This is a genomic window from Ectopseudomonas khazarica (assembly GCF_004521985.1).
In the GTDB taxonomy this organism is placed as follows: Bacteria; Pseudomonadota; Gammaproteobacteria; order Pseudomonadales; family Pseudomonadaceae; genus Aquipseudomonas; species Aquipseudomonas khazarica.
Genome location: NZ_SBHZ01000004.1, coordinates 282,814 through 338,723, shown reverse-complemented (window position 1 = coordinate 338,723; position 55,910 = coordinate 282,814). Strand labels below are relative to the sequence as shown.

Genomic DNA, 55,910 nt, shown 5'->3' with positions numbered 1-55,910 from the left:
ACCGGTGATCAGCAGCATGAAGGCAGTCGCCGAGCAGACGAACAGGGTGTCGATGTAGACCGAGAAGCCCTGTACCAGGCCCTGCTTGGCCGGGTGGCTGACGGCTGCCGCGGAGGAGGCGTGCGGGCCGGTGCCCTGACCTGCTTCGTTGGAGTAGACGCCGCGCTTCACGCCCCACTGGATAGCCATGCCGATGATGGCACCGAAACCGGCTTCGAGGCCGAAGGCGCTACGGAAGATCAGAGCGATCACTTCCGGCAGCTTTTCGATGTTCAGCAGGATGATCACCAGGGCGACCAGGATGTAGCCCAGCGCCATGAACGGCACCACCACCTGGGTGAAGTGGGCGATACGCTTGACGCCACCGAAGATGATCAGGCCGATCAGGACGGCGAGCAGGGCAGCGGTCACGTTCGGGTCGATGCCGAATGCGGTTTGCGCGCTGGAGGCGATGGAGTTGGCCTGTACGCCCGGCAGCAGCAGGCCGCAGGCGAACACGGTGACCACGGCGAACAGCCAGGCGTACCACTTCAGACCCAGGCCCTTCTCGATGTAGAAGGCCGGGCCACCACGGTATTCACCGTTGAGCTTTTCCTTGTACACCTGGCCGAGGGTGGACTCGACGAACGCCGAGCTGGCGCCGAGGAAGGCAACCATCCACATCCAGAAGATCGCACCCGGGCCGCCGAAGGTGATGGCGGTGGCCACACCGGCGATGTTACCGGTACCGACGCGACCGGCGAGGGTCATGGTCAGGGCCTGGAAGGAGGAGATGCCGTGCTCATCGGTCTTGCCGGTGAACATCAGGCGGATCATTTCTTTGAAGTGGCGGACCTGGAGGAAGCGGCCGCGAAGGGAGAAGTAGAGACCAACGCCGAGACATAGATAGATCAGCGCCGGGCTCCAGACCAGACCGTTGAGGGTCGAGACCAGTTCGTTCATGCAATGCTCCTGGGCATGCGGCCGCCTTTTGGGCGGGGCCGAAGCCCGTTGATTTGTTATTGGAAGAGGAACGACGCAGCGGGGCGCCGGCCTCGGCCGGGCGCAGGTCGCTGGTAAAGCAGGTCGCGCACGCGGCGCGCAGAGCATGACAAAGACTGCTCGGCTTGCAATCTCTTGAGGTCACATTTTGTTACGCCAAGGCGACATTTTACGCCTGGAGGTCGCCCCACAGCTGCTGGGCGACGCTCAGAGCCACCACTGGCGCCGTTTCCGTGCGCAGAACACGCGGTCCCAGGCGTGCTGCGTGGAAGCCGGCGTGCATGGCCTGCTCCACTTCCGCATCGCTCAGGCCGCCTTCCGGCCCGATCAGGAAGGCCAGATCGTCTGGCCGCTCATGGCTCTGCAGCGGTGCGGCGACCGGGTGCAGCACCAGCTTCAGATCGGCTTCGGTCTGTTGCAGCCAGGCGGCCAGCTCCAGTGGTGGGTGGATCACCGGCAGCACCGAGCGCCCGCACTGTTCGCAGGCGCTGATCGCCACCTGGCGCCAGTGGGCCATGCGCTTGTCGGCTCGTTCGTCCTTCAGGCGCACTTCGCAGCGCGTCGAGACGATGGGGGTGATTTCTGTCGCGCCCATCTCGGTGGCTTTCTGGATCGCCCAGTCCATGCGTTCGCCGCGTGACAGGCCTTGCCCGAGGTGAATGCGCAGCGCGGACTCGGCCAGGCCATCGAGCGCCTCGCGCAGCTCCACGCGCACGCTTTTCTTGCCCACCTCGATCAGCTCGCCCAGGTACTCGCGGCCACTGCCGTCGAACAGCTGCACGGCATCGCCCACGGCATGACGCAGCACCCGGCCGATGTAGTGCGCCTGGGCCTCGGGCAGCTCGTGCTGGCCGAGGGAGAGCGGGGCGTCGATGAAGAAGCGGGATAGGCGCATATGAATAGCTACTGAGCGACGAGTTCGAAGCGGCAAGTGTAAAGCACTGCGCCTCTGCGCTGTTACTTGCCGCTGGCCGTCGTCGCTAGCCTGGATCGCGGTGATCGGGGAAGCGATTGTCCACCGCCACGCTGACCGATTCACGGGTGGCGATATCGATCCCCTCGCTGGCCACCTCGGCGAGGAAGTCGATTTCCTCGGGGGTGATCACGTAGGGCGGCAGGAAGTACACCACGCTGCCCAGCGGACGCAGCAGCGCGCCACGCTGCAGGGCATGCTGATAGACGCGCAGGCCACGTCGCTCCTGCCAGGGGTAGGCGGTCTTGCTGGCCTTGTCCTGCACCATCTCGATGGCCAGGGCCATGCCGGTCTGGCGGATCTCGGCGACGTGCGGGTGTTCGGCCAGGTGCGCGGTGGCGCTGGCCATGCGCGTGGCGAGGGCCTTGTTGGCCTCGATCACGTTGTCCTGCTCGAAGATGTCCAGGGTCGCCAGCGCCGCCGCACAGGCCAGCGGGTTGCCGGTGTAGGTGTGCGAATGGAGGAAGGCGCGCAGGGTCGCGTAGTCGTCGTAGAACGCCGCGTAGACATCGTCGGTGGTGAGTACGGCGGCCATTGGCAGGTAGCCGCCGGTGAGCGCCTTGGACAGCACCATGAAGTCCGGGGTGATGTTGGCCTGTTCGCAGGCGAACATCGTCCCGGTACGGCCGAACCCCACGGCGATCTCGTCGACGATCAGGTGCACGCCGTAGCGGTTGCAGGCGTCACGCAGCAGCTCGAGATAGACCGGGTGGTACATGCGCATGCCGCCGGCGCCCTGGATCAGGGGCTCGACGATCACCGCAGCGACTTCGTGGTGATGCTCGGCCAGGGTCTGTTCCATGTGGGCGAACATGCTGCGCGAGTGCGCTTCCCAGCTCACGCCCTCGGGACGCAGGTAGCAGTCAGGGGTCGGCACCTTGAGGGTGTCGAGCAACAGGGCGCGGTAGGTGTCGGTGAACAGCGACACATCGCCCACCGACATCGCCGCGACCGTTTCGCCGTGGTAGCTGTTGGTCAGGGTGACGAAGCGCTTCTTGGCCGGTGCACCGCTGTTGAGCCAGTAGTGGAAGCTCATCTTCAGCGCCACCTCGATGCCCGAGGAACCGTTGTCGGCGTAGAACACCCGGTTCAGGCCCGCGGGCGTGAGGCGCACCAGGCGCTCGGACAGCTCCACCACCGGTTCATGGCTGAAGCCGGCCAGCATCACGTGCTCGAGGCTGTCCAGTTGCTCGCGGATGCGCGCGTTGATGCGCGGGTTGGCGTGGCCGAAGACGTTGACCCACCAGGAGCTGACCGCATCCAGATAGCGCTTGCCGTCGAAGTCCTCCAGCCAGACGCCTTTGCCGCGGCGGATGGGGATGAGCGGCAGGCGTTCGTGATCCTTCATCTGGGTGCAGGGGTGCCACAGCACGTCGAGGTCGCGCTGCATCCAATGGTCGTTCTGGCTCATGAGAAATCTCCCGCTGTTCGGCGGCACAGCCTACCAGAAGGCGCGCGCGGGGATGGAAACTGCCGCTGGTCCGGTGTTTTGCGCCGCCTGTAGCCATACTTGCGAACTTTGCGGCAGCGGCGGCGCACTAATCCGATCGGCTTGAAGGCATGGAAATTAGCTATCGCATTTCTCGATGTTTCATAGCGAAATTTTCCGCTTTAAATCGATATATTTGCCGTTAGTCTTGCTCGGAAATTGAATCAGGAAGTCCCCATGCAATGGCGTAATACCTCTGCTCGTTACGGTCTGGTCAGCGTGCTGTTGCACTGGTTGGTGGCGTTGGCCGTGTTCGGCCTCTTCGCCCTCGGTTTCTGGATGGTCGGGCTCAGCTATTACGACCCCTGGCGCCAGAGTGCGCCGGACCTGCACAAGAGCATCGGCATCCTGCTGTTCGCGACCATGCTGCTGCGCGTGTTGTGGCGCCTGTTCAACCCGGCGCCAGCGGCGCTGGAGAACCATGGCGCGCTCACCCGCCTGGCCTCCAGGCTGGGCCATGCCGCGCTCTACCTGGGCCTGTTCGGCGTGATGCTCTCCGGTTACCTGATTTCCACCGCGGATGGCCGTGGTATCGAGGTATTCGGGCTGTTCAGCGTGCCCGCCACCCTGACGGGCATCGAGCACCAGGAAGATATCGCCGGTGATATCCACGAATACCTGGCCTGGGGCCTGGTGATCTTCGCGGTCGTGCACGGCCTGGCCGCACTCAAGCACCATTTCATCGACCGCGACAGCACCCTGCTGCGGATGTTCGGGCGCTGAAGCTATTCATCATCGGGCCAAGGCCCACCTAGATCGACAACCTCGCAAGGAGAACACCCATGTTGAAGAATGCCCTCGCTGCACTGGTTATGGGTTCCGCCCTGATCGGCGGGCAGGCCATGGCGGCCGACTATGCCATCGACAAGCAAGGCCAGCATGCCTTCGTCAACTTCAAGATCAGCCACCTGGGCTACAGCTGGCTGTACGGCACCTTCAAGGATTTCGACGGCAAGTTCAGCTTCGACGCCGCCAACCCCGAGGCCAGCAAGGTCAGCGTGAGCCTGAAGACCGCCAGCGTCGACACCAACCACGCCGAGCGCGACAAGCACATCCGCAGTGCCGACTTCCTCAATGCCAGCAAGCACGACACCGCGACCTTCGAGTCCACCTCGGTCAAGTCCACCGGCGAAGGCACCGCTGATGTCACCGGCAACCTGACCCTCAACGGCGTGACCAAGCCGGTGGTGATCGCGGCCAAGTTCATCGGTGAAGGCAAGGACCCGTGGGGCGGCTACCGCGCCGGTTTCGAAGGCACCACGACCCTGAAGCTGAAGGACTTCGACATCGCCATGGACCTCGGCCCGGCTTCGGAGACCGTCGAGCTGATCATTTCGATCGAAGGCGTTCGCCAGTAAGGAAGGCGGCCGCCAGCCAGCGGCCGTCTGATGACCCTCTCCCATTCATGGGAAAGAGGCCAGAGGGGAGAGGGGTGGTTATCCACTCGCCTTTTCCCCTAAACGAAAACGCCGCCCTCAGGGGCGGCGTTTTTGTTGCTGCGTCGGCGCTCACTCGTCGCGGTTGCGCGTCAGCAGTGCCGGCTTCTCGCCGCGAGGGCGGTTGCTGTTGCTCAGCTCATCGAGTTGCTCGGCCGTGGGGAAACGGTCCAGGCGCGAACTCTTGTGCACGATGACTGGCTGCTTGTCGCGCGGGCTGCGCACGGCAGCCTCTGCACGCGGCAGCTCGTCGCGGTCGAGCGAGGTGACGCGGCCGTCATGGGCAGCGCGGCCACGGCCACGGTTGGCACCGTTGCGCCCCTGGCCCTGGCCATTGCCCTGGCGACGGTTCTTGTTGGCGCCATTGCCGGCGCCGGCGCCATTGTTGTTGCGCGGGCCCTTGTTGCTCTGGCGCTGGCCTTGACCCTGCTGGGTACCGCCGTTGCCAGGGGTGCCGCTCGAACGACGGCCACGCCCCTGTTGCTTGTTCTGGACCGGGCTGACGTAGTCGACGCGGTTGCCGAAATTGTCGATATCGTCGTCGAGGAACTCTTCCGGGTCACGATCTGGCGGCAGGGCGGGAATCGCCGCTGCGGGCTGGCCCTGGCCCGTGTCATCGCGTTGTCCGCGGCGGCGCTTCTGCCCCTGCGGCTTGGCCTTCTGATCCTTGCCGCCGTCCTTGCCCTTGTCCTTGCGGCCGCCGTTCTGGTGCTCGCCCTTGGGCTTGGCGCCGGACTCGGCCTTCTGTTTCTTCTGGCCGGCGTTGCGCGGCTGGCGTGGTTCGCGCGCCTCGGGGCGCTCGGCCTCCACGGTGCTGGCATCGAAGCCCATCAGATCGCCATCGGGGATCTTCTGCTTGGTCATGCGCTCGATGCTCTTGAGCAGCTTCTCCTCGTCCGGGGCGACCAGCGAGATGGCCTCGCCGCTACGTCCGGCACGGCCGGTGCGGCCGATGCGGTGAACGTAGTCCTCCTCGACGTTGGGCAGCTCGAAGTTGACCACGTGCGGCAGTTGGTCGATGTCCAGGCCGCGGGCGGCGATATCGGTGGCGACCAGTATGCGTACCTTGTTCGCCTTGAAGTCGGCCAGGGCCTTGGTGCGGGCGTTCTGGCTCTTGTTGCCGTGGATCGCGGCAGCCGGCAGGCCATGCTTGTCGAGGTATTCGGCCAGGCGATTGGCGCCGTGCTTGGTACGGGTGAACACCAGTACCTGTTCCCAGGCACCCTGAGTGATCAGGTGCGCAAGCAGTGCGCGCTTGTGACTGGCGGCCAGGCGGAACACACGCTGCTCGATGCGCTCGACGGTGGTGTTCGGCGGCGTGACCTCGATGCGCTCGGGATTGTGCAGCAGCTTGCCGGCGAGATCGGTGATGTCCTTGGAGAAGGTCGCCGAGAACAGCAGGTTCTGGCGCTGCGCCGGCAGGCGCGCGAGCACCTTCTTGACGTCATGGATGAAGCCCATGTCGAGCATGCGGTCGGCTTCGTCCAGTACCAGGATTTCCACGTGGGAAAGGTCCACGCTGCCCTGGCCGGCGAGGTCGAGCAGGCGGCCGGGGCAGGCGACGAGTACGTCGACGCCCTTGGCCAGTGCCTGGACCTGCGGGTTCAGGCCGACGCCACCGAAGATGCAGGCGCTGACGAACTTCAGGTCGCGGGCGTAGATCTTGAAGCTGTCATGCACCTGGGCAGCCAGCTCGCGGGTGGGCGTCAGCACCAGCACGCGCGGTTGCTTCGGGCCATGGCGCTGTTCGCGGTCCGGATGGCCGGCCGGGAACAGGCGTTCGAGAATCGGCAGGGCGAAACCTGCAGTCTTGCCCGTGCCCGTCTGGGCCGCCACCATCAGATCGCGACCTTGCAACACGGCGGGAATGGCCCGCTGTTGCACCGGAGTGGGCTGGGTATAGCCGGCGGATTCGATCGCACGGACTAGAGCCTCGGAGAGACCGAGGGAAGCAAAGGACATGGGCAATCCTGTACGTAGTGAGGGCGTGGCCCTATGGGGTGATATTGCCTGGCTTGAATCACGCGTGGGGGGCATGATCCCGTCCGGTACTGCTGGCTTCCGAGAACCAGCATCCGGGCGCAAGCCTGGCGGGAAGGCCCGAGTATAACAGAGCTTGCGCGTTGCGCATCTACCAGCCTGTCGGCTGGTTCACGGCGCGGAGACTTCGTCGGCGCCGGACAATTCGGCGTAGCGCGCCTGCAGCTCGGCATAGGCCGGCTCGGCCTTGAAACGGCGCAGTTCCTCGCTGAAGGCCTGGGCCAGGGCGCGCAACTCCGCTGTCCTGGCCAGCGCCAGGTAGAGATGGTCATGGCCGACCGGCGTCGCGTTGTAGCTGATCTTGCGGCCCAGCCCCAGGCGGCTGGCCAGGAAGATACCGGTGCGACGATCGTTCACCACCAGATCGACACGGTGGCGTGCCAGCTTGCCGATGTTGGCCTCGTGACTGGGGCCTTCCTCGCGACGGAAGGTCTGCGCGGTGCGAAACGCCTCGTCGTTGTACCAGTAGCCAGGGGAGATGCCGATCACCAGGCCGCGCAGGTCGTCGATGTGGCGATAGCGGAAGGGCCGGCTGCGCGAGTAGAACAGCACGAACTCGATGTCGCTCAGCGGCTCCGAGGCGAACTGCATGCTGGCCTCGCGCGACGGGTGGTAGAAGACGTCCAGGATACCGTCGGCCTGCCCTTGCTGCATGGCCAGCAGGCAGCGCTTCCAGGGCATGAACTGCAGCTGCATCTCGCGGCCCAGACGGCGCAGCACCTCGCGGGTGATTTCGTAGTCGAGCCCGGTCGGCTGGCCGTTTTCCTCGTAGACATAAGGCGGCCACGCCTCGGTGACCAGGCGCAAGGGTTCGGCCCGTAGGCCGAGGGCCACGCAGCACATCAGCTGCAGGCCAATGACGACGCGTACGACTGCTCTCATGGCTTAAGCATAGTCCCCCTTCGGCAAGGGGGCTGGGGCGCAGCAAGGGTGCGCCCCGGCAGGCGCGTTCAGGACACGACGCGGTAGCAGGGCTCGTAGGCCGTGCCACCGGGCAGCTTCATCCGGTGCTGTTCGACGAAGGCCTGCAGCAGTCGGTCCAGGGGCGCCATGATGCTGGCGTCACCCTTGATCTCGTAAGGGCCGTTCTCTTCGATCAGGCGAATGCCGTTTTCCTTGACGTTGCCCGCGACGATGCCGGAGAAGGCCCGACGCAGATTGGCCGCGAGATGATGCAGCGGCTGCTCGCGGGTCAGGTTGAGGCTGGCCATGGCGTCGTGGGTCGGCTCGAACGGATGCTGGAAACTCTCGTCGATCTTCAGCAGCCAGTTGAAGTGGAAGGCGTCGTTGCGTTCCCGGCGGAACTGGCGCACGGCCTTGATCCCGACCGCCATCTCGCGGGCCACCTCGGCCGGATCGTTGACGATCATGCGATAGCGCTGCTGCGCGGCTTCGCCGAGGGTCGCGCCGATGAAGTCGTGCAGCTGCTGCAGATAGGTGCTGGCGCTCTTCGGCCCGGTGAGGATGACCGGGAAGGGCAGGTCCTGGTTGTCCGGGTGGGTGAGGATGCCCAGCAGGTAAAGGAACTCCTCGGCGGTGCCGGCGCCGCCCGGGAAGATGATGATGCCGTGCCCGACGCGCACGAACGCTTCCAGGCGTTTTTCGATATCCGGCAGGATCACCAGCTCGTTGACGATGGGGTTCGGTGCTTCCGCCGCGATGATGCCCGGCTCGGTCAGGCCCAGGTAGCGGCCGGTGAGGTTGCGCTGCTTGGCGTGGCTGATGGTGGCGCCCTTCATCGGCCCCTTCATCACGCCGGGGCCGCAACCGGTGCAGATGTCCAGGCCGCGCAGGCCCAGCTCATGACCGACCTTCTTGGTGTACTTGTACTCCTCGGAGCTGATCGAGTGTCCGCCCCAGCACACCACCATCTTCGGTTCGACGCCACTGCGCAGTGTGTGAGCGTTGCGCAGCAGGTGGAAGACGTAGTCGGTGATGCCTTCCGAACTGTCCAGGTCGATGCGCTTGTTCTCCAGCTCGCTCTGCGTGTAGACGATGTCGCGCAGGGCGCTGAAGAGCATTTCACGGGTGCTGGCGATCATCTCGCCATCGACGAAGGCGTCGGCGGGAGCGTTCAGCAGTTCCAGGCGAATGCCGCGATCCTGCTGGTGGATCTTCACCTCGAAATCCGGGTATGCCTCGAGGATGGTCTTGGCGTTGTCGCTGTGCGAGCCGGTGTTGAGGATTGCCAGTGCACATTGGCGGAACAGGCGATAGACGCTGCCCGAACCGGTTTCACGCAGTTGCTGCACCTCGCGTTGCGAGAGCGTTTCCAGGCTGCCCTTGGGGCTGACTGAGGCATTGATCGTGGAGCGTTTGAGCATGGCAGGCGATCCTTCGGCGGCAAGGCGGGGTGTGACGCGAGCAGGCTGCCCGAAGGCAGCCTGCGGGTGAACTGCCTCAGCGTGGCAGTTTGAGGTTGTTCCAGATGGCCAGGCTGGGGTCGGCCTGGTTCAGCGTATAGAAGTGCAGGCCCGGTGCGCCACCGTCGAGCAGGCGTTCGCACATCTCGCTGATCACCTGTTGGCCGAAGGCCTGGATGCTTTCGACGTCATCGCCGTAGGCTTCCAGCTGCTTGCGTACCCAGCGCGGGATCTCCGCGCCGCAGGCGTCGGAGAAACGCGCCAGCTTGCTGTAGTTGGTGATGGGCATGATGCCCGGCACGATCGGCAGGTCGACGCCCAGTTTCTGCACGCGCTCGACGAAGTGGAAATAGCTGTCGGCGTTGAAGAAGTACTGGGTGATGGCGCTGTTGGCGCCGGCCTTGGCCTTGCGCACGAAGTTGGCGATGTCGCTCTCGAAGTTGCGCGCCTGCGGATGCATTTCCGGGTAGGCGGCGATTTCGATGTGGAAGTGATCGCCCGTTTCGTTGCGGATGAACTCGACCAGCTCGTTGGCGTAGCGCAGCTCGCCGCTGGCCATGCCCATGCCCGAGGGCAGGTCGCCACGCAGGGCGACGATGCGCTTGATGCCGGCGTCCTTGTACAGGGTCAGCAGTTCGCGCAGCTCGGCCTTGCTGTCGCCGACGCAGGACAGGTGCGGTGCGGTCGGCACCTTCACTTCGCCGTCGAGCTGCAGCACGGTGTTCAGCGTGCGGTCACGGGTGGAGCCCCCGGCACCATAGGTGCAGGAGAAGAAGTCGGGGTTGTAGCTCGCCAGCTGGCGCGCCACGTTCAGCAGTTTTTCGTGCCCGGCTTCGGTCTTGGTCGGGAAGAACTCGAAGCTGTAACGGCGTTCTTGACTCATGGAGAAGGTTCCCTTCCCAGCGGCAAGCTGCAAGCCTCAAGCTGCAAGGGGGAACGGGTCCCGTCCTGCAGCTTGCGGCTTGCCGCTTGTGGCTGTGATCAGTAGCGGTAGGTATCGGGCTTGAACGGACCTTCCACGGTCACGCCGATGTAGTCGGCCTGCTGCTTGGTCAGCTGAGTGACTACGCCGCCGAAGCCCTTGACCATTTCCAGGGCCACTTCTTCGTCCAGTTTCTTCGGCAGCACTTCCACGGTCAGGCGCTCGGCTTTCTTCTCGGCGGAGAGATCGGCGAACTTCTGCTCGAACAGGAAGATCTGCGCCAGCACCTGGTTGGCGAAGGAGCCGTCCATGATGCGGCTCGGGTGGCCAGTGGCGTTGCCCAGGTTCACCAGGCGGCCTTCGGCCAGCAGGATCAGGTAGTCGTCGTTGGCGGCGTCGAAGCTGCCGGCGCCGGTGCGGTGGATCTTGTGCACCTGCGGCTTGACCTCTTCCCAGGCCCAGTTCTTGCGCATGAAGGCGGTGTCGATCTCGTTGTCGAAGTGACCGATGTTGCACACCACGGCGCGCTTCTTCAGCGCTTTGAGCATGCCGGCGTCACACACGTTGACGTTGCCGGTGGTGGTGACGATCAGGTCGATCTTGCCCAGCAGAGCAGCGTCGACGCTGGCCTCGGTGCCGTCGTTGAGGCCGTTCTTGTACGGGGATACCAGCTCGAAGCCGTCCATGCAGGCCTGCATGGCGCAGATCGGGTCGACTTCGGAAACCTTGACGATCATGCCTTCCTGACGCAGCGACTGGGCCGAGCCCTTGCCCACGTCACCGTAGCCGATGACCAGCGCCTGCTTGCCCGACAGCAGGTGGTCGGTGCCGCGCTTGATGGCGTCGTTGAGGCTGTGGCGGCAGCCGTACTTGTTATCGTTCTTGCTCTTGGTCACGGCGTCGTTGACGTTGATCGCCGGGACTTTCAGGGTGCCGGCCTTGAGCATGTCGAGCAGGCGGTGCACACCGGTGGTGGTCTCTTCGGTGACGCCGTGGATGCGCTCGAGCATCTGCGGGTATTTCTTGTGCAGGATCTCGGTCAGGTCACCGCCGTCGTCCAGCACCATGTTGGCGTCCCACGGCTGGCCATCTTTCAGGATGGTCTGCTCGATACACCACTCGTACTCTTCCTCGGTCTCGCCCTTCCAGGCGAATACCGGGATGCCGGCAGCAGCGATGGCAGCAGCGGCCTGGTCCTGGGTGGAGAAGATGTTGCACGAGGACCAGCGCACTTCGGCGCCCAGGGCGGTGAGCGTCTCGATCAGCACGCCGGTCTGGATGGTCATGTGGATGCAGCCGAGGATCTTCGCGCCTTTCAGCGGTTGGCTGGCGGCGTACTTGCGGCGCAGGCCCATCAGTGCCGGCATTTCGGATTCGGCGATGATCAGCTCTTTGCGGCCCCAGTCGGCCAGGGAAATATCGGCGACCTTGTAGTCGTTGAAAGCGCTCATGCAGTAACTCTCCATTCGTTGTCTGCGAATGGGCGCCGTTGATGCGTTTGGATAACGCCCCGGGCGAGCCTGACAAAACCGCGTGATGCGGATTTGCTGCAGCGCCCCTCGACCGGGTGGCGGGAGCGACCGGAGCGGTGCCGGTCGCGTGTAACCGGCAAATTATAGCTGCCCGTGCGGCACAGCCCAAGGCTTTCCGTCGTATTTGCCCGGCTATCGAAACCATAGCCGTGCCTGCCACGACAGGCACGGTGACGGCGGTGCATGATGGTCGCCCAACCTGGCAAGGAGAACCATGCATGAATTTCCATACCCGCAAGTGGATCAAGCCTGAGGATCTCAACCCCAATGGCACCCTGTTCGGCGGCAGCCTGCTGAAGTGGATCGACGAGGAGGCGGCGATCTACGCCATCGTCCAGCTCGACAACCAGCGCGTGGTCACCAAGTTCATTTCCGAGATCAACTTCGTCAGTTCGGCGCGCCAGAGCGACATCATCGAACTGGGCATCACCGCCAGCGAGTTCGGCCGCACCTCGATCACCCTGCGTTGCGAAGTACGCAACAAGATCACCCGCAAGAGCATCCTCACCATCGACAAGCTGGTCTTCGTCAACCTCGGCGAGGATGGGTTGCCTGCGCCGCACGGCAAGACCGAGATCACCTATGTGAAGGACCGTCTCGGCGCCCAGTGCCCTGGCTTTGGCGCCACGGGCCGACAGTTCGGCGGAAATTCTCTCCGGCAGGCCATGCCGGCTGGAGAGTGATCTATGCTCCAGTCTGATCGTTCGATTGCAACCAGTGGAACGCCCCGCCATGGCGTTCCTCCCTCCGGTGCCAGGGTTCTGGTGCCGGGATTCCCAAGCCAGGGAGGGTTGGCGAGGTTCGCTTCTGCACGCGACAGGAGTTCGCCATGTCAGCTAGCGCCTTCTTTGATCAGCTTCTGCGCAGCATCGGCCTGCGTACGCTGAATCACCAGTTCCTGTTTTCCTATGCGCTGATGTTCGCCATGGCGTTCGTGGCGTCCGTCGCTCTCTATCTCAGCCTGTCGGTCTCTCCGGAAACGATCAACGTTGCCGGTGCGCAGCGCATGCTCAGCCAGAAAATGACCAAGGAGGCCCTGCTGATTCGCCAGGGGCAACTGGACATGGCGACACTGGAAGCCACCATGGCCCAGTTCGATCAGGCTCATCGCGATCTGCTGAGCGGTAATGAGCAGCGCAAGGTCGCGGTGCTGGCGACACCCGAGATCAGGGCGCAGATGCAAAAGGTCGGCGACTTGTGGCAAGCCTTCAGGGGGCCTCTGTTGCAGGCAGCGGGAGGGGATAGCGCTGTGGACATGAAGCAGTTGGGCAAACAGTCGGTCGACCTGTTGCGCGAGATGGACATGGCGGTTGGGCTGATGTCCGCGCATGTCGAGCGCTGGCAGCGCAGTCAGATGCTGTTGGCCTTCGGCTGCCTGCTCGGCATTCTGCTGCTGGTGGTGCTGGGGCGGCAGTTCGGTCTGCGGCCGCTGATGCAGAGTTTGCGCGAAGTGGAAGACTCACTGACCCGGGTAGGTTCTGGCGACTTCACCAAGACCCTCATGGGGAAGTTGAGCGACAACGAGATCGGTCGTATTTTCGCCGGCTACAACCGCATGCAGGCGCAGGTGCGCGAGCTTCTCGGTGAGGTCAAGGTCAGCGGCGAGCGTACCGCTGAAGACGTGCAAGGCGTGGTCGGCGCGGCGAATGTGGCCGGCGACGGTGTGCGTCAGCAGCACGAGGATATCGAGCAGGTTGCCACGGCCATGAATGAAATGAGTGCCACCGTCGCCCAGGTGGCGCGCCATGCTGCCGAGGCCGCGCAGTCGGCCCGGCACGCCGACAGTTGCGTACAGCAGGGACTTGGCGTGATCCAGCAAGGGGCCGACGAGGTGTCGAGGCTCGCCTCGCAGTTGATCCACAGCAGTGAGCAGGTGCAGCGCCTGGAGCAGGAAAGCAATGGCGTGGGGCGGGTGCTCGAAGTCATCACCGGAATTGCCGAGCAAACCAACCTGCTGGCGCTCAATGCCGCGATCGAGGCTGCCCGCGCAGGTGAAGCCGGACGTGGCTTCGCCGTGGTTGCCGACGAGGTGCGGACCCTGGCCAGCCGCACTCAACAGTCGACGGGGGAAATCCAGGCGATGATCCAGCGTCTGCAGAGTGGGGCGCGTGACGCCGTGGTGGCGATGCAGCAGAGCGCGGCCCTGGCCGAGGGCAATCTGACCAATATCCGTGAGGCCACCGATGTGCTCGGCACCATCGCGGGGGCGGTGGACAGCATCAATGTCATGAATGCTCAGATCGCCACGGCTTCCGAGCAGCAGAGCCAGGTCGCGCAGGACATCGATCAGCGCATCACTCACATTGCCGGGCTGGCTCAGCGTACTCAGGAGGAGGTCGAGCAGGTGGTCGGTGTCAGCACGATGATTCAGGGAGAAGTGCTGCGACTGAACCAGCAGCTCGAGCGTTTCAGTACCTGAACCTCCGCTGACCAGATGGCGCCTGGCGGGTGTTGCGACATCAGGTGCCTTGGCCTGGTGCTGGCAAGTGGCGATACTGGCGCCCCTTTCTGCGCCTGGAACCTGTCGTCATGATGCTGAAGAAACTGCTGCTCGTCTGCGCCTGCATGGCGCTGGCCGCCTGTGGTGGTGTCGATCCCAACTCGCCGCTGGGCAAGCGTCAGGCCCTGTTCAAGGAAATGCTCAAGGTCAGCGAGGACCTGGGGGGCATGCTGCGGGGGCGCATTCCTTACGATGAGGCCGGCTTCATCACGGGCGCTGCCGAGCTGGACCGCCTGTCGCGCGAGCCCTGGCAGCATTTCCCGCAGGTGCGCGATGACGAGCGCAGCAAGGCCAACCCCGAGGTCTGGGAGCGCCAGGAGCAGTTCCAGAAGATGGCCCGTGACCTGGAGCAGACCACGGCGGCGCTGGTCCAGGCGACCAGCGCACCGCCGTTGCGCCGTTCCGAGCTCGAGCCAGCCGTGCAGGCGGTGGAGGACAGCTGCGAAGCCTGCCACAAGGCGTTTCGCGCTTACTGAGGCGACCGGGCTTCGGCTTCGGCCTGTTCCAGTTCGGCGCGGGCTTCGGCCAGCTTGGCCTGGCGCTTGCCGATCTTCTCCTGGTCGCCCTTGCCCATCGCGTCGCGCAGGTCCATCTCGCGCTCCTCGACCTCCTGCCGCGCGTCCTTCACATCGGCCAGGCGCTCCTGGCGCAGCGCGGCGTCATCGCAGTACGCCTCGACCTTGCCCAGCGCGCGCTGCAGGCCCAGCAGCTCGTGTGAGTGGCCGTTCTGGCGGGCGGCTTCGATCTTCTCCTGGATGACCTGACGCTTGGCGGCGCAGTCGCCGTCGGGTTTGGCGGCCAGGATGGGGGTGACGTTCAGTCCGGCGACCAGCATCAGGCCGAGAACGGTGGCTTGGCGAATCATGGTCTTTCCTCGTGAGTCTCTCTCTCGAAGTGACCGCCAATGGCTCACGAGGTTCGCGGTGCCGAGCCGCTCCCTTGATCAGGGTCAGTGATCCGCAGGGTGCTTCCGAATCGGCAGGCCGGCGCTGGGCCTGTCTCGCGAAACGAGGGGGCTCCTCGGGGGCAAGGGCCTGGGCTGAGCTTCTATCCTGTGGTGCCCCGAGGTTTGCCCGGGTCAGGAACGAAAAAGCCCCGCACAGCCGAGGCTGGCGGGGCTTTGCTTCAGGCGCTGGTTACAGGCCGGCAGAGGCGCGCAGTGCCTCGACCTTGTCGGTACGCTCCCAGGTGAAGGTGGTGAAGCTGTCGTCGCCCACGGTCTTCTGTTCCGGGGTGCGGCCGAAGTGGCCGTAGGCCGCGGTGGCCTGGTACATCGGGTGGAGCAGGTCGAGCATCTTGGTGATGGCGTACGGACGCAGGTCGAACACCTCGCGTACCAGCTGGATGATCTTGTCTTCGGCGATCTTGTGGGTGCCGAAGGTGTTGATCGAGATGGAGGTCGGCTGGGCCACGCCGATGGCGTAGGACACCTGGATCTCGCAGCGGTCGGCGAGGCCGGCGGCGACGATGTTCTTGGCCACGTAGCGGCCGGCGTAGGCAGCCGAACGGTCGACCTTGGACGGGTCCTTGCCGGAGAAGGCGCCGCCGCCGTGACGGGCCATGCCGCCGTAGCTGTCGACGATGATCTTGCGCCCGGTCAGGCCGCAGTCGCCCACCGGGCCGCCGATGACGAAGTTGCCGGTCGGGTTGATGTGGAACTGGGTGTTCTTGTGCAGCAGTTCAGCCGGCAGGCTGTGCTTGATGATCAGTTCCATCACCGCTTCACGCAGGTCCTTCAGCGACACGTCCGGGTTGTGCTGGGTGGACAGCACCACGGCGTCGATGCCGACGACCTTGCCGTTCTCGTACTGGCAGGTGACCTGGGACTTGGCATCAGGGCGCAGCCACGGCAGCAGGCCGGACTTGCGGGCTTCGGCCTGGCGCTCGACCAGCGCGTGGGAGAAGCGGATCGGCGCCGGCATCAGCACATCGGTCTCGTTGCTGGCGTAGCCGAACATCAGGCCCTGGTCGCCGGCACCCTGGTCTTCCGGCTTGGAGCGGTCGACGCCCTGGGCGATGTCCACCGACTGCTTGCCGATGATGTTGAGCACGCCGCAGGTGGAGCCGTCGAAGCCGACTTCGCTGCTGGTGTAGCCGATGCCGTTGATCACGTCACGGACGATCTGCTCGAGGTCGACCCAGGCGCTGGTGGTCACTTCGCCGGCGACGATGGCGACACCGGTCTTGACCAGGGTTTCCACGGCCACGCGGGCGTGCTTGTCCTGGGTGATGATGGCGTCGAGCACGGCATCGGAGATCTGGTCGGCGATCTTGTCCGGATGTCCTTCGGACACGGACTCGGAGGTGAACAGGGAGTATTCGCTCATGGGGGGGTTCCTTTTGTGCCGTAACTGAAGGCCACTCGCTCAAGGGGCTGGGCGAAGTGGCGTAACTGAATCTGAAAGCCGTTTTTCAGGCCGATGTACAGGCTCTCGCCGGGCAGCAGACCGGCGGCGCTGGCCCAGCGCGACAGATCCTCCTGCTCGAAGCCTAGCCAGAGATCGCCGCAGGCCTCGCGGGCCCAGCTCTGGTCGTGGCTGCACAGCTCGCTGATCAGCAGGCTACCGCCGGGTTTTACGTGCCGTGCCAGCTGGCGGAAAGCCTCGGCCGGGGTGGCGAAGTGGTGCAGTACCATGTTGAGCACCACGCAGTCGGCTGCTCCATGCTCGCTCTGCAGGGCATCGCCGAGTGTCAGCGCGACGTTGTCCAGCCCCGCGCTGGCGCAGCGCTGGCTCGCCAGCTCGAGCATGGCCGGGCTGTTGTCCAGCGCCATGACCTGGGCGAAACGGCGTGCCAGCTCAGGCAGGAAGGCGCCGTCGCCCGGGCCGATTTCCATTGCCGTGGCGCCGGGGGCGAAGTGCAGGCTGTCGAGCAGGGCCAGCAGGCTGTCGCGGTACTGCGGCAGGCCGGCGATCAGGTCCTGCTGGGCCTGGAAGTTGCTGGCCATGCGCGCGAAGAAGTCGCGGCTGACAGTGGCGCGCTGCTGGTGTACCGCGGCAATCCGCGCCTGCCTGTCGGTCGGCACGGGCAGTTCGTCGATATCTTCCAGCAGTGCGGCGTGCAGACGCCCGTTGGGCAGCGCACGGCGATAGAAGATCGCGTTGCCTTCGCGGCGGGTGGCTACCAGGCCGGCCTGGGCCAGTACCTTGAGGTGGTGACTCATGCCCGACTGGCCCATGGCGAAGATCTGCGCCAGTTCCAGCACGCCGAACGAGTCGTTGCTCAGCGCGCGCAGCACGTTCAGGCGCAGCGGATCGCCGCCGGCCTTGCACAGGGCGGCGAGCTCGTCGCAGGGGTCGAATTCCAGCTGGGATGCGCGCAGGGTCATGGTGGCGCAGTCTAGTCGGTCATTTTTCATACAGCAACAGCAATATCAAAATATTTTGATATTGCTGTCCGGTTGCTCCGTGGCGCCGCTCAAGGCCAGGAAGGCCCCGGGTGCCGGGCTCAGGCTGGCGCCCTGGCGCCAGAGTACGTGCAGGTCGCGCTCGATCTGCAGGTCCTGCACCTGGAGGTGGCGCAATTCGCCGCTGGCCAACTCGCGCTCGACGATACGCTGCGACAGCCAGGCGATGCCCTGGCCGTCGGCGAGCAGGCGCTTCAGGGCCTCGGTGCTGCCGATGGCCATGCTGGCCTCGGGCTCCAGGCCGTGGGCGCGATAGGCCTGCTCGATGCTGACCCGCGCGCCCGAGCCGGGTTCGCGCATGTACAGCGGGTAGCGCTGCAGCATGCGCGCGGCCAGTCGACCGCTGCTGGCCAGTGGGTGATGGGGCGCCACGACCGGCAGCAGGGCGTCGCGCGCCAGCAGCCGGTGGGCGTAGGCGCTGCGGACGAACGGCCCTTCGACGAAACCCAGGCTGACCAGGCCCTCGTCCAGCTGGCGGGTCACCACGTCCGTGTTGCTCACCTCCAGGCTGACGAAGATCTGCGGGTGCAGGGTGCGGAAGCGGCTGATCAGCGATGGCAGCAGGTAGGAGCCGAGCGTGGCGCTGGCGCCCAGGTTCAGTTCGCCCTGGCCGAGCTGGGCGAAGTCGCGCAGGTCGCGCTCTGCGGCGCGCTCCAGATTGAAGATGCGCTGGGCGTAGTCGAGCAGGCGCCGGCCCCCCTCGGTCAGTTGCACGCCGCGCGGCTGGCGGTCGAACAGGCGCAGGTCGAGGCTGGCTTCGAGGTCGCGTATCTCGCGGGTGACCGCTGGCTGGCTGATGTGCAGACGCTCGGCGCCCGCGCTGATGCTGCCGGCTTCGGCGACGGCGAGGAACACCTTGAGGTGGTGGAGGTTCATGGCATATCCATGCATTAAAGGTATGTCATTGATGCTGAATATGTATTTTTAATATGGCAAGCCAGTTCTTAACCTTGTCGGCGTCACTCATGTCACGGGACCACCCGATTCATGTCGCGCCCTTTCAGTCGTTTACCCGAACCGCTCGCCTTCATTCGTCACTTCACGCCCAACTGGTTCGCCATGACCATGGGCACCGGCGTTCTGGCGCTGGTGCTCGCCCATCTGCCCTGGCATCTGCCGGGCCTGGTCATGCTGGCGGAGGGGCTGTGGTTCTTCGCCGTCGGTCTGTTCGTCCTCTTCAGCCTGTTATTCCTGCTGCGTCTGGCGCTGTTCCGCGACACGCTCTGGCCCATGCTGCTACATCCGGTGCAGTCGATGTTTCTCGGTGCCATCCCCATGGGCATGGCGGTGCTGATCAAGGGGCTGCTGCTGTTCGGCGTGCCGCGCTGGGGCGAGGGCGTCTATGCGCTGGCGCATGCGTTGTGGTGGCTGGACGCGGCGCTGGCATTGCTCGGTGCGCTGCTCGTGCCCTATCTGATGTTCACCCGTCAGCATCATGCGCTGGAGAAACTCACCGCAGTCTGGCTGCTACCTATCGTCGCACCCGAGGTGGCGGCCAGCGCGGCGGGCGCCCTGGCCCCGCATCTTTCCGCCGCCGCCGCGCAGCAACTGCTGGCGGCCGGCTTCGTGCTCTGGGGGATGTCGCTGTCGCTGGCCTTCTCGCTGATCACGCTGGTGCTGCTGCGCCTGGCGCTGCACAAACTGCCGGATACCGACTTCGCTGCCACCAGCTGGTTGCCGCTGGGCCCGCTGGCCACCGGCTGCCTGGGCCTGCTCAGCATGGGGCAGGCGGCACCGCTGGCATTCGCCGGCACGCCCCTGGCCGGCGCCGCGGAGCTGGCCCGTGACCTCGGCCTGGTCGGCGGCCTGGCGTTGTGGGGCGCGGGCCTGTGGTGGCTGGTGATCGCCACGCTCTTCACCCGTCACTACATTCGCGACAACATGCCGTTCAATCTCGGCTGGTGGGGTTTCACCTTCCCGCTGGGGGTGTTCGCCCTGGCCACCTTCGAGCTGCAGGCGCTGACGGGCCTGGCCTTCTTCAGCTTCGCCGGTGTGGTGCTGGCCCTGCAGTTGCTGGGCGTGTGGTGCCTGGTATTCAGTCGCACGCTGGCCGGCGTCTGGCATGGCGAGCTGTTCCAGGCGCCTTGCCTGGGTGGGCCGGGCAGCCCTGCGGTGGGGGTTCTCAGCGAACGCGTTGGCTGAGTCGACGGATCTACGACCATCTGTCATTGCCCCGCGGGGTGCGGCTGGGCGAAAATAGCCGCCTTTTTCCGTGAACAGCCCCCGCAGGAGATTCAGCGATGCCCAGCCGTCGTGAGCGAGCCAATGCCATTCGTGCCCTCAGCATGGATGCCGTGCAGAAAGCCAACAGCGGCCACCCCGGTGCCCCCATGGGCATGGCGGACATCGCCGAAGTGCTGTGGCGCGACTTTCTGAAGCACAACCCGCAGAACCCGAACTTCGCCGATCGTGACCGCTTCGTGCTGTCCAACGGCCATGGTTCGATGCTGATCTACTCGCTGCTGCACCTGACCGGCTACGACCTGTCGATCGATGATCTGAAGAACTTCCGTCAGCTGCACAGCCGCACTCCGGGCCACCCGGAGTACGGCTACACCCCGGGTGTGGAAACCACCACCGGCCCGCTCGGCCAGGGCATCGCCAACGCCGTCGGCTTCGCCATCGCCGAGAAAGTGCTGGGCGCGCAGTTCAACCGTGACGGTCACACCATCGTCGACCACAACACCTATGTGTTCCTCGGCGACGGCTGCATGATGGAAGGCATCAGCCATGAAGTCTGCTCGCTGGCCGGCACCCTCGGCCTGGGCAAGCTGGTCGCGTTCTATGACGACAACGGCATCTCCATCGACGGTGAGGTCGAAGGCTGGTTCACCGACGACACGCCGAAGCGTTTCGAGGCCTATGGCTGGCAGGTGATCCGCAATGTTGACGGTCACGACGCCGAAGAGATCAAGATGGCCATCGAGACCGCGCGCAAGAGCGTGGACCAGCCGACCCTGATCTGCTGCAAGACCACCATCGGTTTCGGTTCGCCGAACAAGGGCGGCAAGGAAGAGTGCCACGGTGCGCCGCTGGGCAATGACGAAATCGCCCTGACCCGCGCCAACCTGGGCTGGAATCACGGCCCGTTCGAAGTGCCGGCCGAGATCTACGCCGAGTGGGACGCCAAGGCCGCCGGTGCTGCCGCCGAAGCCGCCTGGAACGAGAAGTTCGCCGCCTACGCCGCCGCCTTCCCCGAGCTGGCTGCCGAGTTCAAGCGCCGCATCGCTGGCGAGCTGCCGGCCGACTTCGCCGAGAAGGCCGCCGCCTATGTGCGTGAAGTGGCCGAGAAGGGCGAGACCATCGCCAGCCGCAAGGCCAGCCAGAACGCACTGAATGCCTTCGGCCCGCTGCTGCCGGAATTCCTCGGTGGCTCGGCTGACTTGGCCGGCTCCAACCTGACCCTGTGGAAGGGCTGCAAGGGCGTGTCCGCCGAGGACGCTTCCGGCAACTACATGTTCTATGGCGTGCGCGAGTTCGGCATGAGCGCGATCATGAACGGTGTCGCCCTGCACGGCGGCTTCGTGCCCTATGGCGCGACCTTCCTGATCTTCATGGAATACGCCCGCAACGCCGTGCGCATGTCCGCACTGATGAAGCAGCGCGTGCTGTACGTGTTTACCCACGACTCCATCGGTCTCGGTGAAGACGGCCCGACCCACCAGCCGATCGAGCAGCTGGCCAGCCTGCGTGGCACGCCGAACCTCGACACCTGGCGCCCGGCCGATGCGGTCGAGTCCGCCGTGGCCTGGAAACACGCCATCGAACGCGCCGACGGCCCGTCCGCCCTGGTGTTCAGCCGCCAGAACCTGCCGCACCAGGCACGTGATGCCCAGCAGCTGGCCGATGTCGCCCGCGGTGGCTACGTGCTCAAGGACAGCGCTGGCGAGCCGGAACTGATCCTCGTTGCCACCGGCTCGGAAGTCGGCCTGGCCATGCAGGCTGCCGCCAAGCTCGAAGAGAAGGGCCGCAAGGTGCGCGTGGTGTCGATGCCGTCGACCAGCGTGTTCGACCAGCAGGATGCTGCCTACAAGCAGTCCGTGCTGCCGGTCGAGGTGGGTGCGCGTATCGCCATCGAGGCCTCGCATGCCGACTACTGGTACAAGTACGTGGGCCTGGAAGGCCGCATCATCGGCATGACCACCTTCGGTGAGTCGGCGCCGGCTGCCGCTCTGTTCGAAGAGTTCGGCTTCACCGTCGACAACGTCGTTGCCACGGCTGAAGAGCTGCTCGACGCCTGAACCGCTGACTTCCCTCCGCCGCGTGCGGGGGCTGAGAGGAGAGGGTTGCGTTGCCGCTCTCTCCCCGGCCCTCTCCAGTGAATGGCAGAGGGAGTCGCCACGTTATCGAGATCGCCCATGTCCAATCGTCCTTTTCGCGTCGCCCTCAACGGCTACGGCCGCATCGGTCGCTGCGTGCTGCGCGCCCTGCATGAGCGCGGCGATGGGGCGAGCCTGGAAATCGTCGCCCTCAATGACCTGGCCGATCAGGCCAGCATCGAGTACCTGACCCGTTTCGACTCCACTCATGGGCGTTTCCCGGGTGAGGTGAAGGTCGACGGCGACTGCCTGCACATCAACGGCGATTGCGTGAAGGTGTTGCGCCAGAGCGAGCCGGAAGCGATCGACTGGGCCGCGCTGGATATCGACCTGCTGCTGGAGTGCTCCGGGCAGTACGTCACCCGTAGCGAGGCGCAGCGTTTCATCGCTGCCGGTGCGCCACGCGTGCTGCTGTCGCAGCCGATGGCCGGTGAGGCGGATATCGACGCCACCATCGTCTATGGGGTCAACCAGGATGGCCTCGATGGCAGCGAGCGCCTGGTGTCCAATGCGTCCTGCACCACCAACTGCGGCGTGCCGCTGCTGAAACTTCTCGACGAGGTGGTGGGTCTGGAGTACGTCTCCATTACCACCATCCACTCGGCGATGAACGATCAGCCCGTTATCGATGCCTACCACCACGAAGACCTGCGCCGCACGCGCTCGGCCTTCCAGTCGGTGATCCCGGTGTCCACCGGCCTGGCGCGCGGTATCGAGCGTCTGCTGCCGGAGCTGGCCGGGCGTATCCAGGCCAAGGCCATCCGTGTGCCGACGGTCAACGTGTCCTGTCTCGACATCACCCTGCAGACCGCGCGCGACACCTCCGCCGAGGAAATCAACCGCGTGCTGCGCCAGGCGGCGGAAAGCGGCCCGCTCAAGGGGTTGCTGGCGTATACCGAGCTGCCGCATGCCAGCTGCGACTTCAATCATGACCCGCATTCGGCCATCGTCGACGGCAGCCAGACCCGCGTGTCCGGCCCGCGCCTGGTCAACCTGCTGGCCTGGTTCGACAACGAGTGGGGTTTCGCCAACCGCATGCTCGATGTCGCCGAACATTTTCTTGCTGTATCCACCTCCTCTGTACAACCAGCCCCCGTGAAGGACTGATGCCATGACCGTTCTGAAGATGACCGACCTCGACCTCGCCGGTAAGCGCGTGCTGATTCGCGAAGACCTCAACGTCCCGGTGAAGGATGGCGTGGTCAAGAGCGACGCGCGCATCCTCGCTTCCCTGCCGACCATCAAGCTGGCGCTGGAAAAAGGCGCGGCCGTGCTGGTCTGCTCGCACCTGGGCCGTCCGGAAGAGGGCGTCTACAGCGAAGAAGACAGCCTGGCACCGGTGGCGGCCTACCTGAGCAAGGCGCTCGGCCGCGACGTGCCGCTGGTCAAGGACTACCTCGGCGGTGTCGAGGTCAAGGCTGGCGAACTGGTGCTGCTGGAGAACGTGCGTTTCAACAAGGGCGAGAAGAAGAACAGCGACGAACTGGCCCAGCAGTACGCGGCCCTGTGCGACGTGTTCGTGATGGATGCCTTCGGCACCGCCCACCGCGCCCAGGGCTCGACCCATGGCGTGGCCAAGTTTGCCAAGGTCGCCTGTGCCGGCCCGCTGCTGGCGGCCGAGCTGGACGCCCTGGGCAAGGCCCTGGACAAGCCGGCCCGCCCGATGCTGGCCATCGTCGCCGGTTCCAAGGTGTCGACCAAGCTGGACGTGCTCAACTCCCTGGCCGATATCTGCGACTCGCTGATCGTCGGCGGCGGCATCGCCAACACCTTCCTCGCCGCTGCTGGCCTGCCGGTGGGCAAGTCGCTGTACGAGGCCGATCTGGTCGACACCGCCAAGGCCATCGCCGCCAAGGTCAGCGTGCCGCTGCCGGTCGACGTGGTGGTGGCCAAGGCCTTCGCCGAAGATGCCGAGGCCACGGTCAAGGCCGTCGCCGACGTGAGCGAGGACGACATGATCCTCGACATCGGCCCGCAGACCGCCGCGCAGTTCGCCGAGATGCTCAAGGCTTCGCAGACCATCCTGTGGAACGGCCCGGTCGGCGTGTTCGAGTTCGACCAGTTCGGTAACGGCACCAAGGCCCTGGCCCTGGCCATCGCCGACAGCGCAGCGTTCTCCATCGCCGGCGGTGGCGACACCCTGGCGGCCATCGACAAGTACGGCGTGGCCGAGAAAATCTCCTATATCTCCACCGGCGGCGGTGCCTTCCTCGAGTTCGTCGAGGGCAAGGTCCTGCCGGCCGTCGAAGTGCTCGAGGCGCGCGCCAAGGCCTGATGCGGCGCGTCATGGGTGTGGCCCTGCTAGGATGAAAGGCGAATCCCGTTTCTGCTCCGGTTAAACCCTGGGCGAATCGGGTTGTCCGATTCCTCGAGCAAGGAGCAAGGCCATGGTCAGGTGGATGCTGCTGGGTATTGTCGGTGTGCTGTTGGGCGGTTGTGCGGGGGATCCCCATACGGCCCGCGAAAAGGCCTGTCGGGTGTTCAGCCCGGCGCAGATCGAAACGCCCAGCAGCCAGGGCAGTGGCAGTATCGACGGACAGAGTGGCGCCAATGGTGGAATGCCCAGCCAGCGTTGTGATTGAGGAGGGCGAATGAACAGTGCAGGGAAAGTGGGATTGCTCAGCGCCATCCTGTTGCTGACGGCGTGTGCCGAGCAGCCGGCGGCGAGTGATCGCTGGATCAGCTGGATCTGTGACAACAAGACCGAGGTGCTCTGGCGCCCGGCAGGTGAGGACGCCATAGATCTGCGTCTGGGCGGCAGCGACATCGCCCACCGCCTGAGGCTCACACCGTCTGCCTCGGGGGCGCTGTACAGCGATCCGATGCTGGCCTTCCACACCAAGGGCGATGAGGGGCTGGTCTACCGGATCGGCACCGAGCAAGTGGTCGGTCGCGGCTGCAAGCCGCGCTGAGTAGCGAGAACTTTGCAACACCGCGCGGTCATCTCGCCGCGCGCAGCGGAAGTGGGCGACGCGTCCCTTCCGGATTACTTGAACAACGCCGGCCCCTGCGGCAGGCTTGCACGATTAACGACCTCCAAACCGGGAGACAGTAACACCATGGCACTTATCAGCATGCGCCAGATGCTCGACCACGCCGCCGAATTCGGCTACGGCGTGCCGGCCTTCAACGTCAACAACCTCGAGCAGATGCGCGCCATCATGGAAGCCGCCGACAAGACCGATTCGCCGGTCATCGTCCAGGCGTCCGCTGGTGCCCGCAAATACGCCGGTGCGCCGTTCCTGCGCCACCTGATCCTGGCTGCCATCGAAGAGTTCCCGCACATCCCGGTGTGCATGCACCAGGATCACGGCACCAGCCCTGACGTCTGCCAGCGCTCGATCCAGCTGGGCTTTTCCTCGGTGATGATGGACGGCTCGCTGAAAGAAGACGGCAAGACGCCGGCTGACTACGAGTACAACGTCCGCGTGACCCAGCAGACCGTGGCATTCGCCCACGCCTGCGGTGTGTCGGTGGAAGGTGAGCTGGGTTGCCTGGGCAGCCTGGAAACCGGCATGGCGGGTGAAGAAGACGGCGTTGGCGCCGAAGGTGTTCTGGATCACAGCCAGCTGCTGACCGACCCGGAAGAGGCCGCCGACTTCGTCAAGAAGACTCAGGTCGACGCCCTGGCCATCGCCATCGGTACCAGCCACGGCGCCTACAAGTTCACCAAGCCGCCAACCGGTGACGTGCTGTCGATCGAGCGCATCAAGGAAATCCACAAGCGCATCCCCAACACCCACCTGGTGATGCACGGTTCCTCGTCCGTTCCGCAGGAATGGCTGAAGGTGATCAACGAATTCGGCGGCGACATCAAGGAAACCTACGGTGTGCCGGTCGAGGAAATCGTCGAGGGCATCAAGCACGGCGTGCGCAAGGTCAACATCGACACCGACCTGCGTCTGGCCTCCACCGGTGCCATGCGCCGCATGATGGCCGAGCACCCGAGCGAGTTCGACCCGCGCAAGTTCTTCGCCAAGACCATCGTCGCCATGCGTGACATCTGCATCGCCCGCTACGAAGCCTTCGGCACCGCCGGCAACGCCTCCAAGATCAAGCCGGTCTCCCTGGAAGGCATGTTCCAGCGCTACGCCAGTGGCGAGCTGAACGCCAAGGTCAACTGATCGGCGACGGGCATGAGCCCGCCGCGTTCAGCCGAAAGCCGCGACCGCGCAAGCGTCGCGGTTTTTTATTGCCTGGCGTTCGTCACTCAGGGCGTGTTGCTGCCGAGTGCGCGGTGCTCGATGCTCAGCTGGTCGAAACGCGCGGCCCCCGCTTCCGTCTCGTAGCCGGTGTTGTCCTGGGTGTAGACGCCGGCCTTGAAGTACAACGGCTTGGTGGCCCAACTGGGGTCGACCCGCGTGCTCCAGTCGATCTGGTCGAGGCGGATTGCCAGCGTGCCGTCCGCCTTCAGGTTGAGGGTGTAGTGAAAGGGCTGGCCCAGGACGATGCCGCTGGCGATGGTCACGACCTGGATCTCGGCGTCCGGTGTCATGCGCACTTTCGCCACGATGTTGCCGCTACCTGCCCAGGCCTTGTACTGGTACTCCAGCTTGAGCATGGGCATCGAGCTCTTGTAGGCGTGGATCTGGCCGATGACGATCTTGCCGGTCGAGGGCACCTGGCTGACGCTCAGCGCCGCGCGCAGGAAATGCTCCGCCCCTGGATAGGTCCAGTTGCGCACGCTGCCATCGGCGTGCGTCTCGCGCAGTTCGCTGCGCGGATACTTGGCACTGATGGTGGTGGTGCCGTTGACCGGTGACCAGAAGAAGATCGCGCCATCGCGGGACTGGAAATAGTGGTCCTGATAACCACCGGCGAGGACCGGTGTATCGATGGTGGTGGCGGGAACCCCGATAGGAATGCTGAGGTTCCACACGGCGAGTTCGATCATGCTCAAAGCTCCTTGATGATGGGAACTTCAGTCGGGTGCACATCTCGTCCAGGAGTCAGTAACGCGTTACTTGGCGTTCCAGCGGGTGACACGCGAGCTAGAAGGTGGCAGGTCTGCCTGCCGTGAACGCGGGCTGCGCTTGCGGCGCGATCTATAGCGGCACCCATGTCTGTAGCGTGAGCACCGTTCGTCGATTAATTGGCGTCAATATTCGGTTATTTCTGCGTGGCGCCAGGTCTCGCCATCCAGTCGGGCGCATCAGGTAAAACCCTGTAAAACACCCAGGCCGATGCAACGGGCGGCCTACGCCATAATTCGGGCACTGCCGTTCCGGAAACCTCGTTCATGCCGCGCCTGCTGCTCGCTTTCGTCCTCGCCGTGCTGCTGACCAGCGCCTTTGCCTCGATCTTTCAGACGCAGAGCAATCTCGCGGCCCTGCAAGCGCTGGGGGCGCCCGTGCCGCTCGATGTGCGCCTCGGCACCACCTGCCTGGATCTGCTCGGTTTTGCCCCCACTTTCGCACTGCTGGCAGGGCTGGGTTTTGTCGTCGCCCTGCCGCTTTCGCTCTGGCTGGCGCGGCGCCTGCCGTCGTTGCGCTGGGCCATTCTCGTCGTGGCAGGCGCCACTGCGATCTGGCTGGCGCTGGCCCTGGCCAACACCCTGGCGCCCATGCCGACGCTGATCGCCGCTGATCGCCATCCCCTGGGGACCCTGGCCCTGATGGCCTGCGGCAGTGCCGGCGCGTTGCTGTTTGGCCTGCTGGGCCGGCGGGTGCGCTACCGGACGCAGCCGACTACTTCCGATACTCAGTGACAAGGCGCTGCCCATGTTGAACAGCTTCCGCGTGCTGGCGCTCGGCGCCTTGTTCGCCAGCGTACCGCTGGCCGCGCACGATTACCGCATCGAAACCTTCAGCCAAGGGCTGGAGCACCCCTGGTCGATGGCGTTCCTGCCGGATGGCCGCCTGCTGGTCACCGAGCGCGTCGGCCGCCTGCGTATCGTCGAGGCCGATGGCCGGCTCGACCCCGAGCCGGTAGCGGGCGTGCCCGAGGGGTTCATCGCCGCCCAGGCCGGCTTGATGGAGGTGGCGCTGGATCCGGACTACAGTGACAACCGCTGGCTTTACCTGACCCACGCCCAGGGTTCGCTGGAGGCCAACAACACGCGCCTGATACGTGCGCGCCTGGTGGATGGCGAGTTGCAGGATCTCGAGGTGCTGTTTACCGCCCAGCCGCTCAAGGCCGGCGCCGCGCATTATGGCGGGCGTATCGCCTTCCTGGCGGACAAGACGCTGGTGCTGACCCTCGGTGATGGTTTCGACTGGCGTGAACAGGCGCAGAATCCCGCCAACCACCTCGGCAAGATCGTGCGCCTGAACCGTGACGGCAGTGTGCCGCAGGACAATCCGTTGCTCGGGCAGCAGGGTGCGGCGCCGGAGATCTACAGCCTGGGCCATCGCAATGTGCAGGGCATCTTCTTCGACGCCGAGCAGGGGCGTCTGTACAGCCACGAGCACGGCCCTCGCGGTGGCGACGAGCTCAATCTGATCGAGCCGGGCGGCAACTACGGCTGGCCGCTGGCGACCTTCGGTGTCGACTACACCGGCGCCAGGGTCAGCCCCTACACCGAGCTGCCGGGGCTGGTCGCACCGCTGCTGCACTGGACGCCATCGGTAGCGCCGTCGAGCCTTATGCTCTACCGCGGTGAGTTGTTTCCCGACTGGCAGGGAGACCTGTTCGCCTCGACCCTGGCCGAGCGCAGCGTACGGCGCATCCGCCTGCGCGATGGCATGTTGGCTGGCGAGGAGGTGCTGTTCGAGGAACTGGGCGAGCGTATCCGCGATGTCCGCAGCGGGCCTGACGGGGCGCTCTACCTGCTGACCGACAATCCGCAGGGGCGGATACTGCGCGTACTGCCGAGCGAATAGGCGGGCATCCGTTACACTGGTGCTCCAGTCACGCGTGGGGCGGCATCATTGAAGTATCTACAGGGTTATCCGGTCGAGTTACAGCAGCAGGTCCGCCAGCTGATCGCCGATGACCGCCTGGGCGGCTACCTGGCGCAGCGCTATCCCGGACGCCATGACGTACAGAGCGACAAGGCGCTCTACGGTTATGTGATGGCGCTCAAGCAGGAGCACCTGAAGAACGCGCCCGGCATCGACAAGGTGCTCTATGACAATCGCCTCGATCTCACCCATCGTGCCCTGGGGCTGCATACGGCGATCTCGCGGGTGCAGGGCGGCAAGCTCAAGGCCAAGAAGGAAATCCGCGTGGCCTCGCTGTTTCGCGATGCCGCACCAGTCTTCCTGCAGATGATCGTGGTGCATGAGTTGGCGCATCTGAAGGAGGCCGAGCACAACAAGGCCTTCTACAAACTCTGCGACTACATGCTGCCCGGCTACGCGCAGATCGAGTTCGACCTGCGCATGTACCTCACCTGGCGCGAGATGAGCGGCACCTAGTTCACGCGTCAGCCGCGCAGGCGCACGTTGAGCTGATCGACCACCTCCGCCCAGTCGGCGTCTTCGAGGATCTCCTCGCGCAGGAAGGCCGACTGTGCCGGGGTCCAGAACGAGGCGTCCGCCAGCTTGCGCTCAGCGGGGAGTGGCGCGTGGGTCCTGATGAAGGCGTCGATGCTGGCGCTGTCGTCGGCCAGACCGAGTTGTTTGAACAGCGAAGACAGGTCGTGAACAGGCGGTTCCATGCTGAGCTCCCGGACGGTGGTGGCTATAAGGTTCTCTACCAACCCTAGCCCAGATAGTTCCCCGTCACTCGACGCTCAGCACCTCGAAATCCTGTGCCGCGCCGGCCATTGGTACGCTGATCTGGTCGCCCGGCACCTTGCCCAGCAAGGCACGGCCCAGTGGCGCGGCGCTGCCGAGCACCTGAACCGTCTGGCCGGCATGCTGCAGCTTCATGCTGGCGCCCTGGGGGCCGAGAAACAGCCAGCGCACCTGGTCATGCGCATCGAGCAGCTGGACCAGTGCCCCCAGTTCGACGCCCTGGTTCTCGTCGAAGGGCCGCAGGCGCAGCTGGCGCCAGGTGATCAGTGTCTGGCGCAGCTCCTCGACGCGGCGTGCCTGGCCACTGGCGAGGTAGGCTGCTTCGAGGCCCAGGGTGTCGTACTTGTTCTCGGCGACATTCTCTTCATGGGTAGCCGTTTCGTGGGCGCTCAGCGCCGCCTGGTGGGCCTGCTCCAGGTCAGCCTGCAGATGCGTGAGCACCTGTTGCAGCAATAGGGTCTTGTCCATGAACGATTTCGAGTCGGATGTTGACGGCATTCGGTAGTGGCGATTGTAGGGCGAATCGGCCCCGCTGCCGTATCTCGTGTCATGTTTCGCAGAAGAAATTGACGCGGCTGATCTGTGGCGATTAGCGCTGCCGCCGTGCCTGACCCGCTGATCAGTCCTCGTAAGCAGGCTGGCAGCGGCTGATCAGGCACTGCAGTTCGCGAATGCCGGTGATGATCGAGACGAAGCTGACGACGGGAGGGCCCTCGACTGCCGGATTGTCTGCCAGCCTATTGCTGCTCAGGGCCTGCTCAAGCTGCCGAGCCTTGCCGTTGCGGCGGATGTGCGGGGCAATCAGGATCAGATCGAAGCGCCGTTTGATGGAGTCGGCCAGTGGCAGGGCATCGACCAGCGAGTCGATGGCAGTCACGCGGAAGTAGCCCAGCCGATTCAATGCATGTTCCAGGCCCCGGGCTGTCGCAGGTTTCTCGCTGATAAGCAGAATACGCAGTTTCTTTTCGAGCATCTGAAGTATTCCGGTCTTTTCTGGCCAAAGTACGGTCTGTACTTGCTCAGTTGCCGTCGTAACGTGTCGTTGGGGTACTGTGAAATCGTCCGAGTAGTATGTGGCCAGGTGGCTGCAGATACTTGTTGCTCCAGGTTTTAACAGTGTCCGGTGATCGGAGACGGTGCTCCGGAAGTTCGTGGTTAAAGCTAGGACTAAGGACTAGGGGAAAACCTATAGATCAATAGGCTAGGGCCTATAACTCAATAAGTTCCCGGTTTAATGCTACAGCGGTGATATTGTTCGGTATCTGCTTGTAACACTATCTCAGATTCTAGGGGGAATCCGAGTGCGCTCTGAACGATAGATTCGCGGCGCTGTTACTAATAATAATAGGGGGCGTCCATGAGGATAGCTGTCTTGGATGATGAAGAGATCTGTCTGAATCGGGCATTAAAGGTTATCAGTAGCTATTCCAGGGCGAGCGGTTTCGACTGGACGGTGCACGGCTTCAGTTCGGGGGAGGACCTCCTGCGGCGTCTCAAACGCGAGAATTTCGACCTGCTGATCATCGACTGGTGCCTGCCAGGCATGAGCGGTTACACCTTGTTGTGCTGGGTGCAGGAGCACCTTGAAGTACCCCCTCCGGTCATTGTGCTGACTGGCGGCAGCTCGGGGGCAGATATCGTCAAGGCCATCAACGCTGGCGCCGAGGACTTCATCCACAAACCGTTCAGCGAATATGAACTGCATGCACGCATTCTGGTGGTGAATCGCCGTCGCATTCAGGCCGCCGAGGGCCAGGTCCAGCGCTTTCATGTCTACTTCGACCTGCTGTTCGATGACGCCGGGCGCACCGTGACGCGTGACTGCAGTGCTACGTTGCTGACCGAGCGGGAGTATTGTGTGGCGCGTTGCCTGATGGAAAATCTCGGCCGCTCGCTGTCGCGCTCGTATCTCTATGACCGTTTCTGGCCGCAAGGCGAGCGCTATTCCTCGCGCCCGCTGGATACCATGATCTATCGCTTGCGCAGCAAACTGAAGCTGTCGTCCGAATATGGTTGGTGCCTGGCTTCTATCTATGGCTACGGCTATCGCCTTGAGCGGGTTGACCCGCTCTGAGTTCGACCGACGCTGTTCAGTCAACCTGTCTCGTTTATCCGCTGAACACTACTTTAGTCTTGTCTGTCGTGTCGGAAGTTTTGCGTGCGGACATGCGAATAAGTTGCATGGGGTGACGCTGTCGTTGTTTTTAGGCGCGGTTCGTTGCGTGTGTTCGATTAGGGTCGTTGTTGCAATTGGCCGGTATGCATCAGTTGCTATAAGGATAGTCCTATTTGTTTCTTATGGAATAAGTTAATTCCTATTGTGTTTTGGGGCTATCCCTATGTTTTGGTTGTGAGTGTTCTGGGATCATTTCTCGGCTATTGGCAAATATGCCTTATTACAACAATCGTTAGTTTACGAGCACATAGGTGGAGGATTTTATGAACGCTATTACCACGCTCAAAGCTGCTGTCGCGTTGGCCATGGCTGTAGCTGCACAGGGGGTGCTTGCTAGGGATGGTACTGTGATCTTCAACGGTTCGATTGTCGACGCGGCCTGCGTGGTTGCGACGGGCAGTACGAATCAAACCGTGGAGCTGGGGCGGGTTTCTGTCAACACGTTGACAGCAATTGGCGCTCGCTCTCCCGGCGTTAGTTTCTCCATTAAGTTGACGGATTGCAGTGTCCCGACAGCCAGAAGGGCATCGGTGACCTTCAACGCACCGCGAGATCCGCTCAACGCGGGCTTGATGGCGGTTACGGGAGGCGCGGTTGGTGTCGGTATTCAAATTTACACAGAGGAAGGCGGCCAGCGGGTCGGCGTGATACCTGGAAATGGCAGCATGGCCATCCCTCTACGACCAGGAGACAGCGAGCTGCAATTCTACGCGGCCTATGTAGCCACGCGGGCTCAGGTCGAGCCGGGGGCTGCCAACGCCACGGCCCAGTTCACAGTGAATTATCACTAAAGGCTCTGTCACCCTCCAGCGCCTGCCTGCGCTGGAGTTGGGTTGCGTGTAGGGCTCCGTGCCCTGGCTGTCACGCACCGCCGTTCTGGGGGGGGCTTATGTTTTTGTTCAACCGTTTATGCCGGCTCATCCGTATGTCGTCGGTGCCCATCATGTTCGTTGCGTCTTGCGCGTCAGCTGGCGCAGCCGTGCAGGTGGGGGCCACAAGAGTGATCTTTCAGGAGACGAACCGCGAGGCCTCACTTCCTATCAAGAATGGGGACAGTCACCCCTATGTGGTGCAGGCATGGGTGGACGCCGGAGAGGGGCGTAACGACACTCCTTTTCTGCTGGTGCCGCCGTTGTCTCGGCTTGACCCAAGCGTGGAGAACGTCTTGCGGGTGATGCGGGTATCGGATGAGCTGCCACAAGACCGTGAGTCGGTGTTCTGGATCAACGTCAAGGAGATTCCGGAAAAGGTGCAGCAGGATAACGTGCTGCAACTGGCCATCCGCACGCGAATCAAGCTGTTTTACCGTCCGTTGAAGCTGGCCGGTAGTGGTGCCGTCGAGGCGCGCAAGGAGTTGAAGTGGTCCGTGCTGGCCGATCGCGACGGTGGCGTTTTGCTGCGTGTGGAAAATCCCACGCCGTATCATGTGACCTTCGGTGTGATGCGGGTCCGTCCGGGAATGGAAAACATCGCGCCAGATATGGTGCCTCCCTATGAAGTGCGCGAGTACCCACTGACGTCGATTGGTGCGCCGCAAGCCGTTAGCGTGGAGTTCGCCGTCATCAATGACTACGGCGGCCTCTCGGAGGAGGAACGCATCGAGGTACCCTTGGTGCGTGTCGAGTCTCATCCCTCGATCAGCTCAAAAAAACGAGCCTTCTGAGGTGCGCGTGGTTTGGCAAGGCCTTCTGGGCCGGTGCCTGTGTGCGTGGACGTTCTTGGTCGCGGCGCTCGTCCATTCCGCTGAGCCCGTTGCCACGATGTTCAATGAGGCGTTTCTCGAACTGGGTGGTGGGCAGGCTGACGTGGACCTGTCGATGTTCGCTTTCGGTAGCCGGGTGTTGGCAGGTGAGTACCGGGTCGATGTGCTGCGCAACGATGACCTGCTGGGGCGATTCACCATTCGCTTCATCGAGCACGATGCAGGGCGCGATGCAGTGCCGTGTTTGAGTGCCGAGCAGTTGGTTGAGTGGGGTTTGAACCTGGCGGCCCTGCCTGCCATGAGCTCGCCACCACCGGCCTGTATCGATTTGGAAGCGGCGTTTCCCGAGGCCCGTGTGGCTTATGATGCGGCCGCGCAGCGTCTGCGCTTGAGCATTCCGCAAGCGGCGCTGTCGCGCAAGGCGCGTGGGTCGATCGATTCGAGTCGCTGGGACAGTGGGATAGACGCGGCCTTGTTCGACTATCAGTTGAGCCTGGCGCGCAATGACGAAGGGCGTGCACAGGGGGGCTCGGGCAACACGCTGTTCGGTCGTTTGCGTGGCGGGATCAACCTGGGCAGTTGGCGCTTGCGTCAGTACTTTACCTATAACCGTGACAGTGTTGGCCAGGGCAGTTGGCAGGCAGGGCGCACCTATGTCCAACGGGATATTCAGGCGCTGAATGGCCAATTGATGATGGGCGACGGCTACACCCTGGGTGAGCTGTTCGAGGGTTTCCAGTTTCGCGGTGTACAGCTCAGCTCTGACGAGGCGATGCTTCCAGACAGTCTGCGCGCCTATGCCCCGACTATTCGCGGCGTGGCTCAGAGCAATGCGCGGGTAGTGGTGCGGCAGAACGGCTTCATCATCTACAGCGCCTATGTCGCGCCAGGGCCGTTCACGCTGGACGACCTCTACCCGACCACCAACGGTGGCGATCTGGACGTAACCATTCTGGAGGCCGATGGCCGTCAGGTCCGTTACAGCCAGGCCTTTTCCTCGGTGCCGACGCTACTGCGTGATGGTCGCTGGCGTTATGAAGTCAGCGCCGGGGAGTACCGCACTGGGTATGAAGATGAACAGCTGCGCCCCTACTTCTTCCAGGGCACCCTTGCGCGTGGGTTGTCTGGCGACTTCTCTTTGTATGGCGGTGCGCTGCTAGGGCAGGGCTATCAGGCGGGGTTGCTGGGAATAGGCAGGAACATGCTGGGTTTCGGAGCACTGTCCCTTGACCTTTCAGATGCGCGCACGTGTAGCAAAGTGGGGTGTCTTTCCGGGCAGGCGCTGCGGGTGCTCTATGGCAAGACGCTGGAGCGTACGGCTACGACCTTCAGCATGACTGGCTACCGCTATTCTGGTCCTGAGTACTACAGCTTTCCCGAGGCGGTGCAGATGCAGGCGCTGGAGGGCGATGGACTGTCGTTTCCAAGCGTCCGCAGTGAGTTGCAGGTGGATTTGTCGCAATCGATGGGGCGTTGGGGAGCGCTGTTCGTCTCAGCCCGACAGCAGCGCTACTGGGGCAGTAACGACCTGGAACACTTCGTACAGCTGGGTTACTCCGGCAGCTACCGGCAGCTCAGTTACAACCTCTACTACAACCAGTACCGCACGCTGTTCGGTGCTCCTGAGCGTCAGTTGATGATCTCTGTGAGCATACCGCTTGGCTCGTCTGGCGCTTCGGGCATGTATTCGGTCTCACGCGGTGCTGACCAGCGTCTCTATCAGCAGGCAAGCGTCTTCGGCAATGCTCTCGATGACCATCGCCTCGATTACGGCGTGACCTTTGATCGTTCCGACGAGCAAGGCTCTCGGGGCAGCCTCAATCTGGGTTACCAGGGGCGTTATGGGCAGGTCGATTTTGGGCACAGCCAGGGGCAGGGCTATGAACAGACCAATCTCGAGCTGTCCGGAGGGATGGTGGCGCATGCCAATGGACTCACACTGTCGCAACCACTGGGGGAGACCGTTGCTCTGGTACAGGTGCCCGACGCCGAGGGGCTAGCGCTGCAGTCGCAGGTGGGGGTGCGCACGGATGGCCGTGGCTATGCGGTAGTGCCGAGCCTGACGCCTTATCGAAGCAATCGTCTGTCGTTGTCGATGAGCGGGCTGGGGGAGAACGTCGAGGTCATGACGGCGGCCCAGGAGGTGGTACCGACTCGTGGCGCAGTGGTGCTGGCGCCGTTCGAGGCTCGCAGTGGTTACCGGCTCATGTTGCGGCTGAGCGATGCGCAGGGGGAGCCCTTGCCCTTTGGAGCACGAATCGTCGGCGCCAATGGCCAGGAACTGGGGCTGGTCGGTCCCGAGGGGCTGGCCTATGTCGCAGGTGCTGAACCTGCAGGCAAGCTGAACGTCCGCTGGGGTGCTGGCCGGAGCTGCACAGTGGCCTACCGTGTGCCGCCGGGGGCGCCGCAGACGCCAGTTAGAGGCTTGAAGGAGAGCTGTCTATGAGCAAGTCGCGGGTTGCGCATCCTTTGTTCCGATTGCTGTGGATGGTGGTGCTAGGCGCTGCAGTACCATTCGCCCATGCAACCTGCTCATGGGAGAGCGACTTCGATCAGGGTGTTTATACGTTCAACTTCCCCACCCCGATCATTGCCCCGTCAGGTTCGCCCCGGATGGGGCAGGTGCTCGCGGAGTCGAGACAGCCGGTTAGGTATCCGTTCTATCTCTTGAGATGTCAGCTGGGCCAAGGCAACGCCACAGGCTCGTTTGCAGCTGAAAGGGCGAGCGCAGGGCTGCAGGGGGTCTACGAGACCAACGTCCCGGGGGTCGGCTATCGGGTCAGTTTGCAGCCGGAGGGGCTTTACGTCGGAAGCGAATGGAGGCGATCCATCCCGCCACTGTTCACCGGTCTGTTGACGGCAGGAGACGTATGGAGAGAAATCAAGCTCGAACTGGTTGCCATCGGCTCCACGGTAGGGACTGGAGCCATCACGCCTGGCAGCTACGCGACCCTGCGCACCGTTCGTTACAACCGCTATTTGCAGGTCAATATCCAGTCCGCCAGGATCGCTCCTTCACCGCCATCGTGTCGCCTCTTCGGCAACCCTGATCAGACGGTTACATTGGCACCTGTGTACCGCAACCGCTTTTCAGGGGTGGGGTCGACGCAGGGCGAGCAGTCATTCGACATCGTTCTGCAGTGCGAGAAGGTCGCTAATGGCATCGTTCAACTGCGCATGGACGGAACGCCACACAGCTCCAACGCTCCTGGGGTGCTTGCGCTGACGTCGAGCGCGGCGGCAACGGGGGTGGGCTTGCAGGTACTCGACGGCACCACCAGTGCGCCAGTCGACCTCGGTCGCACCAGGCAACTGGCCGGGCTGACCAATGGTTTGAATACCCTGCCGTACCGGGTGCGCTACTACCAGACCTCTACACCGGTGGGGGCTGGTGCAGCGCTTGCCTCGGTGACCTTGACGCTGACTTATCAGTGAGCAGCCGCCACCCGCGCATCGCCAGGAGCGCGGGCAATTCTGAGATAACGTCACAAAATCAGAGAATGTATTTGCAAGTCATTATCATTGGTTGGCGCTGTTGATGCTACGGCGTGCGTTGCTATCGGCTTTTGCTGCGTCATGTTTGTGCGTGCCGGGGGCTCCGGCCGCCTGCTGAGGCACGCCGGGCAAGCCTGCGACAGGGACTGTCATCAGAGATAGGGTTTTTACAATGAACAACGACATGATTCGCTTGCTGGTCGCGGACGACCATCCCGTTGTCTGTGCCGGTATAAGGCAGACGCTGTTTGCCAGCCATGCTGTTTCCATCGTGGACTCGGTGCAGGGGCCGGCGCGTTTGTTGGAGCGGCTCGAAGGCCATGACCAGGACTTCGATGTGCTGCTTTCGGGTTATATCCTCCCCGCCGCCGGGCACAGCGGTGGGTTGAGCCTGTTCCAGCTGATCCGGCGCAAGTATCCCGACCTCAATATCGTGGTGCTGACCATGCAGGAGAATCCGAGCATCCTCCATGCACTGGCTTCGTCGGGTATTTCCTGCATCCTCAGCAAGCGCGACCCGCTCAGCCATCTGCTGCCGGCCATCCAGGTGGCGATGGCCAAGGGGCGCTACCTGTCACCGCGCATCGCCACGCTGATGAACAACAGCTCACGCAGGGCCGGCTTCGGTGTGCTGAGCCCGCGCGAGCTGGAAGTGGTGCGCCTGTTCGTTTCGGGGCTGAAGGTCAACGAGATTGCTGAGTGCCTGCATCGCAGCAAGAAAACCATCAGTACGCAGAAGACTACCGCCATGCAGAAGCTGGGGCTGGAACGCGACGCCGAGCTGATCCGCTATTCGATAGAAATGGGGCTGCTCGAGAACTGCATGCCGGAGCAGCTGGAAGAGTGCGTCAAGGCCTGATCCGTCAGGCCTGCGCCAGGCAGACGCGGTTGCGGCCCTGGGCCTTGGCCAGGTACATGGCACTGTCGGCCTGGCGGATCAGGCCGGTGGCATCCTCGTGACCCTGAGTCAGGGCTACACCGATGCTGGCACCGACCCGTACGGCCCGACCCTCCAGGTACATGGGGGTGTCGAGCCCCTCCAGCAAACGCCTGGCGAGGTCCTGCGCCGCGTCGGCCGACTGCACGTTCTCGCAGACCACCACGAACTCGTCGCCGCCGAGCCGGGCGGGCAGGTCGACGTCGCGAACGTACTGGCGCATGCGCCGTGCGACTTCGGCCAGCACCTGATCACCGAAGGCATGGCCGTGCTGGTCGTTGATCGGTTTGAAGCCATCCAGGTCGATCAGCATCACCGCCAACAGCTCGTTGCGCCTGCTGCTGCGCGCCAGGGCCTGCTCCAGGTGCTGTTGCAGGGCAGTGCGATTGGCCAGGCCGGTCAGCGGGTCCTGCATGGCCAGCTCGCTGAGGCGCAGGTTGGCATGCTCGAGCGCCTGGGTGCGTTCGGTCACGCGCTTGGCCAGCACCTGCTCGTTGAGTTGCAAGGCCGCTTCGCGTTGCCGTTTCAGTTCGTTGAAGCGTGCTGCCAGGGCGAAGGACAGCAGGATCATCTCCAGCCCTGAGCCGATCTGCATGGAGTAGAGGGTGAGGAAGTTCGATGGGATCAGGGCGAAATTGCGTAGCGCCAGCAGCACCGCGCCGCTCAGCAGCATCAACCAGGCCAGGGCGAACAGACGGCTACCGGGTACCCGGTAGCCGACGCAGACGAAGCTGGTGAGCAGCAGGGTCAGGGTGGCGCTCAGGCCGGTCAGTGACATGAGCTGCAGGGCCCGTTGCACGGGGAGCACGATGGTCGCCAGCACGGCAGCGGCGATGGCGGCACATAGCACCAGCAGCCCCTTGTCCCAGCGCGGCAGCCACTGGCGGGTGTCGAGGAAACTACGGGCGAATACCACCGAGAGCAGTGCCGCCAGCGTCAGGCTGACCGGCAGCATGCGATTGCTCCAGGGGGCAGCCTGCGACCACAGGTACTGGGCGCCGAGGCCGTTCAGCGAGAGCACGCTGAGGGCGAAGGCGAACATGAACGACACGTAGCTGAGAAAGGGACGCTCGCGCAGTGCCAGGAACAGCAGCAGGTTGTACAGGCCCAAGGCGATCAGCACGCCGAAGTAGATGGCATGCACCAGGTAACCAATCTGGCTGTGCTGTTCGAAGTCGCGCAGCGACATCAGGCTGCCGCTGAGGGTCATGCTGCCGCGTGAGTCGACACGCAGGTACAGCGTGCGGCGCTCTCCCGGTTGCAGGACGATGTCGAACACGGGGTTGCGGTGGCCGACACTGCGCTGCGCATAGGGCACGGTGTCTCCGCTGCGTGACTGCCGGATGCCGTCGGCACCGACATCGTACAGGCGCACTTCGTCCAGCGAGGCGTAGCTGAGCTCCAGGCGCCAGGTGCGCGTGTGCTTCGCCTCCGACAGCAGCGGCAGGCGCAACCAGATCACGCCGGGTACATAGCCGAAGCTCAGGTCGCGTCGGGTCAGCGAGCTGTGGAATGGCGCATCGCTGCGCATGACGTCGGCCAGGCTCGATGTGCCCTGCGGATCGGCCAGGAAGTCGACCTGGCCGTACAGGTCCTGCGTCGGCGTGTGCTCGGCGAGGCGCATCTCGGCGTGTGCCGCCGGGCCGGTCAGCAGCAGGCAGAGCACCATGAGCAGGCCCGGCAGCGAGACCGAAAAGTCAGCGGTGGGGCGTCGATTGGCGGGCATGGGCTGGGCCTGGAGAACCGGCATGCCACGAATAGTGGCAGAAAGCCTCCCGTGACAGCTAGTGCCTCGGGGTTCGGGCGTCCTTGTGCAGGTGCGCGCCCAAGGTCCGCAACGGTGCCAGCTGGCGGCAGATCAGCGCCAACTGCGTCTGTACCAGGCGCTGGCGCTCGTCGGCGTCATCGGCGATCTGCTCCAGGTTCTGCGCCAGGGTCTGCTCCTCGTCACTGTGGATCGCCAGTGGCCGCTCGCCGCGCAGGCCGGCGGCGATGTCGTCCAGGCTGCCGGCGAGTTTCTCGGCCTGTTCCAGCAACTGGGCCTGGGTCGCCTGGGGCAGTTGCTCGCCGCGGTGTGCGCCGAGTCCCGAGAGGTAGCTGAGCAGGGTGTGCGAGAGCACCAGGAAGCGGAAGCCCAGGTCGGCGTCCTTGCGGAAGTGCCCCGGCTCCATGAGCATGTTGCCGAGGGTCGTGGACAGTGCGGCGTCGGCATTGTGCGCGTTGCGCCGCGCCAGGCGATAACCGAGGTCATCGCGCTTGCCCTGGGCGTACTGGGCGATGATCTGCCGCAGATAGGCGCTGTTGCAGCTCAGGGTGTTGGCCAGCATGTTGCCCAGGCGCCGACCCTGCCAGTCGGGGAGGATCAGGAACACCGCCAGGCCGGCGAGCAGGCCACCGAGCAGGGTGTCGATCAGGCGTGGCATGAACAGGCCGTGACCGTCGCCGATCTGGTTGAAGCAGAACAGCACCAGCAGGGTGATTGCCGCCGTGGCCAGCGTATAGCGCGTGCTGCGGGTGGCGAAGAACGCTACCCCGGCGACCACCGCGAACAGCACCTGGATGCGCGGGTCGGGGAACAGGTCGAACAGCGCCCAGCCGATGCCGAGGCCGAGCAGCGTGCCGGCGATGCGCTGCACCAGCTTGAGGCGAGTGGCGCCGTAGTTCGGTTGGCAGACGAACAGCGTGGTCAACAGGATCCAGTAGCCCTGCGTCGGGTGGATCAGGTGCAGCAGGCCATAGCCTGCGGCCAGGGCGATGGACAGGCGCAGGGCATGGCGGAACAGCAGCGAGGTGGGGGTGAGCTGCTGGCTGATGCGCTCCCCGACTTCACGCAGCGAATGTGGCTCGCGGTCCAGCAGGCTGCTGTCCTGCTCGTCGGCCAGGGCGTCGGGATTGCTGGCGTTGCCGAGCAACTGGTCGAGGGTGGCCAGGTTGCCGGCCAGCGCCCCCAGTGAGCGCAGCAGGTGGCGCCAGGCCGGGTTGCTCTGCAGGTGCAGGTGATCGAGCGAGGCGTGCAGGTCTTCCAGGGCCTGGCTGCACAGTTCGCGGTACTCGAACGGCTGGCGCAGCTCGATGGCGCCGGCCAGGCGTTGGCAGGCTTCGCCATGCAAACGCAGCAGGCGTTGGCAGCGGAACAGCACGTCGCTGTGGAAGAAGGCCTCGGCCAGTTCGTTGTAGGGGTAGTGTGACGAGCTGGCGCGCTCGTGAATGTCCTGGGCGAGAAAGTACAGCTTCAGGTAGCGATTGACCTTGGGGCCGGGGCGGCCATTGCCGACCCGATGCAGAATGATCTCCTTGGCGGCGTTGAGTGCCGACACCACCCGGCCGTTCTGTTGCGCCAGGGCCAGGCGTCGCTGCTCGACATCGAGCTGGCGCAGCGGCTCGAACAGCGCCGCCTTGAGCTTGAGGTACTTGCCCAACTCGCGAAACAGGCGGGCCAGGCTGTGCTGGATCGGCTGATGGGCGAACAATCCCTGCCAGATCACCGACAGCACGCCATACCAGGCCGCACCGGCCACCAGCAGCAAGGGTTCCAGCCACAGGCCGGCGACGCCGCCGCGCTGCTCCACGCCGATCATGCTGTATACCGCGAGAATCAGTGTGCCGGAGCCGAGGGTGGCGAAGCGCTCGCCAAGGGCACCCAGCATGGTCAGGCAGAACGCCGACAGGGCCAGGGCGGCGACGAACAGCCAGGGATAAGGGAACAGCCACTCGACGGCATAGGCCGCCGCGCTGAAACAGACCAGCGTCACCAGCACCGTGCCCAGGCGCCCCTGCCAGCTGTCATCGGTCTCGGTCAGGGCGCTGGCGATGATGCCGAGAAACAGCGGGATCAGCGCATGCGTCCAGCCCTGCCAGCCACACAGTGCCAGTGCGCCGGCGAGGGCGATGAACACCCGCAGGCTGGCGCTGAACTTGTCCAGCGCCCAGAGGCGGCGCAGTGATTGGCGAAGGCGTGGACGGGGCATGGCGGACCTGATCGCAGAAGATGCGAGCAGCCTACCGGAACTCGGCGGTCACTGGATATCGGCGACGTCGCGCAGGGGTGGGATTGATTTATGGACTGATCGGTTCTAAAGTTCGCGGCATGACGACACGTGGACGCCCCAAGAGCTTCTGCCCGGACCGGGCGCTGGAAAATGCCATGCAACTGTTCTGGCAGCGCGGCTATGAAGCCGCGTCGCTACAGGACCTGCAGGCAGCCACCGGCCTGTCCAAGAGCAGCCTGTACCAGACCTACCCGAGCAAGCAGGCCTGGTTCGTCGCCGCGTTCAGCCTGTACGTGGCGCAGCGTCGTGCCCTGATGCTCGAGCAACTGGCCGCCGGCGCATCACCGCTGGGCTTCATTCGCGAGCGTCTGCTCAGCGTGCTCGAGGACGATGGGCCCGATGGCGTGCCGCGTGGATGCATGCTGGTCAACGTGGCCAACGAGTTTTCGCTGTCGGAGCCGGCCCTGGTGCCGGTCCTGCAGCAGGCCACGGCCGGTATCTGCCAGGTTTTCGAACAGGCGCTGGAACGCGCCGTCGCTTGCGGCGAGCTGAGCGGCTGTGACGATCGGGTGGCGCTGGCCGGCTATCTGCAATGCGTGATGAGCGGGCTGCGCACCCAGGTCAAGTCGGGGCTGCCCGCCGCATCGATTCGAACCACCGTGGCGGTGGTGATGGCGAGCTTGAACAGCGTATGAAGACGCCTGTGCGGGGCTTCGTTCGCTTAATTTTGGACTGATTGGTTCTTAAAGGAAGGCGATATGCGGGAATTGTTCGAACTGTGCGGTGCCGACCGCGAGCTGCTGTTCTCACCCTACTGCTGGCGAGTGCGTCTGGCGCTGGCCCACAAGGGGCTGGATTGGCAGAGCCGGCCGATTCACTTCACCGACAAGGAGGCGATCGCCTTCTCCGGGCAGAAGCTGGTGCCGGTGCTGACCGATGGCGACGAAACGATCAACGACAGCCTGGCCATTTTCGCCTACCTCGACCGACGCTACCCGGCGCAGCCCTTGCTGGGCGACGCGCAGGCGAGCCAACGGGCACGCCTGGTCGAGAAGTTGAGCTTCCATGCGGTGCGCATGCCGCTGCTGAAGATGCTGGTGCCACGCGTCTGGCAGGTGATCGACCCGGTCGACCGTGACTATTTCCGCAGCACCCGGGAGAAGGCGCTGGGCATGAGTCTGGAGGCGTTCGCCGACCCGGAAGGCGGCGAGCGGCTGTTTCGCGAGGCCATCGCCCCGCTGGAGAGCTGGTTGAGCGAGCAGCCGTACCTGGATGGCCAGGAAGCAGGTGGTTGCGACTACCTGCTGGCCGGGCTGATGTTCTGGGCCTGGTGCCTGGGCGTGCAGCCCTGGGCCGATGATTCGGCCTTCGGCGCCTGGTTCTCGCGCATTCTGCAGGCTTACGAAAGCACTCACGGCCCGGTCAGGCGGGCCCCGACCCAAGTGGAGGAAAGCCAATGATCGACCTTTACTACTGGACCACCCCGAACGGTCACAAGGTCAGCATCCTGCTCGAGGAAACCGGGCTGGAGTACAGCGTGCGCCCGGTGCATATCGGCAAGGGCGAGCAGTTCGCCCCCGAATTCCTCAAGATCGCACCGAACAACCGCATTCCGGCCATCGTCGATCATGCCCCGGCCGACGGCGGCGAGCCCATCGCCCTGTTCGAGTCCGGGGCGATCCTCGAATACCTGGCGGACAAGAGTGGCCAGTTCCTGCCGAGCGAGACGCGTGCCCGCTTCGAGGTCCTGCAGTGGCTGTACTGGCAGATGGGCGGTGTCGGACCGATGGCGGGGCAGAACCACCATTTCGTGCGTTACGCGCCGGAGCCGATTCCCTATGCCATCGAGCGCTACGTGAAAGAGACCGCGCGACTGTACGGCGTGCTGGATCGCCAGCTGGCCGGGCGCGAGTACGTGGCGGGCGACTACTCCATCGCCGACATGGCCATCTATCCCTGGGCCAAGCTGTGGGAAATGCAGCGGCAGCGGCTGGAGGACTTCCCCAACATGGCCGCCTGGCTCGAACGCATCGGCGCACGCCCGGCCGTGCAACGGGCCTATGCGCTGGTGGAGAAGGTCAACGAAGACCCCCAGGCACTGCTGACCGCCGAAGCGCGCAAGCTGCTGTTCGGGCAGTGACGGTAGCCGTACCGGCGAACCCGAGTGCCGGGCCTCGTCCGGCACGCGCTGTCTGGCCGGCTGGAGTTTCTCCTTCGGACCCGTCAGCGGCTACCGCTGCGTGGCGCCTGATTGCTCTCGGTCTGGCGCCTCGCGGTCCGCATGGCTTCCCCCATCAATACGCCGGCGCCGAAATTTCTCATGGATTTTCCTGTGAGCTGCCGCACGTTTTCCTAGACTTGAGGTTGTTGGCCCGCAATGGTTGGAGACGGTCATGCGAATCGGCGTACCCAAGGAAATCAAGAACCACGAATATCGCGTCGGCCTTACGCCGCAATCGGTTGCCGAGCTGACGGCCCTGGGGCATGAGGTATGGGTCGAGACCCAGGCCGGTGCGGCCATCGGCTTCGCCGACGAGGATTACCGTGAGGCGGGCGCCCAGATCGCCAGCCATTCGAGCGAGGTGTTCCAGCAGGGGCAGTTGATCGTCAAGGTCAAGGAGCCCCTGGCGGTGGAACGCGCCAAGCTGCGGCCGCAGCACACGCTGTTCACCTACCTGCACCTGGCCCCCGATCGTCCGCAGACTGAAGAGCTGATGGCCGGCGGCGCTACCTGTATTGCCTACGAGACGGTCACCGATGCACAGGGGCGCTTGCCGTTGCTGGCGCCGATGTCGGAGGTGGCCGGGCGCATGTCGATCCAGGCCGGCGCCGGCTGCCTGGAGAAGGCGCGCGGCGGCCGTGGCGTGCTGCTTGGTGGCGTGCCGGGCGTGGCGCCTGGCAAGGTGGTGATTCTTGGCGGCGGCGTGGTCGGCAGCCATGCGCTGGCGATGGCGGTAGGGCTGGGGGCGGATGTCACCGTGCTGGACCGCAGCGTGGACGCCCTGCGCCGCCTCGACAGCCAGTACGGCAACCGCATCACCACGCTCTACTCGACCCGCGCGGCGGTGCGCGAGCAGGTGCTTGCCGCCGACCTGGTGATCGGTGGTGTGCTGATTCCCGGCGCGGCGGCGCCCAAGCTGGTCACCGCCGAGATGGTCAAGCGGATGAAGGCCGGGGCTGTGCTGGTGGACGTGGCCATCGACCAGGGGGGCTGCGCCGAGACCTCGCATGCCACCACGCATGCCGAGCCCACCTACGTGGTCGACGATGTCGTGCATTACTGCGTGGCCAACATGCCGGGGGCGGTCGCGCGCACCTCGACCCTGGCGCTGAACAACGCCACCTTGCCCTTTGTCGTGGCGCTGGCGCAGAAGGGCACGCGCAGGGCGCTGGAGGACGATGCGCATCTGCTTGCCGGTCTCAATGTCGCGCGCGGCGTGATCACCTGCGGCAGCGTCGCCGAGGCGCACGGGTTGAAATTCCATTCACCGGCCAGCCTGCTCGAGCAGCTCTAGCCGCAGGGGATGTCGTCCTGTATCACGCCGTTCGCCAGCGTTGGCGGCAGGCGGCGCGTGCACTGACTAAGCTGAATGAGGTATCTCGCGCTTGAGGATACGGCCGTGTTCGCTCGCTATGTGCATGTGTTGTTGGCGTTGCTCGTTGGCTTCGGTTTCCAGGGCGTTGCGCAGGCCGAAGGCTTGCGGCTGTATACCGAAGAGTACCCGCCGATCAACTTCAGCCGGGACGATGGCAAGCCGACCGGTCTGGCCACCGAGGTGGTGCTCGAGATCATGCGGCGCACCGGCGACACGGCGCCCATCGAGGTCGTGCCCTGGGCACGGGGTTACCAGCAGGCGCAGGTCAGGCCGAATACCGGGTTGTTCGTCACGATGCGCATCCCCGAGCGCGAGAAGCTGTTTCACTGGGTCGGGCCGCTGACGCGCAATACCACGTCCTTCTATGCCCTGCGCAGGAACGGGCTGCAGCTGGATGACTTCGAGCAGGCCCGCCAGGTGGGCAAGATCGCGGTACCGCGTGACTGGTACAGCCATCAGCACCTGCTGGCGCATGGCTTCACCAACCTGTATCCGGTGGCGGGCCCGGACCAGGTAATACGCATGCTCAAGCGTGGCCGGGTCAAGCTGATGGCGCTGGATGACCTCAGCCTCAATGCCCTGCTCGACGGTGGCGGGCTGGCCGTGGGGGAGGTGGAGCAACTGCTGGTGTTCCTGCACAGTGATTCCTACATCGCCTTTTCGCAGGACACCGACCCGCGATTGCTGGCGCGCTGGCAACAGGCGCTCGATGCGATGAAGGCCGATGGCAGCTTCGCCGCCATCTACCACAAATGGCTGCCCGGCCTGCCGCTGCCGCCCTGAAGAACCGTTACAGCGGCCAGACCCACAGCAGCATCGGTACGCTCAGCGCGACCACGAGAATCTCCAGTGGCAGGCCCAGGCGCCAGTAGTCGCCGAAGCGAAAGCCGCCGGGGCTGAGGATCAGTGTGTTGTTCTGGTGACCGATGGGGGTCAGGAACGAGCACGAGGCACCGATGGCCACGGCCATCAGCAGCGCATCCGGGCTGACGCCGAGCTGGCTCGCGGCGCTCAGGGCGATCGGGCACATCACGGCGGCGGTAGCGGCGTTGTTCATGAAGTCCGACAGGGTCATGGTCACCACCAGCAGCAGGGTGACGACGATGATCGGATTGCCCTGGGCCAGGTGCTCCATCAGCAGGCGGGCCAGCAGGTCGGCTGCGCCGCTCGATGACATCGCCCCGGCCACCGGAATCAGGGCGCCGAGCAGGACGATCACCGGCCAGTCGATGGCCTCATAGACGGCGCGCAGGGGCACCAGGCGCAGCAGCATGTAGGCCAGTACGCCGGTGGCGAAGGCTATCGCCGCAGAGAGCAGGCCGAAGGCCGCCGCGGCAATGGCCAGGAGCATGATGCCGAGGGCCAGGTTGGCCTGGCGCGGGTCGGGGATGTTGATGGCGCGCGCCGCCAGGGGCACGCAGCCGTAGTCGTTGGCGAACTCGCCGATGTCCTCGGCGCTGCCCTGCATCAGCAGCACGTCACCGTTCTGGATGAGGGTCGAACGCAGGCGCTTGATCGAACGATGGCTCTGGCGCGAGATGGCCAGCAGGTTGATGGCGTAGCGGCTGCGCAGGCGCGTGCTGCTGGCGGAACGTCCGATCAGCGACGAGTCCGGCTTGACCAGCAGTTCCAGCAGGGTGCGTTCGTCGCCGTTGCTGTCCTTCTTTTCCGCGTCCTTGTCGTTGTCCTGCTCCTCGCGTTGTTCCGCTTCTTCGGCCTCGCGTGCGGCCTCCAGCAGCAGGTCCAGCTGGCTGAGTACTTCACCCAGTTCCTCCGGGTCGGCCTCGATCACCAGCACGTCGTCGGCCTGCAGCACCCGGCGCGGGTTGGGCGCGCTCAGGCGCAGCTTGTTGCGCACCATGGCGACCACCTGGGCGTCGGCTTCGTCGAGCAACTGCTCGATCTCGCGCAGGGTCTTGCCCTGTGCCACGCCACCTTCCTTGACCCGGGCCTCGGTCAGGTAGTGGCCGGTATCGAAGCTGGCGGCATTGCCGACCTCGCGTCTGGGAACCAGGCGCCAGCCAAGCAGGGTGATGAACAGCACGCCGGCCAGCGCCACGGCGACACCGACCGGGCTGAAGTCGAACATGGCGAAGGGGCCGTCGCCGTGCTGTGCGCGAAAGCTGGAGACGATCAGGTTCGGTGGCGTGCCGATCAGCGTGGTCATGCCGCCGAGGATGGTGCCGAAGGCCAGCGGCATGAGGATGCGTCCTGGCGGCATTTCCAGACGCGAGGCGATCTGCAGGGCGATGGGCATCAGCAGGGCGAGGGCGCCGACGTTGTTCATGAACGCCGACAGCAGGGCGCCCAGGCCGGTCAGGGCGGCGATCGACAGCAGTACGCCGGAGCCACTGGGGATCAGGCGCAGGGCCAGGCGGTTGACCGCGCCGGTACGTTGCAGGCCGTAGCTGAGTACCAGCACGCAGGCCACGGTGATCACCGCCGGGTGGCCGAAGCCGGTGAAGGCCTCGCGCTCGGGCACCAGGCCGACGATGACACAGGCCAGCAGGGCACCGAGGGCCACCACATCGTGCCGCCAGCGGCCCCAGATGAACAGCCCCATGCTGGCGACGAGAATGGCGAAGATCTGGCCTTGTTCGAGGGTCATGGGGCGGGACTGTCCTTGTGGCGCGCACGGGCGCATGTGCTGTATGTAGCAGAGTGCGCGCTGCCCCGGCAGTTCCCGCCCTTCTGCTAGACGAACTGGGCGGCGGCGTAGCCCGAGGCCCAGGCCCACTGGAAGTTGAAGCCGCCGAGATGCCCGGTGACGTCCAGCACCTCGCCGATGAAGTACAGCCCCGGGACCTTGAGCGACTCCAGGGTCTTCGAGGACACCTCGTGGGTGTCGATCCCGCCCAGGGTGACCTCGGCGGTGCGATAGCCCTCGGTGCCGGCCGGTACCAGTTGCCAGTCGGACAGGCGCTCGGCGATCGCCGTCAGTTCCGCCGGGGTGTACTGCTTCAGTGGCTTGTTGACGAACCAGCTGTCGACCAGCAGCGTCGCCATCTTGCGGGTGAACAGCTCGGCCAGCAGGGTCTTCAGCTCACTGTTGCCTCGCTCGCGCTGCTGCGTGGCCAGCCATTCGGGCAGGTCGATGTGCGGCAGCAGGTCGATATGCAGGGTGTCGCCGGGTTGCCAGTAGGACGATATCTGCAGGATCGCCGGGCCGGAGAGGCCACGGTGCGTGAAGAGGATGTTCTCGACGAAGCTCTGGCCGTTGCAACTGACCCGGCAGTCCTCCACCGAGGTGCCGGACAGTTCCGTGCACAGTGCCTTGAGCTGCGGTTCGGTGACCGTGAAGGGCACCAGGCCGGCGCGGGTCGGCAGCAGCGTATGGCCGAACTGCCTGGCCACCTGGTAGCCGAAACCGCTGGCGCCCAGGGTCGGGATGGACAGGCCACCGCTGGCGATCACCAGCGACTGGCAGGCCACGTCGCCCAGGTCGGTGTGCAGGAGGAAGCCCTGTGCGGCCTTGTCGATGCTCTGCACGGCCGTGTTCAGGCGAATCTCGGCGCCTGACTCGGCGCATTCGGCCAGCAGCAGCTCAAGGATGTCGCTGGACTTGTGGTCGCAGAACAGCTGGCCGAGCTTCTTCTCGTGGTAGGGCACAGCATGCTTGGCCACCAGGCCGATGAAGTCCCACTGGGTGAAGCGCGCCAGCGCCGATTTGCAGAAGTGCGGGTTGCCGGAGAGAAAGTTGGCCGGCTCGCAGTACAGGTTGGTGAAGTTGCAGCGCCCGCCTCCTGACATGAGGATCTTCTTGCCGGCCTTGTTGGCATGGTCCAGCACCAGCACCTTGCGCCCGCGGGCCGCTGCAGTGGCTGCGCACATCAGGCCGGCGGCACCCGCGCCGATGATCAGTACCTCGGTTTGCAACACGAAAGATTCCCCTGGCTGGCGCAGGATCGGCTGCGCGAAAACCCGCGAAGTTTACCCGAAGCGGTCGAGGCCGGCATGGCGGCGAAGTGTGCAGATCCCAGGGCATTTGTGGCTGTGTCAGGGGCGAGACAGTGACGCTGGCCATCAGGGCTGCTATCACTACAGGGGCCCACCCCGGATGGACCGCCGTCGATGCCCCTGTTGCGCGCCTGGCTGTTGCTGCTGATGTCGTTGCCTGCGTTGGCAGCGGCCGAATCGTTGCGGCTGGTGGCCGACCCCTGGCCACCGTTCACCGATCAGCGGCTACCCGGCAACGGCCTGGCCAGTGACCTGGTGGAGCAGGCCCTCGAGCGTGCCGGATACCGCACCCACTATGCCGAGGTGCCCTGGGAGCGGGCCGTGCTGGGGCTCAAGCGGGGCGACTACGATGTGCTGATCAATGCCTGGTACAGCGTGGAACGCACGCGGTTCGGTCATTTCTCGCAGCCGTACCTGATCAATCGCATCCGCTTCCTGCAGCGCAAGGGCGGCGATATCCGCTTTCAGCGCCTGGCCGATCTCTATCCGCACAGCATTGCGGTGGTCAGGGGCTACGCCTACTCCAAGGTATTCGACAACGACCCGGACCTGCACAAGGTCGGCGTCAGCAGCTTCGAGATCGCCGCGCGCATGCTCAACGCCGGGCGGGTGGAGCTGGCGCTCGAGGATGAACTGGTGGCGCGGCATCAGCTAGGGCGCAGCCTGAGCATGCTGCGTGATGGCCTGGAGTTCCTGCCGCAGCCGCTGAGCGAGAACGGCCTGCACATTCTGGTGCGCCTGAGTCATCCCGAGCACAAGGCGATCGTCGAGCGCTTCGATGCGGCGATCCAGGCCATGCGCGACGATGGCAGCTACGCCGCGACGTTTCGCCGCCACGGCTTCTGATCAGGCCAGAACGGTGCGGGCGCGGCCTTGCTGCTTGGCCCGGTACAGGCGGATATCGGCCTCGTGCAGGAGGCTCTCCAGGTCCTCCGGTTCACCGTGATACAGCCCGGCGCTGAACGACAGCGGCGGCGCCCCGACGGCGTAGTGCAGGCCGGCGCAGTGCTGGCGCAGCTTCTCCAGTGCCTGGTTCACGTGATCGGCGCCGTGCAGCGTGAGCAGGGCGAATTCCTCGCCGCCGAGGCGCCCCAGGAGCATGTCCGGGAAAAAACTGCTCAGAGCGCGGGCGAAGACCACCAGCGCGCTGTCGCCGCTGGCGTGGCCGAAGCCGTCGTTGATCTGCTTGAAATGATCGAGGTCGAGCATCGCCACGCTGATGTGGCGGCTGTCGCGCTGGGCCTGCTGCAGAATCTGCATGCCCTGTTCGTAGAACGCACGGCGGTTTCTCAGCCCGGTCAGGGCATCGTATTCGGCGGCTTTCTTCAGGGCGCGCAGCAGGTCGCGGCGTTCCAGGGTCGACATCACCCGGCAGTTCAGTTCCTCGGGGCAGAACGGCTTGCGCAGGAAATCGTCGGCCCCGTGCTTGATGAACTGGGCGCTGAGCGAACCCTTGGGGTCGGCGGAGACACCGATGATGATCAGGTCGTTGAGCCGCAGTTTCTGCCGCAGCAGCTTGACCAGCTCGAAGCCGCTGACGCCGGGCATGGAGTGATCGAGCACCAGCAGGTCGAGGTCCGGATGCTCGTTGAGCTGACGCAGGGTCTCCTTGCCGTCGCGGGCCTCGATGATCTGGTAGTGGTGCGGCTCGAGAATATGGCGGATGTAGTGGCGCTGGGCGTCGGAGTCGTCGGCGATGAGGATCTTGATGTGACTGTTGTGATCGAGCCGGTGCAACAGGCGGAAGGCGTACTCGTAGGAGTGCTGGCTTTCCTTGAGCACGTAGTCGACCACGCCCTTCATCAGCAGCTCGTCGCGGCGCTGCTCGTTGTAGCTGCCACTGAGCACGATGCAGGGCAGGTGATAGCGCATCACCAGGTCGACGCTCTCGCCATTGGGCGCGTCCGGCAGGTGCAGGTCGACGATGGCGGCGAAGAACAGGTCGGAGGAGGTGTCCAGCATCACTTCGGCTTCGGCCAGCGAGGCACAGAAGATCGGCTCCAGATCCGGTTCCTGGCGGAACAGATGCTCGAGGATCTTCAGTACCAGCGGGCTGTCTTCGATGACCAGAATATTGCGCATGGGTGACTCCGGCCCCAGGCCATTTAATGCTTTATATCAGCCTTACACTAGACGCACACGCAAAGATCGGCCCTTGATCTTGCCCTCTGCAAGGCGACTCAGGGCCTTGCGGGCGACGTCGCGCTGAACGGCGACATAGGCCTGGTGATCGAACAGGGCGATCTTGCCGACCTGGTCGCCACCGATGCCCGCGTCCCCGGTCAGCGCGCCGAGAATGTCGCCCGGGCGCAGCTTGTCCTTGCGCCCGGCGGCGATGCACAGGGTGTGCATCGGCGGCAGCAGTGGCTCACCGCTGGCTTTCGCGGCGGGCAGCGGGTACCAGGCCAGTTCCTTGCCCTGCAGGGCTTCGATGGCCTGGGCGCGGCCGGCTTCGGCCGGCGCCACCAGGCTCAGGGCCAGGCCTTTCTCACCGGCCCGTCCGCTGCGGCCGATGCGGTGGATGTGCACCTCTGCATCCCGGCTCAGCTCGACGTTGATCACCATCTCCAGGCCGGCGATGTCCAGGCCACGCGCCGCGACGTCGGTGGCCACCAGCACGCTGAGGCTGCGGTTGGCGAACAGGGCGAGGATCTGGTCGCGTTCACGCTGCTCCAGGTCGCCGTGCAGGGCTGCGGCGGAAATCTTCTCCGCCTCCAGTTGCCTGGCCAGCTCGTCGCATTGCTGGCGCGTGGCGCAGAAGGCCACCACCGGCTGCTTGCGCAAATGCCGCAGCAAGGTGCTGACCGCCTCCATGCGCTGGCCCGGGGCGATCTCGTAGAAACGTTGTTCGATCTGCCCGTCGTCGTGCAGTGCCTCGACCTCGACCCGCTCCGGGTTGCGCAGGAAGCGTGCGGCGAGCTGTTCGATGCCGGCTGGATAGGTGGCGGAGAACAGCAGTGTCTGGCGCCGGGCCGGGGTCTGCTCGATGATCTCGCTGATGCTGTCGACGAAGCCCATGTCGAGCATGCGGTCGGCCTCGTCGAGCACCAGGGTGTTGAGGCCGTCGACCTTCAGCGTGCCCTTGCGCAGGTGTTCCTGCACGCGTCCCGGTGTGCCGACGATGACGTGCGCGCCGTGCTCCAGCGAGCCGATCTGCGGGCCGAAGGGTACGCCACCGCAGAGGGTGAGGACCTTGATGTTGTCGGCGGCTCGCGCCAGGCGGCGCAGTTCCTTGGCCACCTGATCGGCCAGCTCGCGGGTCGGGCACAGCACCAGGGCCTGGCAGCCGAAGTAGCGCGGGTTGAGCGGATGCAGCAGGCCGATGCCGAAGGCCGCGGTCTTGCCGCTGCCGGTCTTGGCCTGGGCGATCAGGTCACGGCCCTTGAGCATCAGCGGCAGGCTGGCGGCCTGGATGGGCGTCATCTCGGCATAGCCGATGGCGGCGAGATTGGCCTGCATGGCGGCGGAAAGGGGAAGGCTGGCGAAGGCGTTGGCGGTCACGGCAAGGGCTCGGGGCTGGTGAAACAGGGCCGCAGTGTAGCAGGCCGGGTCCGGCGCTTCTGTAACGATGCCGGCAGTTCTTCAGTCGTCCGTCGGCAGCTGCACGGTCCGCCCGCCGCGTCCCTCCCGGGGATCCAGCTGGAGGAAGATCGCGGCGGCCAGCATCGACAGCAGGCCCACGCACAGGTAGGTGGCCTGGAACGCCTGGAGCACCTGGCCGTCACCTGCGAATTCCTGGCTGAAGCCACTGAGCAGGGCGGCTGCAGAGGCGACGCCGAGGCCCATCGCCAGTTGCACCACCACCGACAGCAGGCTGTTGCCGCTGCTGGCGTCGCGGTTGTCCAGGTCGATCAGGGTCACGGTGTTCATCGCGGTGAACTGCAGCGAGTTGCAGGCGCCGATCAGGCTCAGCTGGACGATCAGTTGCAGGGTCGAGGTCCCGGCATCCACCAGCGCCAGGCTGGCGATCAGGGCGCCGAGCAGCAGGGTGTTGCTGGTGAGGATGTTGCGGTAGCCGATGCGTTCGATCAGCGGCTTGGCCAGGGGCTTCACCGCCATGGCGGCCAGGGCCAGGGGAATCAGGCTCATGCCGGCCTGAGCCGGAGAATAGCCCATCGCCAGTTGCAGCAGCAGCGGGGTGAGAAAGGGCAGCGCGCCGCTGCCCAGGCGGGCGAAGAGGTTGCCGATGATGCCCACGGCGAAGCTGCGGGTGTGGAACAGCGAGGGAGCGAACAGGGGCTGCTCGATTCGCCCGGCGCGTAGCCAGTAGGCGGCCAGGCAGGCCATGCCGCCGAGCAGCAGCAGGACCACGCGCAGGGTCGGCAGGTGCAGTTCGCCGAGGCCTTCCAGGGCTACGGTGATCAGCAGCATGGCGGCGCCGAACAGCAGGAATCCCGTCGTGTCGAAGCGGCTGCGTTCCGGGCCGCGCAGGTCAGGCATGTGCCGCAGCGCGGCCCAGCAACCGAGCAGCCCGACCGGCAGGTTGATCAGGAAGATCCAGTGCCAGCTGGCCACTTCCACCAGCCAGCCGCCGAGCGTGGGACCGATCAGCGGTCCGAGCAGGCCGGGCAGGGTGATGAAGCTCATGATGCGCACCAGCTCCGAGCGCGGGTAGGCGCGCAGAACGACCAGGCGCCCCACCGGCATCATCAGGGCGCCACCGAGGCCCTGGATCACGCGCGCCGCGATCAGCATGCCCAGCGAGGTGGACAGGGCGCACAACAGCGAACCCAGGCTGAACAGGGCGATGGCGCCGAAGAAGATGCGCCGTGTGCCGAAACGGTCGGCGATCCAGCCCGAGGCCGGGATCAGCAGCGCCACGGTGAGCATGTAGGCGATCACCACCGATTGCATGCGCAGCGGGTCCTCGGCCAGGTCGCGGGCCATGGCCGGGAGGGCAGTATTGAGGATGGTGCCGTCCAGCGTCTGCATGAAGAAGGCGATGGCGACTATCCATGGCAGCAGGCGGGCGGTACTCGGATCGAGCGGGGTGGGGCTGGTCATGCTGTTCTCGTGATCTGCGCGCTTCACTCTAGGCTGCCGCCAGCGCTCAGGCAAACCCGAACGTGGGGCGGAGAGGGTGCTACGCTGGTTCTAGTGGCATATCGCCCGTTACGGGCTAAGGATGGCTTGATGCGTTGGATATCCCTGTGGCTTTCCCTCGCGTGCCAATCGCTCCTGGCAGCGGAATGGTTTCCCTACCCGGTTCAGGCCGATGGCCGCATGCTGGACTACCGGCCGTTGCCGGCGGCAGCCCAGCCATGGCGAATCTGCGCGCTGTTGCCGCACGGCAAGGACCGCTACTGGTGGGGCGTCGCCTGGGGGCTGGATCAGGAGGCGCAGCGCCTGGGTGTGCGTCTCGGCATCTACGAAGCCGGCGGCTACGAGCATGGCGACGTGCAGCTCGAACAGTTCGACCGCTGTGTGGCCGAAGGGGCCGATGCCTTCGTCGTCGCCAGCATCAACACCTATGACCTGTGCAGTGCCGCGAAAGTGCAGTTGCAGGCCGGAAGGCCGGTCATCGATCTGATCAATCGCCTGGACTGCACGGGGCTCAGTGCCCATTCGCGGGTCGATTTCGCCGACATGACACGCGCCACGCTGGACTACCTGGTGCGCGTCAGTGGCGGCCGGCCGATCCGGGTCGGCTGGCTGCCAGGTCCGGCCGATGCCGGCTGGGTGCAGGATGCCGAGCGCGGGCTACGCGAGGCGCTGGCTGGCAAGGCCATCACCCTGGCCCATGGCGGCTACGGACCGGTGGATCGCAGCCGTCAGGCCAAGCTGGTTCGCGAGCTGCTCAAGCAGCATCCGCAACTCGACTACCTGATCGGCAATGCCGAAGCGGCTGCGTTCGCTGCGCAGCTGGTGCGCAACACCGGTTCCGGGGCGCAGGTGCTGTCCTTCTATGCCACCGAGCGGGTGCTGGAGCAGATTCGCGAGGGTCAGGTGCTGGCCGCGCCGACCGATTCGCCGGTGATCCAGGCGCGCGTCGCGCTGGACCTGGCGGTGCGTGGCCTGCACGGCGAGAAGCTGCCGCAGCTGATCAGTCCGCAGATCGAGATGCTCGATGCCGCGTCGCTCAGGCATTTCGACCTCGGCCGGCTGATGCCGCCCGAGGGGCACTGGATGATCCGCCAGGAACTACCCGACTAGGCGGTCGTTGGCGTTGCGCAGCGGCGCCTCGCGTACCGGACGCTCGCCCGCCACGAAGTAGGGCGCGGTGCTGCGCGGCAGGGGCTGGCGCCCGCGAATCCGGTCGGCGATCTTCTCGGCGATCATGATGGTGGTGGCGTTGAGGTTGCCGGTGATGATCTCCGGCATGATCGACGCATCCACCACGCGCAGGCCCTGCAGGCCATGCACGCGGCCCTGGCCGTCGACCACCGCCATGTCGTCCTCGCCCATCTTGCACGAGCAG

Annotated in this window: 52 protein-coding genes and 1 riboswitch (2 of these 53 only partly in view); of the genes, 28 read left to right on the top strand and 24 right to left on the bottom strand. The window is 64.8% G+C overall.

Annotated elements, in window-relative coordinates; genetic code table 11:
* The 3 genes from EPK82_RS07175 to EPK82_RS07165 all read right to left on the bottom strand — a co-directional run.
* A protein-coding gene (locus EPK82_RS07175) for an alanine/glycine:cation symporter family protein (RefSeq protein WP_037050126.1) crosses the window boundary here: on the bottom strand, positions 1–942 show its 5' portion. 549 nt of this gene lie to the left of the window's left edge; only the first 942 of its 1,491 coding nucleotides appear in the window; the start codon lies at positions 940–942; its stop codon lies off the left edge, out of view.
* Positions 943–1,150: 208 nt separating this feature from the next.
* A complete protein-coding gene (locus tag EPK82_RS07170) occupies positions 1,151–1,876 on the bottom strand; it encodes a 16S rRNA (uracil(1498)-N(3))-methyltransferase (RefSeq protein WP_134676172.1) in 726 nt (241 codons plus the stop codon).
* 85 nt (positions 1,877–1,961) lie between these two features.
* Complete coding sequence (locus tag EPK82_RS07165) at positions 1,962–3,365, bottom strand: adenosylmethionine--8-amino-7-oxononanoate transaminase (protein WP_037050121.1); 1,404 nt, start codon at positions 3,363–3,365, stop codon at positions 1,962–1,964.
* Between the two features lie 255 nt (positions 3,366–3,620).
* Here EPK82_RS07165 and EPK82_RS07160 point away from each other — a divergent pair, with 255 nt between their 5' ends.
* Positions 3,621–4,166, top strand: a complete 546-nt coding sequence (locus EPK82_RS07160) for a cytochrome b (RefSeq protein ID WP_134676171.1) — start codon at positions 3,621–3,623, stop codon at positions 4,164–4,166.
* 59 nt (positions 4,167–4,225) lie between these two features.
* Positions 4,226–4,801, top strand: a complete 576-nt coding sequence (locus tag EPK82_RS07155; RefSeq protein ID WP_037050116.1) for a YceI family protein — start codon at positions 4,226–4,228, stop codon at positions 4,799–4,801.
* A 150-nt stretch (positions 4,802–4,951) separates the two neighbouring features.
* Here the strand turns inward: EPK82_RS07155 and EPK82_RS07150 are convergent, their stop codons facing one another.
* From EPK82_RS07150 to ahcY, 5 genes are all read right to left on the bottom strand, one after another.
* A complete protein-coding gene (locus EPK82_RS07150) occupies positions 4,952–6,841 on the bottom strand; it encodes a DEAD/DEAH box helicase (protein WP_134676170.1) in 1,890 nt (629 codons plus the stop codon).
* 189 nt (positions 6,842–7,030) lie between these two features.
* Entirely contained in the window at positions 7,031–7,801 is a 771-nt protein-coding gene (locus EPK82_RS07145; protein WP_134676169.1) for a substrate-binding periplasmic protein, read from the bottom strand.
* A gap of 68 nt (positions 7,802–7,869) precedes the next feature.
* Complete coding sequence (gene ppnN, locus EPK82_RS07140; protein ID WP_037050109.1) at positions 7,870–9,243, bottom strand: nucleotide 5'-monophosphate nucleosidase PpnN; 1,374 nt, start codon at positions 9,241–9,243, stop codon at positions 7,870–7,872.
* 76 nt (positions 9,244–9,319) lie between these two features.
* The gene (gene metF / locus EPK82_RS07135) at positions 9,320–10,165 is read right to left on the bottom strand and encodes a methylenetetrahydrofolate reductase [NAD(P)H] (protein WP_037050106.1); all 846 of its coding nucleotides are present in this window, start codon (positions 10,163–10,165) and stop codon (positions 9,320–9,322) included.
* A 98-nt stretch (positions 10,166–10,263) separates the two neighbouring features.
* Positions 10,264–11,670, bottom strand: a complete 1,407-nt coding sequence (ahcY, locus tag EPK82_RS07130) for an adenosylhomocysteinase (RefSeq protein ID WP_134676168.1) — start codon at positions 11,668–11,670, stop codon at positions 10,264–10,266.
* An 8-nt stretch (positions 11,671–11,678) separates the two neighbouring features.
* Positions 11,679–11,771: riboswitch (S-adenosyl-L-homocysteine riboswitch) on the bottom strand.
* 183 nt (positions 11,772–11,954) lie between these two features.
* Here ahcY and EPK82_RS07125 point away from each other — a divergent pair.
* From EPK82_RS07125 to EPK82_RS07115, 3 genes are all read left to right on the top strand, one after another.
* Positions 11,955–12,419, top strand: coding sequence for an acyl-CoA thioesterase (locus EPK82_RS07125; RefSeq protein ID WP_279634974.1), 465 nt, complete (start codon positions 11,955–11,957; stop codon positions 12,417–12,419).
* Positions 12,420–12,565: 146 nt separating this feature from the next.
* On the top strand, positions 12,566–14,155 hold the full coding sequence (locus EPK82_RS07120) for a methyl-accepting chemotaxis protein (RefSeq protein ID WP_134676167.1): 1,590 nt from the start codon (positions 12,566–12,568) through the stop codon (positions 14,153–14,155).
* Between the two features lie 110 nt (positions 14,156–14,265).
* The gene (locus EPK82_RS07115) at positions 14,266–14,712 is read left to right on the top strand and encodes a c-type cytochrome (protein ID WP_037050097.1); all 447 of its coding nucleotides are present in this window, start codon (positions 14,266–14,268) and stop codon (positions 14,710–14,712) included.
* Here the strand turns inward: EPK82_RS07115 and EPK82_RS07110 are convergent.
* The 4 genes from EPK82_RS07110 to EPK82_RS07095 all read right to left on the bottom strand — a co-directional run bounded on the left by EPK82_RS07110 (position 14,706) and on the right by EPK82_RS07095 (position 18,518).
* Positions 14,706–15,101 carry a DUF1090 domain-containing protein gene (locus EPK82_RS07110; protein WP_037050094.1) on the bottom strand — a complete coding sequence of 132 codons (396 nt, stop codon included), beginning with the start codon at positions 15,099–15,101 and terminating at the stop codon, positions 14,706–14,708. The genes EPK82_RS07115 and EPK82_RS07110 overlap by 7 nt on opposite strands.
* 271 nt (positions 15,102–15,372) lie before the next feature.
* Complete coding sequence (gene metK / locus EPK82_RS07105; protein WP_134676166.1) at positions 15,373–16,563, bottom strand: methionine adenosyltransferase; 1,191 nt, start codon at positions 16,561–16,563, stop codon at positions 15,373–15,375.
* The gene (locus EPK82_RS07100) at positions 16,560–17,564 is read right to left on the bottom strand and encodes an ArsR/SmtB family transcription factor (RefSeq protein ID WP_134676165.1); all 1,005 of its coding nucleotides are present in this window, start codon (positions 17,562–17,564) and stop codon (positions 16,560–16,562) included. The genes metK and EPK82_RS07100 overlap by 4 nt, the downstream gene beginning before the upstream one ends.
* Positions 17,565–17,609: 45 nt before the next feature.
* A complete protein-coding gene (locus EPK82_RS07095; protein ID WP_134676164.1) occupies positions 17,610–18,518 on the bottom strand; it encodes a LysR family transcriptional regulator in 909 nt (302 codons plus the stop codon).
* Positions 18,519–18,629: 111 nt separating this feature from the next.
* On the opposite strand from EPK82_RS07095, the gene EPK82_RS07090 reads away from it, so the two are divergent.
* The 7 genes from EPK82_RS07090 to fba all read left to right on the top strand — a co-directional run bounded on the left by EPK82_RS07090 (position 18,630) and on the right by fba (position 26,085).
* On the top strand, positions 18,630–19,784 hold the full coding sequence (locus EPK82_RS07090) for a TDT family transporter (RefSeq protein WP_134676163.1): 1,155 nt from the start codon (positions 18,630–18,632) through the stop codon (positions 19,782–19,784).
* A gap of 98 nt (positions 19,785–19,882) precedes the next feature.
* Positions 19,883–21,883: a transketolase gene (tkt, locus tag EPK82_RS07085; protein ID WP_037050084.1), complete on the top strand. Its 2,001-nt coding sequence runs from the start codon at positions 19,883–19,885 to the stop codon at positions 21,881–21,883.
* Positions 21,884–22,000: 117 nt separating this feature from the next.
* Positions 22,001–23,068: an erythrose-4-phosphate dehydrogenase gene (gene epd / locus EPK82_RS07080; RefSeq protein WP_037050082.1), complete on the top strand. Its 1,068-nt coding sequence runs from the start codon at positions 22,001–22,003 to the stop codon at positions 23,066–23,068.
* 4 nt (positions 23,069–23,072) lie between these two features.
* Positions 23,073–24,236 (top strand): phosphoglycerate kinase, encoded by a 1,164-nt coding sequence (locus tag EPK82_RS07075; protein WP_037050080.1) that lies wholly within the window; start codon positions 23,073–23,075, stop codon positions 24,234–24,236.
* Between the two features lie 112 nt (positions 24,237–24,348).
* The gene (locus tag EPK82_RS07070; protein WP_037050078.1) at positions 24,349–24,543 is read left to right on the top strand and encodes a hypothetical protein; all 195 of its coding nucleotides are present in this window, start codon (positions 24,349–24,351) and stop codon (positions 24,541–24,543) included.
* Positions 24,544–24,552: 9 nt separating this feature from the next.
* Positions 24,553–24,873 (top strand): MliC family protein, encoded by a 321-nt coding sequence (locus tag EPK82_RS07065; RefSeq protein ID WP_134676162.1) that lies wholly within the window; start codon positions 24,553–24,555, stop codon positions 24,871–24,873.
* 147 nt (positions 24,874–25,020) lie between these two features.
* The gene (gene fba / locus EPK82_RS07060) at positions 25,021–26,085 is read left to right on the top strand and encodes a class II fructose-bisphosphate aldolase (protein ID WP_037050072.1); all 1,065 of its coding nucleotides are present in this window, start codon (positions 25,021–25,023) and stop codon (positions 26,083–26,085) included.
* Positions 26,086–26,171: 86 nt separating this feature from the next.
* Here the strand turns inward: fba and EPK82_RS07055 are convergent, their stop codons facing one another.
* Positions 26,172–26,855 carry a polysaccharide lyase family 7 protein gene (locus tag EPK82_RS07055; RefSeq protein WP_134676161.1) on the bottom strand — a complete coding sequence of 228 codons (684 nt, stop codon included), beginning with the start codon at positions 26,853–26,855 and terminating at the stop codon, positions 26,172–26,174.
* A 345-nt stretch (positions 26,856–27,200) separates the two neighbouring features.
* Between EPK82_RS07055 and EPK82_RS07050 the strand changes: the two genes are divergently transcribed.
* The 3 genes from EPK82_RS07050 to EPK82_RS07040 are packed head-to-tail and all read left to right on the top strand — an operon-like array spanning position 27,201 to position 29,319.
* Entirely contained in the window at positions 27,201–27,668 is a 468-nt protein-coding gene (locus tag EPK82_RS07050; protein WP_134676160.1) for a hypothetical protein, read from the top strand.
* A 13-nt stretch (positions 27,669–27,681) separates the two neighbouring features.
* Entirely contained in the window at positions 27,682–28,782 is a 1,101-nt protein-coding gene (locus tag EPK82_RS07045; RefSeq protein ID WP_134676159.1) for a PQQ-dependent sugar dehydrogenase, read from the top strand.
* Between the two features lie 48 nt (positions 28,783–28,830).
* The gene (locus EPK82_RS07040; protein ID WP_037050059.1) at positions 28,831–29,319 is read left to right on the top strand and encodes a YgjP-like metallopeptidase domain-containing protein; all 489 of its coding nucleotides are present in this window, start codon (positions 28,831–28,833) and stop codon (positions 29,317–29,319) included.
* An 8-nt stretch (positions 29,320–29,327) separates the two neighbouring features.
* On the opposite strand, the gene EPK82_RS07035 is transcribed toward EPK82_RS07040, so the two are convergent.
* From EPK82_RS07035 to EPK82_RS07025, 3 genes are all read right to left on the bottom strand, one after another.
* Entirely contained in the window at positions 29,328–29,561 is a 234-nt protein-coding gene (locus tag EPK82_RS07035; RefSeq protein ID WP_037050056.1) for a DUF2789 domain-containing protein, read from the bottom strand.
* Between the two features lie 64 nt (positions 29,562–29,625).
* A complete protein-coding gene (locus EPK82_RS07030; RefSeq protein ID WP_037050054.1) occupies positions 29,626–30,108 on the bottom strand; it encodes a GreA/GreB family elongation factor in 483 nt (160 codons plus the stop codon).
* A 151-nt stretch (positions 30,109–30,259) separates the two neighbouring features.
* Positions 30,260–30,613, bottom strand: coding sequence for an ANTAR domain-containing protein (locus EPK82_RS07025; protein ID WP_037050052.1), 354 nt, complete (start codon positions 30,611–30,613; stop codon positions 30,260–30,262).
* A gap of 384 nt (positions 30,614–30,997) precedes the next feature.
* Here EPK82_RS07025 and EPK82_RS07020 point away from each other — a divergent pair, with 384 nt between their 5' ends.
* The 6 genes from EPK82_RS07020 to EPK82_RS06995 all read left to right on the top strand — a co-directional run bounded on the left by EPK82_RS07020 (position 30,998) and on the right by EPK82_RS06995 (position 37,872).
* A complete protein-coding gene (locus tag EPK82_RS07020; RefSeq protein ID WP_037050049.1) occupies positions 30,998–31,714 on the top strand; it encodes a response regulator transcription factor in 717 nt (238 codons plus the stop codon).
* A gap of 365 nt (positions 31,715–32,079) precedes the next feature.
* A complete protein-coding gene (locus tag EPK82_RS07015) occupies positions 32,080–32,607 on the top strand; it encodes a fimbrial protein (protein WP_037050046.1) in 528 nt (175 codons plus the stop codon).
* Positions 32,608–32,705: 98 nt separating this feature from the next.
* Entirely contained in the window at positions 32,706–33,479 is a 774-nt protein-coding gene (locus EPK82_RS07010) for a fimbrial biogenesis chaperone (protein WP_134676158.1), read from the top strand.
* Positions 33,433–35,964: a fimbria/pilus outer membrane usher protein gene (locus EPK82_RS07005; RefSeq protein WP_167494329.1), complete on the top strand. Its 2,532-nt coding sequence runs from the start codon at positions 33,433–33,435 to the stop codon at positions 35,962–35,964. The genes EPK82_RS07010 and EPK82_RS07005 overlap by 47 nt, the downstream gene beginning before the upstream one ends.
* On the top strand, positions 35,961–36,953 hold the full coding sequence (locus EPK82_RS07000) for a fimbrial protein (RefSeq protein ID WP_134676157.1): 993 nt from the start codon (positions 35,961–35,963) through the stop codon (positions 36,951–36,953). Before EPK82_RS07005 ends, EPK82_RS07000 begins: the two co-directional genes overlap by 4 nt.
* 244 nt (positions 36,954–37,197) lie before the next feature.
* Positions 37,198–37,872 (top strand): response regulator transcription factor, encoded by a 675-nt coding sequence (locus EPK82_RS06995; protein WP_208651098.1) that lies wholly within the window; start codon positions 37,198–37,200, stop codon positions 37,870–37,872.
* 4 nt (positions 37,873–37,876) lie between these two features.
* On the opposite strand, the gene EPK82_RS06990 is transcribed toward EPK82_RS06995, so the two are convergent.
* Together EPK82_RS06990 and yccS are read right to left on the bottom strand one after the other, a co-directional pair.
* Positions 37,877–39,676, bottom strand: a complete 1,800-nt coding sequence (locus tag EPK82_RS06990; RefSeq protein WP_134676155.1) for a diguanylate cyclase — start codon at positions 39,674–39,676, stop codon at positions 37,877–37,879.
* A gap of 58 nt (positions 39,677–39,734) precedes the next feature.
* Positions 39,735–41,918 (bottom strand): YccS family putative transporter, encoded by a 2,184-nt coding sequence (gene yccS, locus EPK82_RS06985; protein WP_134676154.1) that lies wholly within the window; start codon positions 41,916–41,918, stop codon positions 39,735–39,737.
* A 119-nt stretch (positions 41,919–42,037) separates the two neighbouring features.
* Here yccS and EPK82_RS06980 point away from each other — a divergent pair, with 119 nt between their 5' ends.
* The 5 genes from EPK82_RS06980 to EPK82_RS06960 all read left to right on the top strand — a co-directional run bounded on the left by EPK82_RS06980 (position 42,038) and on the right by EPK82_RS06960 (position 46,318).
* Positions 42,038–42,634 (top strand): TetR/AcrR family transcriptional regulator, encoded by a 597-nt coding sequence (locus EPK82_RS06980; RefSeq protein WP_244229872.1) that lies wholly within the window; start codon positions 42,038–42,040, stop codon positions 42,632–42,634.
* A 63-nt stretch (positions 42,635–42,697) separates the two neighbouring features.
* Positions 42,698–43,399: a glutathione S-transferase family protein gene (locus EPK82_RS06975; RefSeq protein ID WP_037050036.1), complete on the top strand. Its 702-nt coding sequence runs from the start codon at positions 42,698–42,700 to the stop codon at positions 43,397–43,399.
* Positions 43,396–44,079 carry a glutathione S-transferase N-terminal domain-containing protein gene (locus tag EPK82_RS06970; protein ID WP_134676153.1) on the top strand — a complete coding sequence of 228 codons (684 nt, stop codon included), beginning with the start codon at positions 43,396–43,398 and terminating at the stop codon, positions 44,077–44,079. The genes EPK82_RS06975 and EPK82_RS06970 overlap by 4 nt, the downstream gene beginning before the upstream one ends.
* A gap of 253 nt (positions 44,080–44,332) precedes the next feature.
* Entirely contained in the window at positions 44,333–45,454 is a 1,122-nt protein-coding gene (gene ald, locus EPK82_RS06965) for an alanine dehydrogenase (protein WP_037050030.1), read from the top strand.
* A 105-nt stretch (positions 45,455–45,559) separates the two neighbouring features.
* On the top strand, positions 45,560–46,318 hold the full coding sequence (locus EPK82_RS06960) for a substrate-binding periplasmic protein (protein ID WP_244229870.1): 759 nt from the start codon (positions 45,560–45,562) through the stop codon (positions 46,316–46,318).
* 7 nt (positions 46,319–46,325) lie between these two features.
* On the opposite strand, the gene EPK82_RS06955 is transcribed toward EPK82_RS06960, so the two are convergent.
* On the bottom strand, positions 46,326–48,143 hold the full coding sequence (locus tag EPK82_RS06955; RefSeq protein ID WP_134676151.1) for an SLC13 family permease: 1,818 nt from the start codon (positions 48,141–48,143) through the stop codon (positions 46,326–46,328).
* Between the two features lie 86 nt (positions 48,144–48,229).
* The gene (locus EPK82_RS06950) at positions 48,230–49,414 is read right to left on the bottom strand and encodes a BaiN/RdsA family NAD(P)/FAD-dependent oxidoreductase (protein WP_134676150.1); all 1,185 of its coding nucleotides are present in this window, start codon (positions 49,412–49,414) and stop codon (positions 48,230–48,232) included.
* 192 nt (positions 49,415–49,606) lie between these two features.
* Here EPK82_RS06950 and EPK82_RS06945 point away from each other — a divergent pair, with 192 nt between their 5' ends.
* Positions 49,607–50,338, top strand: a complete 732-nt coding sequence (locus tag EPK82_RS06945) for a substrate-binding periplasmic protein (RefSeq protein ID WP_134676149.1) — start codon at positions 49,607–49,609, stop codon at positions 50,336–50,338.
* Here the strand turns inward: EPK82_RS06945 and EPK82_RS06940 are convergent, their stop codons facing one another.
* The 3 genes from EPK82_RS06940 to mdtD form a co-directional block, all read right to left on the bottom strand.
* Positions 50,339–51,574, bottom strand: coding sequence for a GGDEF domain-containing response regulator (locus tag EPK82_RS06940; protein ID WP_037050016.1), 1,236 nt, complete (start codon positions 51,572–51,574; stop codon positions 50,339–50,341). It abuts the gene before it with no gap.
* A 42-nt stretch (positions 51,575–51,616) separates the two neighbouring features.
* The gene (gene dbpA / locus EPK82_RS06935; RefSeq protein ID WP_134676148.1) at positions 51,617–52,993 is read right to left on the bottom strand and encodes an ATP-dependent RNA helicase DbpA; all 1,377 of its coding nucleotides are present in this window, start codon (positions 52,991–52,993) and stop codon (positions 51,617–51,619) included.
* Positions 52,994–53,074: 81 nt separating this feature from the next.
* Positions 53,075–54,496 (bottom strand): multidrug transporter subunit MdtD, encoded by a 1,422-nt coding sequence (gene mdtD, locus EPK82_RS06930; protein WP_134676147.1) that lies wholly within the window; start codon positions 54,494–54,496, stop codon positions 53,075–53,077.
* Between the two features lie 129 nt (positions 54,497–54,625).
* On the opposite strand from mdtD, the gene torT reads away from it, so the two are divergent.
* Complete coding sequence (gene torT, locus EPK82_RS06925; protein ID WP_037050008.1) at positions 54,626–55,645, top strand: TMAO reductase system periplasmic protein TorT; 1,020 nt, start codon at positions 54,626–54,628, stop codon at positions 55,643–55,645.
* Here torT and betA read toward each other — a convergent pair.
* Positions 55,634–55,910, bottom strand: partial view of a choline dehydrogenase gene (betA, locus tag EPK82_RS06920; RefSeq protein WP_134676146.1) — the end only. The gene runs 1,430 nt beyond the window's last position; only the last 277 of its 1,707 coding nucleotides appear in the window; its start codon lies off the right edge, out of view — the gene reads right to left on this strand; it ends in the stop codon at positions 55,634–55,636. The two genes, torT and betA, sit on opposite strands and share 12 nt — an antisense overlap.

Excerpts from the sequence above, each read along its gene's own strand:
- EPK82_RS07165 (WP_037050121.1), bottom strand. The coding sequence starts at position 3,365 with ATGAGCCAGAACGACCATTGGATGCAGCGCGACCTCGACGTGCTGTGG.
- ahcY (WP_134676168.1), bottom strand. The coding sequence starts at position 11,670 with ATGGAGAGTTACTGCATGAGCGCTTTCAACGACTACAAGGTCGCCGAT.
- EPK82_RS07065 (WP_134676162.1), top strand. The coding sequence starts at position 24,553 with ATGAACAGTGCAGGGAAAGTGGGATTGCTCAGCGCCATCCTGTTGCTG.
- EPK82_RS07090 (WP_134676163.1), top strand. The coding sequence starts at position 18,630 with ATGTCGCGCCCTTTCAGTCGTTTACCCGAACCGCTCGCCTTCATTCGT.
- metF (WP_037050106.1), bottom strand. The coding sequence starts at position 10,165 with ATGAGTCAAGAACGCCGTTACAGCTTCGAGTTCTTCCCGACCAAGACC.
- EPK82_RS07010 (WP_134676158.1), top strand. The coding sequence starts at position 32,706 with ATGTTTTTGTTCAACCGTTTATGCCGGCTCATCCGTATGTCGTCGGTG.
- EPK82_RS07015 (WP_037050046.1), top strand. The coding sequence starts at position 32,080 with ATGAACGCTATTACCACGCTCAAAGCTGCTGTCGCGTTGGCCATGGCT.
- EPK82_RS07160 (WP_134676171.1), top strand. The coding sequence starts at position 3,621 with ATGCAATGGCGTAATACCTCTGCTCGTTACGGTCTGGTCAGCGTGCTG.
- EPK82_RS07055 (WP_134676161.1), bottom strand. The coding sequence starts at position 26,855 with ATGATCGAACTCGCCGTGTGGAACCTCAGCATTCCTATCGGGGTTCCC.
- EPK82_RS07110 (WP_037050094.1), bottom strand. The coding sequence starts at position 15,101 with ATGATTCGCCAAGCCACCGTTCTCGGCCTGATGCTGGTCGCCGGACTG.
- EPK82_RS06955 (WP_134676151.1), bottom strand. The coding sequence starts at position 48,143 with ATGACCCTCGAACAAGGCCAGATCTTCGCCATTCTCGTCGCCAGCATG.
- EPK82_RS07170 (WP_134676172.1), bottom strand. The coding sequence starts at position 1,876 with ATGCGCCTATCCCGCTTCTTCATCGACGCCCCGCTCTCCCTCGGCCAG.
- ald (WP_037050030.1), top strand. The coding sequence starts at position 44,333 with ATGCGAATCGGCGTACCCAAGGAAATCAAGAACCACGAATATCGCGTC.
- EPK82_RS07030 (WP_037050054.1), bottom strand. The coding sequence starts at position 30,108 with ATGGACAAGACCCTATTGCTGCAACAGGTGCTCACGCATCTGCAGGCT.
- torT (WP_037050008.1), top strand. The coding sequence starts at position 54,626 with ATGCGTTGGATATCCCTGTGGCTTTCCCTCGCGTGCCAATCGCTCCTG.
- EPK82_RS07045 (WP_134676159.1), top strand. The coding sequence starts at position 27,682 with ATGTTGAACAGCTTCCGCGTGCTGGCGCTCGGCGCCTTGTTCGCCAGC.
- EPK82_RS07000 (WP_134676157.1), top strand. The coding sequence starts at position 35,961 with ATGAGCAAGTCGCGGGTTGCGCATCCTTTGTTCCGATTGCTGTGGATG.
- EPK82_RS07100 (WP_134676165.1), bottom strand. The coding sequence starts at position 17,564 with ATGACCCTGCGCGCATCCCAGCTGGAATTCGACCCCTGCGACGAGCTC.
- EPK82_RS07075 (WP_037050080.1), top strand. The coding sequence starts at position 23,073 with ATGACCGTTCTGAAGATGACCGACCTCGACCTCGCCGGTAAGCGCGTG.
- EPK82_RS06990 (WP_134676155.1), bottom strand. The coding sequence starts at position 39,676 with ATGCCCGCCAATCGACGCCCCACCGCTGACTTTTCGGTCTCGCTGCCG.
- EPK82_RS07095 (WP_134676164.1), bottom strand. The coding sequence starts at position 18,518 with ATGAACCTCCACCACCTCAAGGTGTTCCTCGCCGTCGCCGAAGCCGGC.
- EPK82_RS07150 (WP_134676170.1), bottom strand. The coding sequence starts at position 6,841 with ATGTCCTTTGCTTCCCTCGGTCTCTCCGAGGCTCTAGTCCGTGCGATC.
- EPK82_RS06970 (WP_134676153.1), top strand. The coding sequence starts at position 43,396 with ATGATCGACCTTTACTACTGGACCACCCCGAACGGTCACAAGGTCAGC.
- mdtD (WP_134676147.1), bottom strand. The coding sequence starts at position 54,496 with ATGACCAGCCCCACCCCGCTCGATCCGAGTACCGCCCGCCTGCTGCCA.
- fba (WP_037050072.1), top strand. The coding sequence starts at position 25,021 with ATGGCACTTATCAGCATGCGCCAGATGCTCGACCACGCCGCCGAATTC.
- EPK82_RS07155 (WP_037050116.1), top strand. The coding sequence starts at position 4,226 with ATGTTGAAGAATGCCCTCGCTGCACTGGTTATGGGTTCCGCCCTGATC.
- EPK82_RS07020 (WP_037050049.1), top strand. The coding sequence starts at position 30,998 with ATGAGGATAGCTGTCTTGGATGATGAAGAGATCTGTCTGAATCGGGCA.
- EPK82_RS07050 (WP_134676160.1), top strand. The coding sequence starts at position 27,201 with ATGCCGCGCCTGCTGCTCGCTTTCGTCCTCGCCGTGCTGCTGACCAGC.
- EPK82_RS07115 (WP_037050097.1), top strand. The coding sequence starts at position 14,266 with ATGATGCTGAAGAAACTGCTGCTCGTCTGCGCCTGCATGGCGCTGGCC.
- EPK82_RS07145 (WP_134676169.1), bottom strand. The coding sequence starts at position 7,801 with ATGAGAGCAGTCGTACGCGTCGTCATTGGCCTGCAGCTGATGTGCTGC.
- ppnN (WP_037050109.1), bottom strand. The coding sequence starts at position 9,243 with ATGCTCAAACGCTCCACGATCAATGCCTCAGTCAGCCCCAAGGGCAGC.
- EPK82_RS07125 (WP_279634974.1), top strand. The coding sequence starts at position 11,955 with ATGAATTTCCATACCCGCAAGTGGATCAAGCCTGAGGATCTCAACCCC.
- EPK82_RS06945 (WP_134676149.1), top strand. The coding sequence starts at position 49,607 with ATGCCCCTGTTGCGCGCCTGGCTGTTGCTGCTGATGTCGTTGCCTGCG.
- EPK82_RS06940 (WP_037050016.1), bottom strand. The coding sequence starts at position 51,574 with ATGCGCAATATTCTGGTCATCGAAGACAGCCCGCTGGTACTGAAGATC.
- yccS (WP_134676154.1), bottom strand. The coding sequence starts at position 41,918 with ATGCCCCGTCCACGCCTTCGCCAATCACTGCGCCGCCTCTGGGCGCTG.
- EPK82_RS06975 (WP_037050036.1), top strand. The coding sequence starts at position 42,698 with ATGCGGGAATTGTTCGAACTGTGCGGTGCCGACCGCGAGCTGCTGTTC.
- metK (WP_134676166.1), bottom strand. The coding sequence starts at position 16,563 with ATGAGCGAATACTCCCTGTTCACCTCCGAGTCCGTGTCCGAAGGACAT.
- EPK82_RS06995 (WP_208651098.1), top strand. The coding sequence starts at position 37,198 with ATGATTCGCTTGCTGGTCGCGGACGACCATCCCGTTGTCTGTGCCGGT.
- EPK82_RS07035 (WP_037050056.1), bottom strand. The coding sequence starts at position 29,561 with ATGGAACCGCCTGTTCACGACCTGTCTTCGCTGTTCAAACAACTCGGT.
- EPK82_RS07070 (WP_037050078.1), top strand. The coding sequence starts at position 24,349 with ATGGTCAGGTGGATGCTGCTGGGTATTGTCGGTGTGCTGTTGGGCGGT.
- EPK82_RS07120 (WP_134676167.1), top strand. The coding sequence starts at position 12,566 with ATGTCAGCTAGCGCCTTCTTTGATCAGCTTCTGCGCAGCATCGGCCTG.
- EPK82_RS07025 (WP_037050052.1), bottom strand. The coding sequence starts at position 30,613 with ATGCTCGAAAAGAAACTGCGTATTCTGCTTATCAGCGAGAAACCTGCG.
- EPK82_RS06980 (WP_244229872.1), top strand. The coding sequence starts at position 42,038 with ATGACGACACGTGGACGCCCCAAGAGCTTCTGCCCGGACCGGGCGCTG.
- tkt (WP_037050084.1), top strand. The coding sequence starts at position 19,883 with ATGCCCAGCCGTCGTGAGCGAGCCAATGCCATTCGTGCCCTCAGCATG.
- epd (WP_037050082.1), top strand. The coding sequence starts at position 22,001 with ATGTCCAATCGTCCTTTTCGCGTCGCCCTCAACGGCTACGGCCGCATC.